53 protein-coding genes, 7 tRNA genes and 1 pseudogene (1 of these 61 running past the window's edge) are annotated in these 55,899 nt (G+C 71.8%); 40 read left to right on the top strand and 21 right to left on the bottom strand.

The genetic code is table 11. The features are described 5' to 3' along the window. From cobT to OG332_RS08970, 3 genes are all read left to right on the top strand, one after another. On the top strand, positions 1-69 hold the 3' end of the coding sequence (gene cobT, locus OG332_RS08980; protein WP_327412949.1) for a nicotinate-nucleotide--dimethylbenzimidazole phosphoribosyltransferase. Its footprint begins 3,090 nt before the window's first position; the window shows 69 of its 3,159 coding nt (coding positions 3,091-3,159); the start codon falls outside the window, past its left edge; it ends in the stop codon at positions 67-69. 326 nt (positions 70-395) lie between these two features. Next, entirely contained in the window at positions 396-1,613 is a 1,218-nt protein-coding gene (gene cobA / locus OG332_RS08975) for a uroporphyrinogen-III C-methyltransferase (protein ID WP_327412948.1), read from the top strand. Positions 1,614-1,655: 42 nt separating this feature from the next. Next, positions 1,656-2,465: a TrmH family RNA methyltransferase gene (locus OG332_RS08970; protein WP_319730158.1), complete on the top strand. Its 810-nt coding sequence runs from the start codon at positions 1,656-1,658 to the stop codon at positions 2,463-2,465. A gap of 58 nt (positions 2,466-2,523) precedes the next feature. Here the strand turns inward: OG332_RS08970 and OG332_RS08965 are convergent, their stop codons facing one another. Beyond that, a complete protein-coding gene (locus tag OG332_RS08965) occupies positions 2,524-3,702 on the bottom strand; it encodes a serine/threonine-protein kinase (RefSeq protein ID WP_327412947.1) in 1,179 nt (392 codons plus the stop codon). A gap of 551 nt (positions 3,703-4,253) precedes the next feature. On the opposite strand from OG332_RS08965, the gene OG332_RS08960 reads away from it, so the two are divergent. Continuing rightward, positions 4,254-4,439 (top strand): hypothetical protein, encoded by a 186-nt coding sequence (locus OG332_RS08960; RefSeq protein WP_327412946.1) that lies wholly within the window; start codon positions 4,254-4,256, stop codon positions 4,437-4,439. Positions 4,440-4,651: 212 nt separating this feature from the next. Here the strand turns inward: OG332_RS08960 and OG332_RS08955 are convergent. The 5 genes from OG332_RS08955 to OG332_RS08935 form a co-directional block, all read right to left on the bottom strand. Next, a tRNA-Val gene (locus OG332_RS08955) sits at positions 4,652-4,723 on the bottom strand. 52 nt (positions 4,724-4,775) lie between these two features. Then, positions 4,776-4,847: transfer RNA gene (locus tag OG332_RS08950), tRNA-Val, on the bottom strand. 19 nt (positions 4,848-4,866) lie between these two features. Beyond that, a tRNA-Val gene (locus OG332_RS08945) sits at positions 4,867-4,938 on the bottom strand. Between the two features lies 1 nt (position 4,939). Then, positions 4,940-5,013, bottom strand: a tRNA-Cys gene (locus OG332_RS08940). 39 nt (positions 5,014-5,052) lie between these two features. Further along, positions 5,053-5,125 (bottom strand) — tRNA-Gly (locus OG332_RS08935). Positions 5,126-5,305: 180 nt separating this feature from the next. Here OG332_RS08935 and OG332_RS08930 point away from each other — a divergent pair. From OG332_RS08930 to OG332_RS08920, 3 genes are read left to right on the top strand one after another with little or no spacing between them, the layout of a single operon-like run. Continuing rightward, the gene (locus OG332_RS08930) at positions 5,306-6,388 is read left to right on the top strand and encodes a chorismate-binding protein (protein ID WP_327412945.1); all 1,083 of its coding nucleotides are present in this window, start codon (positions 5,306-5,308) and stop codon (positions 6,386-6,388) included. Continuing rightward, complete coding sequence (locus OG332_RS08925; RefSeq protein ID WP_327412944.1) at positions 6,385-7,206, top strand: aminotransferase class IV; 822 nt, start codon at positions 6,385-6,387, stop codon at positions 7,204-7,206. The genes OG332_RS08930 and OG332_RS08925 overlap by 4 nt, the downstream gene beginning before the upstream one ends. Before the next feature lie 43 nt (positions 7,207-7,249). Then, complete coding sequence (locus OG332_RS08920) at positions 7,250-8,092, top strand: GNAT family N-acetyltransferase (RefSeq protein ID WP_327412943.1); 843 nt, start codon at positions 7,250-7,252, stop codon at positions 8,090-8,092. 4 nt (positions 8,093-8,096) lie between these two features. On the opposite strand, the gene OG332_RS08915 is transcribed toward OG332_RS08920, so the two are convergent. Beyond that, complete coding sequence (locus OG332_RS08915; protein WP_327412942.1) at positions 8,097-8,591, bottom strand: DsbA family protein; 495 nt, start codon at positions 8,589-8,591, stop codon at positions 8,097-8,099. 176 nt (positions 8,592-8,767) lie between these two features. Here OG332_RS08915 and OG332_RS08910 point away from each other — a divergent pair, with 176 nt between their 5' ends. Then, positions 8,768-9,226: a hypothetical protein gene (locus OG332_RS08910; protein ID WP_327412941.1), complete on the top strand. Its 459-nt coding sequence runs from the start codon at positions 8,768-8,770 to the stop codon at positions 9,224-9,226. Positions 9,227-9,358: 132 nt separating this feature from the next. After that, on the top strand, positions 9,359-9,532 hold the full coding sequence (locus OG332_RS08905; RefSeq protein ID WP_327412940.1) for a hypothetical protein: 174 nt from the start codon (positions 9,359-9,361) through the stop codon (positions 9,530-9,532). Here OG332_RS08905 and OG332_RS08900 read toward each other — a convergent pair. Together OG332_RS08900 and OG332_RS08895 are read right to left on the bottom strand one after the other, a co-directional pair. Further along, complete coding sequence (locus OG332_RS08900) at positions 9,473-10,093, bottom strand: CGNR zinc finger domain-containing protein (RefSeq protein ID WP_327412939.1); 621 nt, start codon at positions 10,091-10,093, stop codon at positions 9,473-9,475. The genes OG332_RS08905 and OG332_RS08900 overlap by 60 nt on opposite strands. Before the next feature lie 197 nt (positions 10,094-10,290). After that, positions 10,291-10,704, bottom strand: coding sequence for an SsgA family sporulation/cell division regulator (locus OG332_RS08895; protein WP_327412938.1), 414 nt, complete (start codon positions 10,702-10,704; stop codon positions 10,291-10,293). A 177-nt stretch (positions 10,705-10,881) separates the two neighbouring features. Here OG332_RS08895 and OG332_RS08890 point away from each other — a divergent pair, with 177 nt between their 5' ends. Together OG332_RS08890 and OG332_RS08885 are read left to right on the top strand one after the other, a co-directional pair. Continuing rightward, positions 10,882-11,391, top strand: coding sequence for a TIGR02611 family protein (locus OG332_RS08890; protein WP_327412937.1), 510 nt, complete (start codon positions 10,882-10,884; stop codon positions 11,389-11,391). A 46-nt stretch (positions 11,392-11,437) separates the two neighbouring features. After that, a tRNA-Val gene (locus OG332_RS08885) sits at positions 11,438-11,509 on the top strand. 47 nt (positions 11,510-11,556) lie between these two features. Here OG332_RS08885 and OG332_RS08880 read toward each other — a convergent pair. Then, entirely contained in the window at positions 11,557-11,694 is a 138-nt protein-coding gene (locus tag OG332_RS08880) for an SCO7613 C-terminal domain-containing membrane protein (protein ID WP_327412936.1), read from the bottom strand. A gap of 243 nt (positions 11,695-11,937) precedes the next feature. Between OG332_RS08880 and OG332_RS08875 the strand changes: the two genes are divergently transcribed. Beyond that, complete coding sequence (locus OG332_RS08875; RefSeq protein WP_327419148.1) at positions 11,938-13,131, top strand: IS30 family transposase; 1,194 nt, start codon at positions 11,938-11,940, stop codon at positions 13,129-13,131. Positions 13,132-13,166: 35 nt separating this feature from the next. On the opposite strand, the pseudogene OG332_RS47820 reads toward OG332_RS08875, so the two are convergent. Further along, a pseudogene (locus OG332_RS47820) lies at positions 13,167-15,377 on the bottom strand (SCO7613 C-terminal domain-containing membrane protein); the annotation flags it as partial. Positions 15,378-15,505: 128 nt separating this feature from the next. Between OG332_RS47820 and OG332_RS08870 the strand changes: the two are divergent. Beyond that, positions 15,506-15,577 (top strand) — tRNA-Val (locus OG332_RS08870). Between the two features lie 61 nt (positions 15,578-15,638). Here the strand turns inward: OG332_RS08870 and OG332_RS08865 are convergent. Further along, the gene (locus tag OG332_RS08865; protein ID WP_327412935.1) at positions 15,639-16,364 is read right to left on the bottom strand and encodes a 3'-5' exonuclease; all 726 of its coding nucleotides are present in this window, start codon (positions 16,362-16,364) and stop codon (positions 15,639-15,641) included. 207 nt (positions 16,365-16,571) lie between these two features. Between OG332_RS08865 and OG332_RS08860 the strand changes: the two genes are divergently transcribed. Beyond that, on the top strand, positions 16,572-17,174 hold the full coding sequence (locus OG332_RS08860; RefSeq protein ID WP_327412934.1) for a DUF4365 domain-containing protein: 603 nt from the start codon (positions 16,572-16,574) through the stop codon (positions 17,172-17,174). After that, complete coding sequence (locus OG332_RS08855; RefSeq protein ID WP_327412933.1) at positions 17,174-18,415, top strand: hypothetical protein; 1,242 nt, start codon at positions 17,174-17,176, stop codon at positions 18,413-18,415. Before OG332_RS08860 ends, OG332_RS08855 begins: the two co-directional genes overlap by 1 nt. 42 nt (positions 18,416-18,457) lie before the next feature. On the opposite strand, the gene OG332_RS08850 is transcribed toward OG332_RS08855, so the two are convergent. Beyond that, positions 18,458-18,967, bottom strand: a complete 510-nt coding sequence (locus OG332_RS08850) for a GNAT family N-acetyltransferase (protein WP_327412932.1) — start codon at positions 18,965-18,967, stop codon at positions 18,458-18,460. Between the two features lie 297 nt (positions 18,968-19,264). Here OG332_RS08850 and thrS point away from each other — a divergent pair, with 297 nt between their 5' ends. Together thrS and OG332_RS08840 are read left to right on the top strand one after the other, a co-directional pair. Further along, positions 19,265-21,241, top strand: a complete 1,977-nt coding sequence (gene thrS / locus OG332_RS08845) for a threonine--tRNA ligase (protein WP_327412931.1) — start codon at positions 19,265-19,267, stop codon at positions 21,239-21,241. Between the two features lie 96 nt (positions 21,242-21,337). After that, positions 21,338-21,898 carry an HIT family protein gene (locus OG332_RS08840; RefSeq protein WP_327412930.1) on the top strand — a complete coding sequence of 187 codons (561 nt, stop codon included), beginning with the start codon at positions 21,338-21,340 and terminating at the stop codon, positions 21,896-21,898. Here OG332_RS08840 and OG332_RS08835 read toward each other — a convergent pair whose 3' ends face one another. From OG332_RS08835 to OG332_RS08825, 3 genes are all read right to left on the bottom strand, one after another. Then, complete coding sequence (locus tag OG332_RS08835) at positions 21,899-22,312, bottom strand: J-domain-containing protein (protein ID WP_327412929.1); 414 nt, start codon at positions 22,310-22,312, stop codon at positions 21,899-21,901. It abuts the gene before it with no gap. Between the two features lie 56 nt (positions 22,313-22,368). Next, the gene (locus tag OG332_RS08830) at positions 22,369-24,036 is read right to left on the bottom strand and encodes a hypothetical protein (RefSeq protein WP_327412928.1); all 1,668 of its coding nucleotides are present in this window, start codon (positions 24,034-24,036) and stop codon (positions 22,369-22,371) included. A gap of 142 nt (positions 24,037-24,178) precedes the next feature. Then, the gene (locus OG332_RS08825; RefSeq protein ID WP_327412927.1) at positions 24,179-26,374 is read right to left on the bottom strand and encodes an elongation factor G-like protein EF-G2; all 2,196 of its coding nucleotides are present in this window, start codon (positions 26,372-26,374) and stop codon (positions 24,179-24,181) included. A gap of 296 nt (positions 26,375-26,670) precedes the next feature. On the opposite strand from OG332_RS08825, the gene pgsA reads away from it, so the two are divergent. From pgsA to OG332_RS08810, 3 genes are read left to right on the top strand one after another with little or no spacing between them, the layout of a single operon-like run. Next, the gene (gene pgsA / locus OG332_RS08820) at positions 26,671-27,330 is read left to right on the top strand and encodes a phosphatidylinositol phosphate synthase (protein ID WP_327412926.1); all 660 of its coding nucleotides are present in this window, start codon (positions 26,671-26,673) and stop codon (positions 27,328-27,330) included. Continuing rightward, a complete protein-coding gene (locus OG332_RS08815; RefSeq protein ID WP_327412925.1) occupies positions 27,330-28,232 on the top strand; it encodes a phosphatidylinositol mannoside acyltransferase in 903 nt (300 codons plus the stop codon). Before pgsA ends, OG332_RS08815 begins: the two co-directional genes overlap by 1 nt. Next, complete coding sequence (locus tag OG332_RS08810) at positions 28,232-29,404, top strand: glycosyltransferase family 4 protein (RefSeq protein ID WP_327412924.1); 1,173 nt, start codon at positions 28,232-28,234, stop codon at positions 29,402-29,404. The genes OG332_RS08815 and OG332_RS08810 overlap by 1 nt, the downstream gene beginning before the upstream one ends. 26 nt (positions 29,405-29,430) lie before the next feature. Here the strand turns inward: OG332_RS08810 and OG332_RS08805 are convergent, their stop codons facing one another. Continuing rightward, positions 29,431-30,024, bottom strand: a complete 594-nt coding sequence (locus OG332_RS08805) for a hypothetical protein (protein ID WP_327412923.1) — start codon at positions 30,022-30,024, stop codon at positions 29,431-29,433. 101 nt (positions 30,025-30,125) lie between these two features. Between OG332_RS08805 and OG332_RS08800 the strand changes: the two genes are divergently transcribed. The 4 genes from OG332_RS08800 to OG332_RS08785 all read left to right on the top strand — a co-directional run bounded on the left by OG332_RS08800 (position 30,126) and on the right by OG332_RS08785 (position 33,125). After that, complete coding sequence (locus OG332_RS08800) at positions 30,126-30,668, top strand: hypothetical protein (protein ID WP_327412922.1); 543 nt, start codon at positions 30,126-30,128, stop codon at positions 30,666-30,668. A 128-nt stretch (positions 30,669-30,796) separates the two neighbouring features. Continuing rightward, positions 30,797-31,714, top strand: coding sequence for a pyridoxal 5'-phosphate synthase lyase subunit PdxS (gene pdxS, locus OG332_RS08795; protein WP_030706266.1), 918 nt, complete (start codon positions 30,797-30,799; stop codon positions 31,712-31,714). Between the two features lie 7 nt (positions 31,715-31,721). Next, positions 31,722-32,315 carry a pyridoxal 5'-phosphate synthase glutaminase subunit PdxT gene (gene pdxT, locus OG332_RS08790; protein ID WP_327412921.1) on the top strand — a complete coding sequence of 198 codons (594 nt, stop codon included), beginning with the start codon at positions 31,722-31,724 and terminating at the stop codon, positions 32,313-32,315. Positions 32,316-32,372: 57 nt separating this feature from the next. After that, on the top strand, positions 32,373-33,125 hold the full coding sequence (locus OG332_RS08785) for a YebC/PmpR family DNA-binding transcriptional regulator (RefSeq protein ID WP_008740481.1): 753 nt from the start codon (positions 32,373-32,375) through the stop codon (positions 33,123-33,125). 147 nt (positions 33,126-33,272) lie between these two features. On the opposite strand, the gene OG332_RS08780 is transcribed toward OG332_RS08785, so the two are convergent. Continuing rightward, positions 33,273-34,634 carry an IS110 family transposase gene (locus OG332_RS08780; RefSeq protein WP_327411792.1) on the bottom strand — a complete coding sequence of 454 codons (1,362 nt, stop codon included), beginning with the start codon at positions 34,632-34,634 and terminating at the stop codon, positions 33,273-33,275. A gap of 429 nt (positions 34,635-35,063) precedes the next feature. On the opposite strand from OG332_RS08780, the gene ruvC reads away from it, so the two are divergent. The 11 genes from ruvC (at position 35,064) to OG332_RS08725 (ending at position 47,280) form a co-directional block, all read left to right on the top strand. Further along, a complete protein-coding gene (ruvC, locus tag OG332_RS08775) occupies positions 35,064-35,600 on the top strand; it encodes a crossover junction endodeoxyribonuclease RuvC (RefSeq protein ID WP_327412920.1) in 537 nt (178 codons plus the stop codon). After that, positions 35,597-36,229 (top strand): Holliday junction branch migration protein RuvA, encoded by a 633-nt coding sequence (gene ruvA / locus OG332_RS08770; RefSeq protein ID WP_327412919.1) that lies wholly within the window; start codon positions 35,597-35,599, stop codon positions 36,227-36,229. Before ruvC ends, ruvA begins: the two co-directional genes overlap by 4 nt. A gap of 115 nt (positions 36,230-36,344) precedes the next feature. Then, the gene (gene ruvB / locus OG332_RS08765; RefSeq protein WP_327412918.1) at positions 36,345-37,418 is read left to right on the top strand and encodes a Holliday junction branch migration DNA helicase RuvB; all 1,074 of its coding nucleotides are present in this window, start codon (positions 36,345-36,347) and stop codon (positions 37,416-37,418) included. Positions 37,419-37,584: 166 nt separating this feature from the next. Then, entirely contained in the window at positions 37,585-38,061 is a 477-nt protein-coding gene (gene yajC / locus OG332_RS08760) for a preprotein translocase subunit YajC (RefSeq protein ID WP_327412917.1), read from the top strand. A gap of 153 nt (positions 38,062-38,214) precedes the next feature. Continuing rightward, on the top strand, positions 38,215-40,008 hold the full coding sequence (gene secD / locus OG332_RS08755; RefSeq protein WP_327412916.1) for a protein translocase subunit SecD: 1,794 nt from the start codon (positions 38,215-38,217) through the stop codon (positions 40,006-40,008). Positions 40,009-40,011: 3 nt separating this feature from the next. Next, complete coding sequence (secF, locus tag OG332_RS08750; protein ID WP_327412915.1) at positions 40,012-41,067, top strand: protein translocase subunit SecF; 1,056 nt, start codon at positions 40,012-40,014, stop codon at positions 41,065-41,067. Further along, positions 41,064-41,618, top strand: coding sequence for an adenine phosphoribosyltransferase (locus OG332_RS08745; RefSeq protein ID WP_327412914.1), 555 nt, complete (start codon positions 41,064-41,066; stop codon positions 41,616-41,618). Before secF ends, OG332_RS08745 begins: the two co-directional genes overlap by 4 nt. A gap of 258 nt (positions 41,619-41,876) precedes the next feature. Further along, positions 41,877-44,300, top strand: coding sequence for a RelA/SpoT family protein (locus tag OG332_RS08740; RefSeq protein ID WP_327412913.1), 2,424 nt, complete (start codon positions 41,877-41,879; stop codon positions 44,298-44,300). A gap of 68 nt (positions 44,301-44,368) precedes the next feature. Next, complete coding sequence (locus OG332_RS08735; protein WP_327412912.1) at positions 44,369-45,739, top strand: serine/threonine-protein kinase; 1,371 nt, start codon at positions 44,369-44,371, stop codon at positions 45,737-45,739. Positions 45,740-45,752: 13 nt separating this feature from the next. Next, on the top strand, positions 45,753-46,154 hold the full coding sequence (locus OG332_RS08730; RefSeq protein ID WP_327412911.1) for an effector-associated constant component EACC1: 402 nt from the start codon (positions 45,753-45,755) through the stop codon (positions 46,152-46,154). Beyond that, positions 46,138-47,280, top strand: a complete 1,143-nt coding sequence (locus OG332_RS08725) for a caspase family protein (protein WP_327412910.1) — start codon at positions 46,138-46,140, stop codon at positions 47,278-47,280. The genes OG332_RS08730 and OG332_RS08725 overlap by 17 nt, the downstream gene beginning before the upstream one ends. Positions 47,281-47,345: 65 nt before the next feature. Here the strand turns inward: OG332_RS08725 and OG332_RS08720 are convergent, their stop codons facing one another. Then, on the bottom strand, positions 47,346-48,575 hold the full coding sequence (locus tag OG332_RS08720; RefSeq protein WP_327412909.1) for a DUF349 domain-containing protein: 1,230 nt from the start codon (positions 48,573-48,575) through the stop codon (positions 47,346-47,348). Between the two features lie 190 nt (positions 48,576-48,765). Further along, positions 48,766-49,557 carry a peptidylprolyl isomerase gene (locus OG332_RS08715; RefSeq protein ID WP_327412908.1) on the bottom strand — a complete coding sequence of 264 codons (792 nt, stop codon included), beginning with the start codon at positions 49,555-49,557 and terminating at the stop codon, positions 48,766-48,768. A 153-nt stretch (positions 49,558-49,710) separates the two neighbouring features. Here OG332_RS08715 and OG332_RS08710 point away from each other — a divergent pair, with 153 nt between their 5' ends. The 4 genes from OG332_RS08710 (at position 49,711) to OG332_RS08695 (ending at position 53,862) form a co-directional block, all read left to right on the top strand. Further along, positions 49,711-50,433 (top strand): MBL fold metallo-hydrolase, encoded by a 723-nt coding sequence (locus OG332_RS08710; protein ID WP_327412907.1) that lies wholly within the window; start codon positions 49,711-49,713, stop codon positions 50,431-50,433. A 10-nt stretch (positions 50,434-50,443) separates the two neighbouring features. Then, positions 50,444-51,697, top strand: coding sequence for a histidine--tRNA ligase (hisS, locus tag OG332_RS08705; RefSeq protein ID WP_327412906.1), 1,254 nt, complete (start codon positions 50,444-50,446; stop codon positions 51,695-51,697). A gap of 119 nt (positions 51,698-51,816) precedes the next feature. Continuing rightward, positions 51,817-52,431 (top strand): vitamin K epoxide reductase family protein, encoded by a 615-nt coding sequence (locus OG332_RS08700; protein ID WP_327412905.1) that lies wholly within the window; start codon positions 51,817-51,819, stop codon positions 52,429-52,431. A gap of 60 nt (positions 52,432-52,491) precedes the next feature. Next, positions 52,492-53,862: a replication-associated recombination protein A gene (locus OG332_RS08695; RefSeq protein WP_327412904.1), complete on the top strand. Its 1,371-nt coding sequence runs from the start codon at positions 52,492-52,494 to the stop codon at positions 53,860-53,862. Positions 53,863-54,088: 226 nt separating this feature from the next. Here the strand turns inward: OG332_RS08695 and OG332_RS08690 are convergent, their stop codons facing one another. After that, entirely contained in the window at positions 54,089-54,766 is a 678-nt protein-coding gene (locus OG332_RS08690; protein ID WP_327412903.1) for a DUF2470 domain-containing protein, read from the bottom strand. Positions 54,767-55,052: 286 nt separating this feature from the next. On the opposite strand from OG332_RS08690, the gene rpsD reads away from it, so the two are divergent. Then, positions 55,053-55,664 carry a 30S ribosomal protein S4 gene (gene rpsD / locus OG332_RS08685; RefSeq protein ID WP_008740451.1) on the top strand — a complete coding sequence of 204 codons (612 nt, stop codon included), beginning with the start codon at positions 55,053-55,055 and terminating at the stop codon, positions 55,662-55,664. The last annotated feature ends 235 nt before the right edge of the window (positions 55,665-55,899 follow it).

Below are 55,899 nucleotides of genomic sequence, written 5' to 3'. Positions count from 1 at the left end.
GTCCAGAGCGCGGCCCGCGCGATGCACGAGGTGGCCACCTTCGACTCGGCGGGCGTCACGGAAAAGTAGCCCCGGGCCGGGGGGTCCCCCCAGACGCCGTCCGGGGGGACCCCCACGCCTCAATCGCCGGCGGGCCGGGGAATCCAGCCGTTCTCGGCAGGCGGCCCCAGCCCGCTCCAGCCTCGCCGGCGTTTGAGGCGCGGGGTCTGGGGCGGAGCCCCAGGAGCCCCGCGCAGCGGGCCCGGCCCGCCCCGCGCCACCGCCGGGCCGTATCGTGGACCCGCACAGGAAAGCCGCACGTCAGCACCGCGCCACACGACACCGCACACGCACCCCGCCGCTCCAAAGCCGCAGCGGCAAGACAGAGCGACCGCCGCATCAGGAGCCGCACCGCCATGGCCGAACACCCCGCGTACCCCGTCGGTCTCCGACTCGCCGGCCGCCGCGTCGTCGTCATCGGCGGCGGCCAGGTCGCCCAGCGCCGCCTCCCCGCGCTCATCGCGTCCGGCGCCGACGTCCTGCTCGTCTCGCCCTCCGCCACCCCCTCCGTGGACGCCATGGCCGAGACCGGCGAGATCCGCTGGGAGCGCCGCCGCTACGAGGACGGCGACCTGGCCGGTGCCTGGTACGCCCTCATCGCCACCCGGGACCGCGAGGCCAACGACCGTGCCTCCGCCGAGGCCGAGCGCGAGCGGGTCTGGTGCGTCCGGGCCGACGACGCCGAGGCCGCCACCGCCTGGACCCCGGCCACCGGCCGCGTGGAGGGCGTGACCGTCGCCGTGCTGAGCGGCAACGACCCGCGCCGTTCCGCCGCCGTCCGGGACGCGGTCGTCGAGGGGCTGCGCGACGGCACCCTCACGGCCGCCCGCACCCGCACCCCCGGCGTCTCCCTCGTCGGCGGCGGGCCCGGCGACCCGGACCTCATCACCGTGCGCGGCCGCCGCCTCCTCGCCGAGGCCGACGTCGTCATCGCCGACCGCCTCGGCCCCCGTGACCTGCTCGACGAGCTTCCGCCGCACGTCGAGGTCATCGACGCCGCGAAGATCCCGTACGGCCGTTTCATGGCCCAGGAGGCCATCAACAACGCGCTGATCGAGCACGCCAAGGCCGGCAAGGCCGTGGTGCGGCTCAAGGGCGGGGACCCGTACGTCTTCGGCCGCGGCATGGAGGAGCTCCAGGCGCTCGCGGAGGCGGGGATCCCGTGCACCGTCGTGCCCGGCATCTCCAGCTCCATCTCGGTGCCCGGCGCCGTCGGCATCCCGGTCACCCACCGCGGTGTGGCCCACGAGTTCACCGTGGTCAGCGGGCACGTCGGGCCCGACGACGCGCGCTCCCTCGTGGACTGGGCCGCCCTCGCCAAGCTCACCGGCACCCTGGTGATCCTGATGGGCGTCGACAAGATCGGTCTGATCGCCGAGGCGCTCGTACGGCACGGGCGCGCGGCCGACACCCCGGTCGCGGTCGTCCAGGAGGGCACCACCGCCACCCAGCGCCGGGTGGACGCCACCCTCGCCACGGTCGGCGAGCGGGTCCGGGCCGAGGAGGTCCGCCCGCCGGCCGTCATCGTCATCGGCGAGGTCGTCCGCGTCAACGCCCCCAGCACCAGCGCCTGACAGGCCGTTGGCACCGCACCCAGGACAAGGCAGTATCACCCTGTGGCTGATCTCATCACCGTCGAGGACCCCGACGACCCGCGCCTGCGCGACTACACGGGCCTGACCGACGTCGAACTGCGGCGCCGGCGCGAGCCCGCCGAAGGCCTCTTCATCGCCGAGGGCGAGAAGGTCATCAGACGCGCGAAGGACGCCGGGTACGAGATGCGCTCGATGCTGCTCTCCGCCAAGTGGGTCGACGTCATGCGCGACGTCATCGACGAACTCCCGGCCCCGGTCTACGCCGTCAGCCCCGAGCTCGCCGAACGCGTCACCGGCTACCACGTGCACCGCGGCGCCCTCGCCTCCATGCAGCGCAAGCCGCTGCCCACGGCCGAGGAACTCCTCGCCACGACCCGCCGCGTGGTCGTCATGGAAGCGGTCAACGACCACACCAACATCGGGGCCATCTTCCGCAGCGCCGCCGCCCTCGGCATGGACGCGGTGCTGCTGTCGCCCGACTGTGCGGACCCGCTCTACCGCCGCTCGGTCAAGGTCTCGATGGGCGCGGTGTTCTCCGTCCCCTACGCCCGCCTGGAGGCCTGGCCCAAGAGCCTGGACTCGGTGCGGGAGGCGGGCTTCAAACTGCTCGCCCTCACCCCGCACGAGAAGGCCTCGCCGATCGACGTGGCCGCCCCGCAGTCCCTGGAGCGGGTCGCGCTGATGCTCGGCGCCGAGGGGGACGGCCTGTCCACGCCGGCGTTGGTCGCCGCCGACGAGTGGGTAAGGATCCCGATGGCGCACGGCGTGGATTCGCTGAACGTGGGCGCGGCGGCCGCCGTCGCGTTCTACGCGGTGGCCCAGGGCCGCTAGACCGTCTCCTGCGATCCCGCCCGGGCACGCGGGTCCGGCGGGATCCGCAAGACGCGCCCTAGAGCTTCTGTGCCGCGGCGATGCCCAGCGCCACGATCAGGGTCACCAGGACGAACACGATCAGCCGCTGCCGCATCAGCCGCGGGTCCGGCCGTGAGGGGCGCCGTCCGGTCCCCGTCGTCCTGGGCGCCGGGCGGCCGCCCGTACGGCCGGCGGTCGGCCGGGAGGACGGACCGCCGGGGTTGCGCGGATTGCGGGAGGACGAGGGCCGCGAGTGCGGCCCGCCCGGGGCCTGGGGCGTGGTGGAGCCGCCCGTACGACGCTCCGTGCGCTGCTCCGCGTAGTCCTCGGGGAGCCGTCCCGTCGGCCGCTCGGTGCGGGCCCGCTGCGCCGGCGGGCGGGACTCCGAGAGTCCCTGCGCCTCGCGGGCCGCGATCTCCTTGAGCCGCATCGACAGCTGGAGCGTGCTGGGCCGCTCCTCGGGATCCTTGGCCAGGCAGGCCCGTACGAGCGGTGCCAGCGCGTCCGGGACCCCCTGCAGGTGCGGCTCCTCGTGCACCACGCGGTAGAGCATGACCTCGGAACTGCCGTGCCCGAAGGGCGAGTCGGCGGTCGCCGCGTAGGCGAGGGTGGCGCCGAGGGCGAAGACGTCCGTGGCGGGGGTGACGGCCGCGCCGCGCACCTGCTCGGGCGCGAGGAAGCCGGGGGAGCCGACGGCCGTACCCACGTGGGTGAGCGTGCTGGCCCCGGTGGCCCAGGCGATCCCGAAGTCGATGATCCGCGGGCCCTTGGGGGAGAGCAGGATGTTCGAGGGCTTGAGGTCCCGGTGGACGACCCCCGCCTCGTGTACGGCGACCAGGCCCTCGGAGAGCGCGGCGCCGACGGCGGCGATCTGCGCGGCCGTCAGGGGGCCCTCCTCGGCCACCTTGTCGTGCAGTGAGGGTCCGGGCACGTACTGGGTGGCGAACCACGGCTGCTCGGCCTCCAGGTCCGCCGCCACCAGCCGTGCGGTGCATCCGCCCCGGATCCGCCGGGCGGCGGACACCTCGCGCGCGAACCGCGAGCGGAACTCCTGGTCCTCGGCCAGGTCCGGCCGGATGACCTTGAGCGCGACGCGCTGCCCGCGCCGGTCCGATCCCAGGTAGACCACGCCCATGCCGCCGGCGCCGAGCCGCCGGTGCAGTCTGAACGAGCCGACGACACGCGGGTCCTCGCGCCGGAGCCGCATCATCGCCATGTCCACCCCGCTGACCGGTCGTCCTGTTGACCTGCCACAGCTTACGGACCATCCGGCATGCGTGCTCAGAGGCCGCGCCCTCGCCGTGGGATTCGATTGTCAGTGCGACACAGCACACTTGAGGGAGCCTCAGGGATTCCGGACGGCAGCGCGAGGCGAATGCTCCACACGCCCAAGCGGCCTTCGGCGTAAGGGGATTGAGGCCTCGGAGCGGGTCCGGGACCTCCCCGGTGCACGCGTACGCCGCCCACGCGCGAGTGGATCTTGCCGAGGGGCGGCGGGCGGACACGCATCAACAGGGAGTGACGCAAGTGAGAGAAGTCACTACCCTCCGGTCATCCCCTCCGGGAAGACCCCGATACCGGGGGAGCGGCCTCCACCCAGGGGAGTACGCGGAGGAGGCCCCGTCATCCTCCTGGAGGCCCGGCAATGGGTACGAAGGCATGAGGCCAGGGGCCGTCCGCCCGCCTAGTGTTGAAGACAAGCGGCGGGTGGCGCACTCGTCCCCCGAGGTCACAAGCCCGCCGCTGCCAAACGACAGGGAGAGGGCCATGGCGGACATCGCGCGGCAGGGACGCAAGGCATTCGCGTTCAACGGCCACGAGTCCGGCACCCGCCACCCACTGGTGGCCGCGGCCATGGTGCTCCCCCTGGCCGCCCTGCTGCTCTTCCTCTTCGGAGGCTTCGACCAGCTGGTGGCACAGGCGTCGTCCGTGGGTCTGATGCCGGGGCGCTGAGCGGCGCCCCGGGCCCGGGAGAGCGGTCCGGGCCGGGACATCGGCTGTCGAACCCCGTGGGGACGGGGGAGCGACGGACGGACGGCAGGTGAAGGGTGCTGCCCGTACGACTGGGGAGTCGGACGGGCAGCACCCTTTTTCATGCCCGCGCGGGAACGTGAAGGGGGAACGCGAAAGCCCCGGCCGAAGAGACGGCCGGGGCTTTCGTTCGGTGCGCGATACTGGGATTGAACCAGTGACCTCTTCCGTGTCAGGGAAGCGCTCTCCCGCTGAGCTAATCGCGCGGGAACCACGGCTCGGAAGCCGCAGGTCAGGCAAGTGATGCCAGGTGCTGCGTGCGCGATACTGGGATTGAACCAGTGACCTCTTCCGTGTCAGGGAAGCGCTCTCCCGCTGAGCTAATCGCGCGGGGATCCTTGCGGATCAGTGGACGATACTGGGATTGAACCAGTGACCTCTTCCGTGTCAGGGAAGCGCTCTCCCGCTGAGCTAATCGTCCTTGGAGGTGGAGACGGGATTTGAACCCGTGTAGACGGCTTTGCAGGCCGTTGCCTCGCCTCTCGGCCACTCCACCATGGAGCTGCAGGGGTTCTCGGGAAGATCCCCCACTTCGAGCGGACGACGAGACTCGAACTCGCGACATCCACCTTGGCAAGGTGGTGCTCTACCAACTGAGCTACGTCCGCAGGTCACCGTGCTCACTCCGGGGTTTTCCCCCTTCGCTCCCTGGCGACGAGTTGAACTCTAGCGGATTCCCGGGCCAGCTCAAAAACGCGTTTCCGCAGCGTGCTGCCACCCGATCACCACAGGTCACCTCTTCGTCACCCCACCGGCGCCGCGTCGTCACCGGTCATAGACTCGCAGCCGTGCACGACCTGCCCCCCATGGCCCGCTTCGGCGGCCTCCTCGCGACCGACCTCCGGGACGTCACCAGTGATCCCGCCGCCCTCGACTCCACCGGCTTCTGGGCGGTGGCCGCCGACTTCGAAGGGCGGCTGGTCTGCGCGCGCTTCGGTGACGTGCGCCCCGACCCGGTGCCCGCGCCGGTCCCCGGCGCCTGGCGCGGGCCGGACGCCGACCAGTGGACCTCCTCGCTCGACCGGGCCGCGTACGTCGCCGGCGTGCGCCGCATCCGTGAGCACATCGCCGCAGGCGAGGTCTACCAGGCCAATCTCTGCCGGGTGATGTCCGCGCCGCTGCCGCACCCGGACCGCGCCGACGTCGACGCGCTCACGGCGCTCCTCGCCCGCGGCAACCCCGCACCCTATGCAGGAACGATTCGGCTGGCCGCCCGCGGCGTGGAGATCGCCACCGCCTCCCCGGAGCTCTTCCTGCGCCGGACCGGCCGCCACATCGAGTCCGGCCCCATCAAGGGCACCGGCCGCACCGTCGCCGACCTGCTCCCCAAGGACCACGCCGAGAACGTGATGATCGTGGACCTCGTACGCAACGACCTCGGCCGGGTCTGCGCGACGGGCTCCGTCACCGTGCCCGAACTGTGCGCCGTCGAGGAGCACCCGGGCCTGGTCCACCTCGTCTCCACCGTCAGCGGCGAGCTGGCCGACGGCGCCGGCTGGCCCGAGCTGCTCGCCGCCACCTTCCCGCCCGGCTCCGTCACCGGTGCCCCCAAGTCCTCCGCCCTGCGGATCATCGAGGCGCTGGAGACCGCCCCGCGCGGTCCCTACTGCGGAGGCATCGGCTGGGTCGACGCCGACCGGGGCACCGCCGAGCTCGCCGTCGGCATCCGAACCTTCTGGATCGACCGCGAGACCCCGGGCGGCCCCAGCCTGCTCTTCGGCACCGGCGCCGGCATCACCTGGGGCTCGGACCCCGACCGCGAGTGGGCGGAGACCGAGCTGAAGGCCGCCCGCCTGCTGCGGGTGGCGTCGGGCCTCGAAACCACCGGTGGCCAGGGCAGCAACGGGACGATCGGAAGGACCGCACCATGAAGATCTGGCTCGACGGAGTGCTGAAGGACGTCGGCAGCGCGCACGTGTCCGTCCTCGACCACGGGCTGACCGTGGGAGACGGCGTCTTCGAGACGCTGAAGGCGGAGCGCGGCCGGGCCTTCGCGCTCACCCGCCACCTGGAGCGGCTGACCCGCTCCGCCCGGGGACTCGGCCTGCCCGACCCCGACCTCGACGAGGTGCGCCGGGCCTGCTCCGCCGTACTGGAGGCCAACCCGATGGAGCACGGGAGGCTGCGCGTCACCTACACCGGCGGAGTCGCCCCGCTCGGCTCCGACCGCGGGGACGCCGGCACCACCCTGATCGCCGCCGTCGCGCCGAACGTCCGCCACGCGGACACCACCGCCGTCGTCACCGTCCCCTGGGTGCGAAACGAGCGCTCCGCCGTCGCCGGCCTGAAGACCACCTCGTACGCCGAGAACGTGGTCGCGCTCGCCGCCGCGCACCGGGCCGGGGCCTCCGAGGCGCTCCTCGCCAACACCGTCGGCCGGCTCTGCGAGGGCACCGGCTCCAACGTCTTCGTCGTCCTCGACGGGGAACTGCACACCCCGCCACTGAGCTCCGGCTGCCTGGCGGGCATCACCCGGGCCCTCATCGTCGACTGGGCCGGCGCCAAGGAGACCGACCTGCCCTTCGAGGAGCTGGAGCGCGCCGAGGAGGTCTTCGTGACCTCCTCCCTGCGCGACGCCCAGGCGGTCGTCCGGATCGACGACCGCGAGCTGGGCACGGGCCCCGGGCCCGTCACGGCCGAGGTGATGCGGATCTTCGAGGTGAAGGCCGCTTCGGACATCGATCCGTGAACCCTGGTGACGCGGGGCCGCCGGGCAGGTAGAACTCGAAGTGATGACCACCACCCTGCGGCCCGCACAGCCGCTCCAGCAGAACAGTGACGGAACCCGCTCGCGGACCTACGAGGTGCGGGTCAACAGCCGGCACGTCGGCGCCCTCGAACTGGCCACCCGGTCCGCCGCAGAGCCCCGGATCGGTGTGATCCGCGACCTGTGGATCGACGAACAGGACCGCCGGCGCGGGCGCGGCACGGTCGCCGCGCTCGCCGCCGAGGAGGTGCTGCGCTCCTGGCGCTGCACCGGCGTCGCCGTGTCGGTGCCCGCCGGCGCCGGGCCGGCGCTGCGGATGGCCACGGCCCTCGGCTACCGGGAGACCGGCCGGGTCATGGTCAAGGAGCTGCCGGCCGAACCGCCCGCGCTCCCGGCGGGCAGCACGGGCCGCCCCATGACCCAGGCCGAGTTCGAGGCCTGGCTGGAGGTGGCGACCGTGGAGTACGCCCCCCGCCTCGTCGCCCCGGGCATGACCGCGGAGCAGGGCGTGGCCGCGTCCCGCGCCGAGCACGCCCGGATGCTGCCGGCCGGGCGGGAGACCCCCGGCACGGCCTTCCACGTGGTGGAGAGCCCGCAGGGCGCGATCCTGGGCAGCGTGTGGGTGGGGGAGCGCGAACTGCCCGGCCTCGGCTCCGTCCCGTACGTGTACGACGTCCGGGTCGAGCCCGGACACCGCGGCCAGGGGCACGGCCGGACCCTCATGCTGCTGGCCGAACACAGCGCACTGGCCGCCGGCGCCCGCCGCCTGGGGCTGTACGTGGTCGAGGGCAACACCCCGGCCCGGCGGCTCTACGAGTCGCTCGGGTACCGGGACACCACGGTGAACGCCGTCAAGGAACTGATCTAGGACCTCAGGCGCCGAGCAGGCGGTCGGCGATCTCCTCGATGCGGGCGCGCAGGCCGTCCTGGCTCTTGCCGCCGTCGAGGCGCTCGCCGTCGATCACGTACGTCGGGGTGCCGGTCACGCCGATCGCCTTGCCCTCGGCCTGGTCCGCGTCGACGATCAGGATGTGCCGCCCGTCGATCAGGGCGGTGTCGAACTCCTCGACGTCCAGACCCAGTTCGCGCGCCACGTCCAGCAGCACCGGCTCGCCGCGCTCGGCCAGCTCGGCGGTGCGCGCCAGGACGGCCTCCGCGTAGGGCCAGCCCTGCCCCTGCTCGGCGGCCTCCTCGGCGGCCTGCGCCGCGGCGAAGGAGTGCTTGTGCTTCTCCAGGGGGAAGTGGCGCAGCCGGATGTCCAGCCGGTCGCCGTAGCGGGCCCGCAGGGCGCGCACGTCGTCCAGGGCGCGGTGGCAGTCCGGGCACTGGAGCTCGCACCAGACGTCGAGGATCACGGAATCGGTCATACGGACAGTCTCCCAGCCCCCGCCGGGCCCACCGACCGGGACCCAGGGAGGAGGCGCGACCCGGAGATGTCCCGGAGATCCGTCCGGGGGCGGCTGCGGGCCTGGCCCCCGCGGCGACGGGCGGTGCAGGATGGATAGGGACAGATCGCCTTGCCGCCGACAGCCCGGAGGACCGCATGCTTGCCGAGACCATTTGCTCTGCGGTGTCCGCGGCGGGCCTGGGCATCGCCGCGCTGACCGCCTACCGCAAGCGCTTCCTGGCCGCCGCGCGGATCACCGCGTACGCGCTGGTGCCCATCGGCCTCGTCCTGACCGGTGTCGTGGAGTGGGTGTCCGGGATGGTCTTCAACCCGTCCGTCTGGGCCGGCTTCGGGCTGCTGGCGCTGGCCTGGCTGCTCCTCTTCACCACCCGGGCGATCGAGCGCCGCCGCCTCGGCGCGTCCGGGGAGCCCGCGAAGAAGAAGGTCAAGGGGAGCCGGGCCCCGGAGGCCGTGGCCCCGGCCGCCTCCGCGCCGTCCCTCGGCGCCGCCGGAGCCGGTGCGCAGCGCGAGCCCGCGCCGAGCCGCAAGCCGGCCGCCGCCCCCGCCGACGACTTCTCCGACATCGAGGCCATCCTCAAGAAGCACGGCATCTGACTCCGGGGCTTCCGGAGGGCACCCCTGGAACGGGTCGCAGGGCGCCCCGTACACGAGATCGGGCGAACTGCCGCGCGGTTGTTGGCGTGTTGAGGCGCGGACGGCCGTCCACTGCGTCATCATCGCCCCGACATGCTCGAGACATCGCAGAGTGAGCCCTCGGTGCCCGTGCCGGTACCCGCCCCCGTCGTGGAGGAGCCGCGAGGCTGCCTCTTCGCGCTCTCCCAGCCGCCCCTGATGATCTTCCTAGCGGTGATCGGCATCCTGCTGCTGCTCGCCGCCGTGCACGACCTCTTCATGCTCTGACAGCCCCGCGTCGGCCTCCTTGCGCCGGGCCCGGTACGCCGCCACGTGCAGCCGGTTCCCGCAGGTCCGGCTGTCGCAGTAGCGCCGGGAGCGGTTGCGGGACAGGTCCACGAAGGCGCGCCGGCAGTCCGGTGCCTCGCAGCGGCGCAGCCGCTCCTGTTCGCCGGAGACCACGATGAAGGCCAGGGCCATGCCGCCGTCGGCCGCCAGGTGGTCGCCCACCGACGCGCCCGGCGCGAAGTAGTGGACGTGCCAGTCGTAGCCGTCGTGGTCGGTCAGCTGCGGGGTGGTGCCCGCGGTGGCCACGAGCTCGTTGATCAGCGCGGCCGCCGCACGCGGGTTCGGTGCTCCGAAGACCTGGGCGAATTTGCCGCGCACGGTCCGGACGCCGGCCAGGTCGCGGGCGCCGAGCTCGCCGACGTCACTGATCGCGTACTCCTGGACGAAGCCGCGCAGCGAGCCGACGTCCGAGAGTCCGTCGGGCTGGTCCGCCTCGGCCACGGTGTTCACCAGCGCGACGACGACGTCGAGCGCGCGACGGGTGTCGTGGGGGATCTGCACGGGGTCTCCCTAGGGGCCGGGCCTGCGGCGACGGGAGGCGCCGCCGCTGCCGCCCGACTCTAGCGGGTACCCCGACGCACACCGGCGCCGTTCTCGCGGGTGGATTCCGCGGGAACAGCGCCGGCACTGCCGTATGTGGTTGTCCGACCCGCACCGTCGCCCCGAGTCGGACGGTGTCGAGCGGCTGTAGGCCTGGCTCAGCTTTCGGCCAGGATGTGGGAGAGCTCCTTGTCGAGGTCGAAGTGCCGGTGCTCGGTCCCGGGTGGAACCGCGGCGTCCGTCCGCTTGAGGAACGACTCGAGTGCTCGGGCGGGTGCTTCGAGCAGCGCTTCTCCCTCCGGTGAGCTCAGGGCGATGCAGGCGACGCCCTGACCGTGGCTGCGGGACGGCCAGACGCGGACGTCGCCGGTACCGGTGGGCCGGTGGAGACCCTCCGCGAGGAGGTCGCGGGCGAATACCCATTCGACCGTCTCCTCGGCGCCGGTGTGGAAGGTGGCGTGCACGGCGTAGGGGTCGGCCGTGTCATACCGCAGGCCCGCGGGAACAGGCAGTGAGGACTCGCTCGACACAACGAGGCGCAGGTGCAGCTCGCAGCTGACCGTGGTGTTCATAAGCGCCAGGGCCTTTCGCTCAGTGTGCGCTCGGGGATTCGCACGTCGGCGAAATCGACATGCCACCTACGGTGCCGTTGTAAACCCCTCTGACCGTTTTGCGGACCTCTGGGTCCCTCGGACGGCGGATCCAAACGGTCATTCACGTGTGCTTCCGGCTCCGGTAGATTCGACCCCATGAATACGGGGAGTGACCGCGGAACGAACGAGTCCGCCGCCGACGAATCCGCCGTGCGCGCCACGGGAGCCGCCGAGGGCACGGGAGCCGCCGAGGGTGCGGAAGCCGCCGAGGGTGCGGAAGCCGCGGCCGAGGCGCCGCACGTGTCGAAGGCGCCCGCCTTCATCAAGGCCAGCAAGGGCCTGCACCTCAGCTGGCAGGTCGGCGTCTTCGTCGTCGGCCTCGCCGTGATCGCCGCCGGTGTGGCCATGCTCATCCTGCCCGGCCCCGGCTGGGTCGCGATCTTCGCGGGCCTGGCGATCTGGGCGACCGAGTTCGCCTGGGCCCACCTCGTGCTGCGCTGGACCAAGCGCAAGGTCACCGAAGCGGCGCAGAAGGCGCTCGACCCGAAGGTCCGCCGCCGCAACATCATCCTGACCAGCGTGGGCCTCGTCATCGCGGGCGTGCTGATCGGCTTCTACCTGTGGAAGTACGGGCTCGTCCTGCCCTGGAACCTCAAGGACCAGTGATGGTCATGGAGCACCGCTGACATGCGGTAATGTTTGCGGTGCGTCCGGGCGATTAGCTCAGTGGGAGAGCACTTCGTTCACACCGAAGGGGTCACTGGTTCGAACCCAGTATCGCCCACCCGGACCAGAGGCCCGGAGACTTTCACAGTCTCCGGGCCTCTGGCGTTACCGCAGCCGTCCGATCGCGTCCCGCAGCCGACGGGCGTCGCGCAGCCGCTTCTCGTACGTCGCCCCCACCGCCAGCAGCAGCAGGCCCGCCAGGGCCGGCGGCACCCAGCGCGGCAGCGCCCCCGCGACCTGCACGGCGGGTTCTAATGATCCACGCAACACCCTGGAGTTCAGGGAGTTGCGGGGATCGTGGATTTCGAGGTGCTGAAGGCGAGGTTCTTCGAGGCGCTGGACAGGGAGAACGGCAGCATCACTGCTGCGGCTCGTGCAGTCGGAGTGAACCGCAACACGGCGTTCGGGTGGGCACGCCGGGCCGGAGTCCGTGGTCGCGGCAAGCCTCGCAGGCCCGGCCACCCCGGTCGGGCGGAGTACGAGCGGCTGCGTGCTGCGGGAGTCCGGCGCCGTGATGCCGCCGCGCAGGCCGGCGTCCATGAGCGCACCGCTGAGGACTGGGACCGCGGTATCCGGCAGATCGGCCACTCGCGCCTGCATCCTGACGGGCGCCGCATCGACTACAAGACCGGTGTGACCACCATCGCCGCCACCTCTTCAAGGTCGTCCCTCGCAACGGTCGAGGCCGAACTGCACCCCAGGTTTCTCACGGTGACCGAGCGAGAGCTGATCGCTGATCTGCACCGTGAAGGCCGGTCGCTGCGCGCGATCGGACGGGCACTGGGCCGACCGGCGTCCACGATCAAGCGCGAGATCGACGCCCGGTCGGTCGATGGCGTCTACCGGCCGCACCGGGCCCAGCGGGCATGGGCGAGGAGCCGGTCGCGCCCCAAGGACTCCAAGCTCGCCCAGGACAGCCCGCTCCGCCGGTTCGTCGCGGAAAAGCTGCAGGAACAGTGGTCACCCGAGCAGATCTGCCACGCTCTGGTCATCGAGTTCCCCGACGACGAGAGCATGCGCGTGAGCCCGGAAACGATCTACCAGGCGGTCTACGTCCAGGCCCGTGGCGGACTGCGCCGCGAAGTCGCGGCCGCGCTGCGCACCGGGCGCACTCGCCGCAAGCCGCACCGCAGCCCGGACCAGCGCACGCGCCGGTTCGTCGACGAGATGGTGATGATCTCCGAGCGTCCTGCCGAGGTCGAGGACCGGGCAGTGCCCGGTCACTGGGAGGGCGATCTGATCGTCGGCCCCCGCAGCGAGAGCGCGATCGTCACCCTGGTCGAGCGCTCCACCCGCTACGTCATGCTGGGGCATCTGCCCGGCGGGCATACGGCCGAGGAGGTCCGCGACGTGCTGGTGCCCTTGATCCAGACCCTGCCCGGGCACCTGCGCGGCTCGCTGACCTGGGACCAGGGCTGCGAGATGGCCGCGCACAAGCAGTTCACCGTGGCCACAGGCGTGCCGGTCTACTTCTGCGACCCGCACTCACCCTGGCAGCGCGGATCGAACGAGAACACCAACGGCCTGCTACGGCAGTACTTCCCCAAGAGCACCGACCTGTCCGTGCACAGCCCCGAAGACCTCGAACACGTCGCCCAGCAACTCAACGGCCGGCCCCGCAAAACGCTCGGCTGGAAAACCCCAGCCGAGCGCCTGCGTGATCTACTGACGAGCACGTAGACCGTCAGGTGTTGCGAGGACCCCAAGAATCCGCCCACCACGTACGGGGCCAGCTCGTGCACCGCCACCACCGCCAGCACCGCGCCGCCCAGCAGCAGCGGGGCCTGCAGCCGGCGCTGGGCGCCGATCAGGGTCAGGGCCAGCGCGGCCAGCCCCAGCAGCAGCGGGCGCACCCAGTTCCGGTCGTCCAGGGCCACCAGCAGGCTCGGCAGCAGCGTCGCCGCCAGCCCCGGGCCGTACGCCGTCCAGGACGAGGCCTGCGGGTCCTTGCGGCGCCGCAGGAAGCCCACCACGAGGGCCGCCGCCGTCACCGGCAGCGTGTAGGCCTCCGGCGTCGTGACCCCGGCGTCGGCCAGCCGCACCCAGGTGGCCGCCGCGAACAGCGCCCCCGCCGCCCAGCCCACCGCGCGCCGCTCCGGGCGCACCGCGGCGCCCGCACAGACCACCCCGGCCAGCGCCAGGACCAGCGCCAGCGTCCCGGCCCGCCCGGCCGACAGGGCCACCGCAAGGGCACCGGCCACGGCCGCCGCGATCTCCACGGGCACCCGCACGCCGCCCAGCCGCGGCCCGGCAGCCGCCGCCAGCGCCGGGACCGCGAGCACCGGCAGCGCCCACCAGACCACCGCCAGGTCCGTCACCGCGGCCGCCGCCACCAGCACCGCCGTGGCGTATCCGACGGCGCACACCGCCGCCGCGGCGCGGACCCGGCGCGGAGCGGGCCCGTACGCCGCCCCCGCCGCGCAGGCCGTGCCCAGCAGCCCCCACACCGCGAAGGTGGCCACGCGGCCGTCCAGCGCGCCCACGGACACGTTCGCGGCGCCGGCCAGCGCGCACACGGCCGCCGCGATCCCGGCGCCCCGCGCGGGGGAGCGCAGGGCGAACGCCCCGGCCGCGCCCGTGACCGCCAGCTGGGCGGCGAACACCGCCGCCGCCGGGAACCCGAGCAGCACCGGAGCCGTGAACAGCCCCGCCCAGGCCAGGACCACCGCCACCACCCCGGGCTCCGGCCGCGCCAGCACCCGGGACAGCCACCAGGCCGCCCCCGCCGCCGTCAGCAGGATCACCACACCCGCCGCACCCGGCGCGTACGGAGCCGGGGCCGGAGTGGTCACCGCCCACACCTCCTCCAGCACCCGCAGCCGGGCCAGCAGCGTCGGAACCACCGCGGCACCGGCCGACAGAGCCACCAGGGCGGTCACCGCCACCCCCGCCCGCACCAGGCCCCGCCGTACCGCCGCCGGGAGCGCGCAGACGCGTACCGCCGCCAGCAGCGGCAGCGCCACCAGCAGGTGTGCCAGTGCCACCCACGCGCCGTCCCGGACCGAATCCGTCAGGGCCGGCCGGGCCAGCCCGCCCAGCGCCACCACCGCCGCCAGACCGGCCGCCAGCGCGGCGCCCCAGGCGCGCGGCTCCCGCCAGGCCGCCGCCGTGCCCAGGGCCGCGCCCGCCAGCAGCAGCGCCGCCGGAGCCAGCGCCTGCGCCACCGAGCCCGCCGACCACGACTCGGCCACCCCGATCAGCAGCGCCGCCGCCGCGAGCACGGCCGCCGGGGCCGCCGCCGCCCGCGCCCGCAGGGCGAGCGCCGCGTCCAGCACCGCCGTCGCCAGCAGCGCCCAGCCGAGCTCCAGCGGGCCCGCCTGCGCGGCCAGCGCCGCCAGCGGCAGCGGGAACTGCGCCGCCAGCACCGCCGCCGGCAGCGGGAGCCGCAGCTTACGCAGGGCCGAGCCGTACCCGGCCCACACCGCCGCCAGCACCGCGGCCGCACCCGCCGCGTACCCGGTGCCGTCGGCGTCCGGCATGCCGACCGCGTACAGCGCGTACGCGTCCAGCACCGTCAGCAGCAGCCCCACCGCGGCGACCGACTCCGCCGTCGACCGCAGCCCCCGGCGCAGCAGCGGCACGGGCGCGGCCAGCGCCGCCGCCGTCACCGCGGCCAGTACCGCCGAGCGCCCGGCGATCCCCATGGACCCCCAGCTGACCAGCGTGAACGCCAGCGCGGCCACGGCCAGCAGGACGGCGCCCAGGGTGAGCAGCACGTTCTGCGCGCTCGGGGCCGAGGTCTCCTTCGGCGGCCCGGCGGGCACGGCGGCTCCCCAGCTGGCGGGGGCGGTGGCGGGTCCGGGCTGCTGGAGGATGCGCAGCAGCCAGTCCCGGCGGGTCAGCAAGTGGAGCCGCCGGGCATCGAGTTGCACCAGCTCACGGTCGATGAGCGCCAGCTCTTCGGCCGGCGGCAGAGGGGTGTTCATACCGGGAGTGTGGCGCCGGTCACGCCGTCAGGACATGGGCGGACGTACTCAGATCCGCTCTGAGTACGCAACGGGAGGCAAGCGGTTTGAACCAGCCCCGGGGCTTCTGTATTGTTCGGTGCGTTCCCGGGCGATTAGCTCAGCGGGAGAGCACTTCGTTCACACCGAAGGGGTCACTGGTTCGATCCCAGTATCGCCCACCGGGACAGGCCGGTCCGTCGCAAGACGGACCGGCCTTCCGCATGTACGGGGCCGTGCGCCCTAGGCCGCCGTCGACAGGTCCGGCCGCAGCGGCCAGTGCGGATCCACCGGCTCCGGCGTCCCCTGCCGCGCGAACCACGCCTGCAGGCCCCGCGCCTGCGCCGCGTGCCAGACCGCCTGCAGCGTGTGCAGCTCCGCCGGCGACAGCCGCTCCAGCCGGGCCGCGAACCGGCGCCCCACCGCCCGTACGAGCTCCAGCGAGGCCATCGCGTCCGCCGCCGCGTCGTGCGCGCCCTCCAGCTCGATCCCGTAGTGCGCACACAGGTCCGTCAGCGTCCGCCGCCCCTTGCGGTACCGGTCCAGGTGCTTGTCCAGCACCCGCGGATCCAGCACCGTCAGCGGCCGGTTGTCCAGGTAGCGGGCCAGCGACGAGGCCCGGTGCCGGCGCAACTCCCGGTCCAGCAGCGTCAGATCGAACGGCGCGTTCATCACCACCACCGGCCGGCCGGCCACCTGCTGCTCCCCGAGCGCACGGGCTATCTCCTCCACCACGGGCGCCGGCCAGCGCCCGTGACGCTGCAGGTGCTCGTCAGTCAGCCCGTGCACTTCCGTCGCCCCCGGGGGCACCGGAACGCCGGGATTGACCAGCCAGCGCGTGGTGCGGACCCGGCCTCCCGCACACTCCTGCACGATGAGCGCGGCGGACACGATCCGGTCCTGCTCGACGTCCACCCCGGTGGTCTCCGTGTCGAATGCGGCCAGCGGGCCCTCGTACCAGCGTGTCATGGCGAACTCCTCGTCCCCGGTCGGCAGATGGGGCGCACCTGGATCACGCCACCTTCGCCCGCATCGGTGATACCCGGGCTGTTTGCCCCGTACGCCGTTTGCGGGGACCCGGGTGCGGAGACAACATCCATGGGGGGCCGTACACATGACCGGTCGTCACCCCACCCACCACCGACGGCAGAGCCCGGAAGGCATGGGGAGCCGGCCATGGCGCTCGCGCAGCCCGAACCGGGCGGGGTGCTGGCGGGGCAGATCGATCCGCGGACCGGAACACCGGACGACGCGCGGACCGGACCGCTGCGCGGCACACTCGCCACCACCGCCTGTATGGAAACCCTTCAGGTGGGATACCTGCACGCCGTCGCCGCCGCGGCCGGCTGCTCGCTCTCCCAGCCCTTTCCGGACAACGGCATCGACTGGCACGTCAGCCACGGCGCCCCCGAGCACGTCGTCGACGACGAGGTCACCATCAAGGTGCAGTTGAAGGCGACCTACCAGATACCGCCCCGGCCGGCCGGGCCCACCTTCGCCTTCACCCTCGACAACGAGCACTTGGTGAAACTGGCCCGCACCCCGGTCGCCGTGCACAAGATCCTCGTCGTGATGATCGTCCCGCGGGAGCGCGACCAGTGGCTCGCCGCCGGGCACGACCGCCTAGACCTGCGGCACTGCTGCTACTGGACCAATCTCGCCGGACACCCGGTGACCGGCCGCCGCCGGACCACCGTACGAATCCCGACCACGCGGATCTTCGACGACCGGGCGCTGTGCGAGATCATGACCCGGGTCGGGTCGGGAGGGACACCCTGATGCACTGGCACTCGCCGAACCTGGAGCCGCTGCCGTCCCCGGACTACGGCGGATTCACGGACTCCGCGCAGCCCGCCGCCCCCGATCCCGCGCAGGTCGATCCGGCCGTGCTCGGCGCGCTGCTGCACCGCCACGGCTGGCTGCGCCGGGGCGGGGCCGCCGGCCGGTACGGGCGCTGGACCCCGCCCGCCACGCACTCGACGGCCCGCGCCGCCACCAGCGTGCTCGTCCCCGAGAGCCGCACCTTCCCCGACTGCGCCGACCTGCTCGAAGAGGCCATCACCGCCCTCTCGCGCAGCGGCCTGCCCTCCGCGCGGGAGGTGCTCTACGGGCTGAGCGTGCCCAGCGACGAGATCCACTGGGACCGGGAGATCCCGCAAGGGGCGTACGGGCTCCAGGGCGAGGCCGCGTGGACGGTGCAGGAACAGCTGCGCTCGGCCGCCCGGCAGCTCCTCCTCGCCGGGGCCCTGGCCGAACGGGCCCGTGCCGGGTACTACGGGGCCCGGCACCGGGCCAAGGCCGAACGGGCCCTGGACGGGGTTCTGGTGGGCCCGCACCCGGGCGGCCGGCACCTGACCGCGTACGTACCGGTGGACGGCGGCCGGGGCATCGTGGCCCGGCTCCACCACGCCCTGCACGCGGCCCGCGAAGCCGTGGACTACCAGCGGGCCACCGGCGGCATGGAGGCCTTCGACGCCGCGGTGCGGGCCGGGGTCAGCCGGGAGCTCGCCGAGGCACTGATCGCGCTGGTCCGGGGCTCGGAGGGGGCCCGGATCGCGCTCGCCTGGGCGCCGGCGGCGGGGGTTCCGGCGGGCTGCGCGGCCCGGCCCGAGCCGGTGGAGTTCTCGCCGGGCGACCTGCCGGTGCTGCGGGAGGCGGCGGCGCGGTACACCCGGGACGAACCGGCCGTCCAGGTCCGCATCGCGGGGGCGGTGGTCCGGATGCGGCGCTCGGCCCCGGGGGGCGGGGGCACGGTCCGGCTGCGGGTCCTCGCCGGGGCGGAGGTCCCGTACATACGCGTCGCGCTGGACGAGGAGGCGTACCGGGTGGCGGGGCACGCGCACCTGGTGGGCCTGCCGATCCGCGTCGGCGGGCGGTTGCAGCGGCGGGGCGGCTTCCGTCGCCTGACGGATGCGACGGACGTGACGCCGGTGCCGTTGGACGAGGTCGAGCGGGACCGGCTGATGAAGTCGCTGGACGACGCGTTCGATCCGGCGGATGTGCTCGCGGCGGATGAGTAGGGCGCGGCGCCGCTGCCGGGGCTCCGCCCCGGACCGCGCGCCTCAAACGCCGGCGGGGCCGGATTCGTGCGGCGGGGAGGGTCGGGTGGTGGCGAGGCTGAACGAGGCCATGATCAGGTCCGGGGCCGGGGAGAAGTCGGGGCCGCGGGTGAAGCCCAGGCGTGCGTAGAGGGAGACCGCGGGGGTGTTGGCGGCGCCCGTGGTGACCGTCACGGGGCGGCCGGGGAAGAGGTCGGTCAGGGCGTGGCGGAGCAGCAGGGAGGCGATGCCCCGGCGGAACCAGGCCGGGGCCACGCAGAGACGGTCGATGGAGATGCCGCCGTCGGCGTCCTCCCAGGCGAGGAAGCCGGCGAGCTCCCCGGCGTCCGAGACGGCGCCGACCCAGTCCAATTCCTGCGCGCGCATCTGCGCGAGGCTCTCGCTCAGCGCCGGGATGCCGTCGAAGCCGATCAGCTCCGCCTCCACCGCGTACGCCGCCCGTCCGATCCGGTGCGTGGCCCTCGCGGTGGCGTCGTCGGTCAGGTCCAGCGGGCGTATCTGCGGGCTCGGCATACGAGCCAGGCTACCGACTACCAGCCTCGCCGGCGTTTGAGGCGTGGGGTCCCCCGGACGGAGTCCGGGGGAGGGGCTGGGGCGGAGCCCCGGCAGCGGCGCCGCACCCTCGGCACCGGGGCGGGGCTTCGGGTGGGGCAGGGGGCAGGGGGCAGGGGGCAGGGGGCCGTGACCGCGGGCTCGGGAGACGTGTCCGGCGGGACCGCCGAGTAACCGTTTAGCGGCGCAGCCACTCCGCTCGGTACGATTCAGGCGCGCAGTGTTCGCTCGCGCACCCCCAGAGTTCAGGAGAGACCGGTGTCAGACGTCCGTGTGATCATCCAACGCGATTCCGAGCGGGACGAGCGCGTGGTGGCCACGGGCACTACGGCGGCGGAGCTCTTCGCCGGCGAGCGCACCATCGTCGCCGCGCGTGTCGCAGGCGAGCTCAGGGACCTCGCGTGCGAGGTGAAGGACGGCGAGACCGTCGAGCCGGTGGAGATCTCCTCCGAGGACGGCCTCAACATCCTGCGCCACTCGACCGCGCACGTCATGGCGCAGGCCGTGCAGGAGCTCTTCCCCGAGGCCAAGCTGGGCATCGGCCCGCCGGTCCAGAACGGCTTCTACTACGACTTCGACGTGGCCCGGCCCTTCACCCCGGAGGACCTGAAGGCCGTCGAGAAGAAGATGCAGGAGATCCAGAAGCGCGGCCAGCGCTTCTCCCGCCGCGTCGTCACCGACGAGGCGGCCCGCGAGGAGCTCGCCGGCGAGCCGTACAAGCTGGAGCTCATCGGCATCAAGGGTTCCGCGTCCACCGACGACGGCGCGAACGTCGAGGTGGGCGGCGGCGAGCTGACCATCTATGACAATCTGGACGCGAAGACCGGCGAGCTGTGCTGGAAGGACCTCTGCCGAGGCCCCCACCTGCCCACCACCCGCAACATCCCGGCCTTCAAGCTCATGCGCAACGCCGCCGCCTACTGGCGCGGCAGCGAGAAGAACCCGATGCTCCAGCGCATCTACGGCACCGCGTGGCCGTCGAAGGAGGAGCTGAAGGCCCACCTCGACTTCCTCGCCGAGGCCGAGAAGCGCGACCACCGCAAGCTCGGCAACGAGCTGGACCTCTTCTCCATCCCGGACGAGATCGGCTCCGGCCTCGCCGTCTTCCACCCGCGCGGCGGCATCATCCGCCGGACCATGGAGGACTACTCGCGCCGCCGGCACGAGGAGGAGGGCTACGAGTTCGTCTACTCCCCGCACGCCACCAAGGGCGCGCTCTTCGAGAAGAGCGGTCACCTGGACTGGTACGCGGAGGGCATGTACCCCCCCATGCAGCTCGACGGTGGTACCGACTACTACCTCAAGCCCATGAACTGCCCGATGCACAACCTGATCTTCGACGCGCGCGGCCGCTCCTACCGCGAACTGCCGCTGCGCCTGTTCGAGTTCGGCACCGTGTACCGGTACGAGAAGTCGGGCGTCGTGCACGGCCTGACCCGCGCCCGGGGCTTCACCCAGGACGACGCGCACATCTACTGCACCCGTGAGCAGATGGCGGAGGAGCTCGACCGCACCCTCACCTTCGTGCTGAACCTGCTCCGCGACTACGGTCTGACCGACTTCTACCTGGAGCTGTCCACCAAGGACCCGGAGAAGTTCGTCGGCTCGGACGAGGTCTGGGAGGAGGCGACCGCCGTCCTCCAGCAGGTCGCCGAGAAGCAGGGCCTGCCCCTCACCCCCGACCCGGGCGGCGCGGCCTTCTACGGCCCGAAGATCTCCGTGCAGGCGCGCGACGCCATCGGCCGTACCTGGCAGATGTCGACCGTGCAGCTGGACTTCAACCTGCCGGAGCGCTTCAACCTGGAGTACACCGCCCCGGACGGCTCCCGCCAGCGCCCGGTCATGATCCACCGCGCGCTGTTCGGCTCGATCGAGCGGTTCTTCGCCGTGCTGCTGGAGCACTACGCGGGCGCCATGCCGCCGTGGCTGGCCCCGGTCCAGGCCGTCGGCATCCCGATCGGCGACGGGCACGTCGAGTACCTGCAGGAGTTCGCCGCGGCGGCGAAGAAGCAGGGTCTGCGGGTCGAGGTGGACGCCTCCTCCGACCGCATGCAGAAGAAGATCCGCAACCACCAGAAGCTCAAGGTCCCCTTCATGATCATCGTCGGTGACGAGGACATGGCGGCGGGCACGGTCTCCTTCCGCTACCGCGACGGTTCGCAGGAGAACGGCATCGCCAAGGACGAGGCGCTGGCCAAGCTGGCCAAGGTCGTCGCGGACCGCGTCCAGGTCTGATCCGCACCCGCGGCATCCGTACCCGCGCAGCACCGAGGAAGGCCCCCGGAGTGATCATTTTCCGGGGGCCTTCCTCGTACGCGAGGCCGAGGTCATATGCTTGCCGCCATGACGATTGAGCCGGAGCAGCAGATCGGTGTGGGCACGCAGGACGCGTTCCAGCGTCTGTGGACGCCCCACCGGATGGCCTACATCCAGGGGGAGAACAAGCCGACCGGTCCGGAGGCCGGCGACGGCTGTCCCTTCTGCGGGATTCCGGAGATGTCCGACCAGGACGGCCTGGTCGTGGGCCGCGGCAAGCACGTCTACGCGGTGCTGAACCTCTACCCGTACAACGGCGGCCACCTGATGGTCGTCCCGTACCGGCACGTCGCCGACTACACCGAGCTCGACGCCCTCGAGACGGCCGAGCTCGCGGACCTCACCAAGCGGGCGATGGTCGCGCTGCGCAAGGCCTCGGGTGCGCACGGTTTCAACATCGGCATGAACCAGGGCGTCGCGGCCGGAGCCGGCATCGCCGCGCACCTGCACCAGCACATCGTGCCCCGCTGGGGCGGGGACACGAACTTCATGCCGGTCGTCGGCCACACCAAGGTGCTGCCGCAACTGCTCGCGGACACCCGTCAGATGCTCGCGGACGCCTGGCCGGTCGGCTGATCAGTCGGCCGATCGGCCCGCACGGCTCTCGCGCCACGTCTCCAGCACGGCCTCGACGTCGAATTCGGTCAGGCCCAGGGGCGGTCCCGGCGGGGGCCTGAGCAGGGCGGCGCGGATCTTCTCGTTGACCGCCGCGAGGACGTCCCGCACCTGGCGCTCGGAGCGGGCCGCGAGCGCGGCCTCCCGGGCGTCCTCCGCCTCCTTGCGCAGCGCGAGCGCCGGAGGCAGGACGGCGAACCCCTCGCGGTGCAACTTGCCCTTGATCCACCACAGCTCGTCGTACGGCGCGTCGAGGGAGGCCAGCGGCTTGCCGTAGCCGGGCAGGTTCTCGAAGTCGCCCCGCTCGGCGGCCTGTCGGATCTGCCGGTCCACGAAGGACTCGAAGCTGACGCCAGGCGGTTTGCGCTCCGTCACGGCCGCTCCTCCGGATCATAGGGATGCCCCTGCCCCTGCCCGCGCCTCCAGCCTACCTACGCGTCGTAGACGTCGGCCTTGCGCGGCGACGGCTCCTGGATGAGCCCGCTCATGATCGAGGAGCGGTTGGTGAAGCGGTCGGTGTCGACGCCGTTCTCCTCCAGCACCTTGAACGTCGCGGCGTGGATCGAGCGCAGGACCGGAGCCACCGTGCGCAGCGCGTCGTCCGCCATGAACCGGTGGCGCCACATCGAGCTCGCCCAGACGTGGCGCAGGCCGAACGGCTCGGGCAGGACCAGCTTGCCGCCGAAGAAGTCGAGGATCGGCGGGTACCAGGTCAGCGGGGCCCGCACGGCCAGGCGTACCACCTCCTGGGCGTTCACCAGCGGCAGCGGGCGCTCCACGGTCTCCCAGAAGCGGATGCTCTTGGGGACCTCCACCACCGGGGCCGCGGACTTCGTCGTGAACAGGCCGTGCACGGGGCCCAGGGCGTGGGCGGTGACGTCCACGCGCAGGGTCTTGTAGAGCACGGTGACCGTGACCAGCATGTTGATGACGAGCTGGCCGTCCCAGAGCGGGTACTGGATGCCCAGGTAGTGCCGGTTCCCGGCGCTGAACTGCTGCTCGTTGCAGATCCGGGTGATCTCGTGCGGCTTGATGAGGAAGGCGTCGACGTTCTCACCGGTGGGGCGGGCCACTTCGCCGGCGCCCTCGCCGATCGGGGTGACGATCCAGTGCTGGATCGCGGCGGGCGGGAACCCGCCGGTGTGCAGGGGGCCCCGCTCCAGCTTGCGGAGGTGGGCGTCGATCGCGCGTATGACGTCCCAGCTGCGGAAGGGGTGGATCTCCATCCCCTCGTTCTTGGGGGCGAGCTCCTCGGCCATCTGCCAGCTGCCCCAGCGGGTGCCCATGCCGAGGATGCCCTTGGGCCCCGCGTAGAAGACCTGGTTGCTGCGGTCCTCCGCGGTGAGCTTGGCGAGCTGGTGGCGCAGGTCCTCGCGCGCCTTCTCGTCGGGGTTGCCGGGCACGGCCTCCGGGATCTTGGCGCCGACCCCGCCGCCGGACAGCAGCCCGTCCCAGCGGGCGCGCAGGTCCTTGGCGGTGGCCTCGCAGGTCCGGCGGGCCAGCAGCCAGCCCAGGGCCGGGGCGATGATCAAGCCGCGCACGTAGAGGCCGAGGAAGCCGGTGAGCGGCAGCCGGAACATCAGGACGGCCACCACGAGCGCGACGCCGACCAGGACCGCGGTGCTGATCCAGGAGCCGCGCTTGCCCTCCTTGGAGGCCAGGCTCTTGCGGAGCTGGAACAGGCCCAGCCACAGCAGCAGACCGGGCAGGAACAGCACGCCGCAGACCAGCATGATCAGCCGGAGCCTGCGGTCGCGTTCCTTGCGGATGTGGGAGGCGGCCAGGCAGTGCTCCACCACGGTCTGCGGATCGGCGCCGAAGGACTGGATCAGCGGCTTGCGGCCCGGGCCCAGGGTGCGGGCCTCGACGGCGCGGCAGAAGGCCTCGCCGAGGCTGGGCTCGAAGAGGGAGAGCTTCGGGGGCTTGACCGTCGCGGGGTGGTTCTCGCTGTTGGCGGTGAGTATCTTCTCCAGTCTGCTGTCCTGGCCGCCGTCGCGGTACGCGGCCGAGGCGAGGGCGTTGGTCGCCGCCGTCTGCCCACCGCCACCCAGGAGAGGAATCTGCGCTCCGGGCCTGAAGTCGAATCCGTCGTCCGCCACCGCTGCCCCCATCGCTGTGCGTTCGTGCTCTTTTGGTGCGCCGATGAGCCTATCGGCGGATCTCGCCCCATGGTCATGGGACAGGGAAATGCCGCCCACCGCAAGCTGGTTGGGTGGGCGGCCTTCCCCGACGCTATGTCAACTAGCTTCCCTTCTCAGGCTGTTCGCGGACCTTTTCCGCGATCTGAGGTGGCATGGGCTCGTGGCGGGCATAGGCCCGGGCGAAGCGTCCCGTGCCGTGCGAGACGGAGCGCAGCTCCACGGCGTAGCGGCCGATCTCGATCTCGGGGATCTCGGCGCGGACCCGGGTGCGCCCGGGGCCGGCCTGGTCGGTGCCGACGACGCGGCCGCGGCGGCCCGCGAGATCGCTCATGACCGGGCCCACGTACTCGTCGGGGACGAGGACGGCGAGCTCGGCGACCGGTTCGAGGAGGTCGATGCGGGCCTCGGCGGCGGCCTCGCGCAGTGCGAGGGCGCCGGCCGTCTGGAAGGCGGCGTCGGAGGAGTCCACCGAGTGGGCCTTGCCGTCGAGGAGGGTGATGCGCACGTCGACCAGCGGGTAGCCGGCCGCGACCCCGCGGGCGGCCTGGCCGCGTACGCCCTTCTCCACGGACGGGATGAACTGGCGGGGCACGGCGCCGCCGACGACCTTGTCGACGAACTCGATGCCGCTGCCCGGCGGGAGCGGCTCCACCTCGATCTCGCAGATGGCGAACTGGCCGTGGCCGCCGGACTGCTTGACGTGCCGGCCGCGGCCGGCGGCCTTGGCGGCGAAGGTCTCGCGCAGGCTCACCTTGTGCGGGACGGGGTCGACCTGGACGCCGTAGCGGGTGCGCAGCCGTTCCAGGGCGACGTCCTGGTGGGCCTCGCCCAGGCACCACAGGACGACCTGGTGGGTGTGCGGGTTCTGCTCCAGCCGCATGGTCGGGTCCTCGGCGACGAGCCGGGCCAGGCCCTGGGAGAGCTTGTCCTCGTCGGCCTTGCTGTGGGCCTCGATGGCGAGGGGGAGCAGCGGGTCGGGCATGGTCCAGGGCTCCATGAGGAGCGGGTCGTCCTTGGCGGAGAGGGTGTCGCCGGTCTCCGCGCGGGTGAGTTTGGCCACGCAGGCCAGGTCGCCGGCGATGCACTGGGTCAGGGCGCGCTGATGTTTGCCGAAGGGGCCGGTGAGGGTGCCGATCCGCTCGTCGACGTCGTGGTCCTCGTGGCCCCGGTCGGCGAGCCCGTGCCCGCTGACGTGGACGGTCTCCTCGGCCTTCAGGGTGCCGGAGAAGACGCGGACGAGGGAGACGCGGCCGACGTAGGGGTCGGAGGAGGTCTTGACGACCTCGGCGACCAGGGGGCCGGCGGGATCGCAGGTGATGTCGGGGCGGGCGGAGCCGTCGGGGCGGGTGACCGTGACGGCGCCGCGTTCCAGGGGGGTGGGGAAGCCGCCGGTGACCAGTTCGAGGAGTTCCACCGTGCCGAGCCCCTGGCGGGCGCCGTCGGTGGCGGGCGCGGCCATCAGGACGGGGTGGAAGGTGCCGCGGGCGACGGCCCGCTCCAGGTCGTCGACGAGTGTCTTGACGTCGATGTCCTCGCCGCCGAGGTAGCGGTCCATGAGGCTCTCGTCCTCGCTCTCGGCGATGATCCCCTCGATGAGGCGGGAGCGGGCGTCGGCGATGAGCGCGAGCTCGGCGGGGTCCGGGTCGCGCTCCACGCGCTCGCCGGAGGAGTACTCGTAGACGCGCTGGGAGAGCAGGCCGAGCAGACCGGCGACGGGGGCGTGGCCGTCGGGTCCGGCCGGGCCGTGCAGGGGGAGGTAGAGGGGGATGACCGCGTCGGGGTCCTCGGCGCCGAAGATCTCGCCGCAGACGGTGGTCATCTGCGCGTAGTCGGAGCGGGCGGCCTCCAGGTGGGTCACGACGATGGCGCGGGGCATCCCGACGGCCTCGCACTCGTCCCAGACCATGCGGGTGGCCCCGTCGACGCCGTCCGAGGCCGAGACGACGAAAAGGGCCGCGTCCGCGGCACGCAGACCGGCCCTGAGTTCCCCGACGAAGTCGGCGTATCCCGGGGTGTCCAGGATATTGATCTTGATCCCGCCCCATTCGACGGGGACGAGGGACAGCTGGACGGAGCGCTGCCGACGGTGCTCGATCTCGTCGTAGTCGGAGACGGTGGCGCCGTCCTCGACGCGGCCGGCCCGGTTGACCGCTCCGGCGGTCAGGGCGAGGGCTTCGACGAGCGTGGTCTTGCCGGATCCGCTGTGGCCGACCAGCACGACGTTCCGGATGGAGGAAGGGCGGTCGGCCGTCAGTGCCCTGCCGGCGGCTCCGGCTTGGTGTGATGTGGCTCCCATGGTGCTCGTGCCTCCCGGTGGTGACGGTGAGGAGGGTGGGTTCCATGATCGATTCCTTGCGCGGCTCCTCGGATGAGGAACACGGGGTTCTTCGAGCTTTGCACTGGTGTCACACCGCGTCCATACGTCGTACCGGGCACGTACCCGGGGCGCACCGGAGGCGGTCCGTGACGTGAAGTACGTCTTACGCGGCACGAACCGGTGGGTGCGCGGCGTTCGGGCGGCGGCGTGCTGGCTACGATGGGCCAGCCGGTGGCCGTGGTGGCCGTGCGGCCCAGCGACCCTCCGGGAAGGCCATGCTGAACAAGTACGCGCGTGCATTCTTCACGCGTGTTCTCACGCCATTCGCCGCTTTTCTGCTCCGGCGGGGGGTGAGCCCGGACGCGGTCACCCTGATCGGCACGGCCGGAGTGGTGGCGGGAGCGCTGTTCTTCTTCCCCCGGGGCGAGTTCTTCTGGGGCACGATCACCATCACCCTCTTCGTCTTCTCCGACCTGGTGGACGGGAACATGGCCCGCCAGGCCGGCATCTCCAGCCGCTGGGGAGCCTTCCTCGACTCCACCCTCGACCGGGTGGCGGACGCGGCGATCTTCGGCGGTCTCGCGCTCTGGTACGCGGGATCCGGGAACGACAACGTCCTCTGCGCGGTGGCGATCTTCTGCCTGGCCAGCGGGCAGGTCGTCTCGTACACGAAGGCGCGCGGCGAGTCGATCGGGCTCCCGGTGGCCGTCAACGGGCTCATCGAGCGGGCCGAGCGCCTGGTGATCTCGCTGGTCGCGGCCGGCCTGTCGGGGCTGCAGACCTTCGGCGTGCCGTCCTGGATCGGGGTGCTGCTGCCGATCGCGCTGTGGATCGTGGCCGTGGGCTCGCTCGTCACGCTGATCCAGCGGGTGGTCACCGTACGCCGCGAGTCGGCCGAGGCCGAGGCTGCCGCTGCCGACGGCGGCGCAGCCTGATGGGCAGCGCACAGGACAAGCTGGTCAGCGGGCTGTACGGGCTCGGCTGGGCCGGGGTCAAGAAGCTGCCCGAGCAGGCCGCGGTGGCCCTGGGCCGGCGGATCGCGGACTTCGCGTGGAAGCGGCGAGGCAAGAGCGTGCTGCGGCTGGAGTCGAATCTGGCCCGCGTGGTGCCCGACGCCGGTCCGGAGCGGCTGCGCGAGCTGTCCAAGGCGGGCATGCGCTCGTACATGCGGTACTGGATGGAGTCCTTCCGGCTGCCGACCATGGACCCGGAGCGGTTCAGCACGGACGTCGAGTTCAAGGACGAGCACCTCCTGCGCGACGCCATCGCGTCCGGGCGCGGGGTCGTCGTCGCACTGCCGCACCTCGCCAACTGGGACCTCGCCGGGGCCTGGGCCATCGGCCACATCGGCGTCCCGTTCACCACGGTCGCCGAGCGGCTCAAGCCCGAGACCCTCTACGACCGCTTCGTGGCCTACCGGGAGAGCCTGGGCATGGAGGTCCTGCCGCACAGCGGCGGCGCCGCCTTCGGCACCCTCGCCCGCCGGCTCCGCTCCGGCGGCCTGGTCTGCCTGGTCGCCGACCGGGACCTGTCGGCCTCCGGGGTCGAGGTGGAGTTCTTCGGCTCCACGGCGCGCATGCCGGCCGGGCCGGCGCTGCTGGCCCAGCAGACCGGTGCGGTCCTGCTCCCGGCCACCCTGCACTACGGGGACACGCCGAAGATGTACGGCCGCATCCACCCCGAGGTGGAGGTGCCGAAGAACGGCACGCGGATCGAGAAGACCGCCGTCATGACGCAGGCGGTGGCGGACGCCTTCGCCTGGGGGATCGCCGAGCACCCGGAGGACTGGCACATGCTGCAGCGACTGTGGCTGGACGACCTGGAGGAGCGCGCGTAGTGAAGATCGGCATCGTGTGCCCCTACTCGTGGGACGTGCCGGGTGGCGTCCAGTTCCACATCCGGGATCTGGCCGAGCACCTGATCCGTCTCGGCCACGAGGTGTCGGTCCTGGCCCCGGCGGACGACGAGACCCCACTGCCGCCCTACGTGGTCTCGGCGGGACGGGCGGTGCCGGTGCCCTACAACGGCTCGGTGGCCCGCCTCAACTTCGGGTTCCTCTCCGCCGCGCGCGTACGGCGCTGGCTGCACGACGGCACCTTCGACGTGATCCACATCCACGAGCCGGCGTCGCCCTCGCTGGGGCTGCTGTCCTGCTGGGCCGCGCAGGGCCCGATCGTGGCCACCTTCCACACCTCGAACCCGCGCTCGCGCGCCATGATCGCGGCGTACCCGATCCTCCAGCCGGCGCTGGAGAAGATCAGCGCGCGGATCGCGGTGAGCGAGTACGCGCGGCGCACGCTGGTGGAGCACCTCGGCGGCGACGCGGTCGTCATCCCCAACGGGGTCGACGTGGACTTCTTCGCCAAGGCCGACCCGAACCCCGACTGGTCCGGGCAGACCCTGGGCTTCATCGGCCGCATCGACGAGCCGCGCAAGGGCCTTCCGGTGCTGATGGAGGCCTTCCCGAAGATCGTGGAGGCCTGCCCGGACGTCCGGCTGCTCGTCGCCGGCCGCGGCGACGAGGAGGAGGCGGTGGCCTCGCTGCCCGCGGAACTCCGCCGACGGGTCGAGTTCCTCGGCATGGTCTCGGACGAGGACAAGGCACGGCTGCTGCGCAGCGTGGACGTGTACGTCGCCCCGAACACCGGCGGCGAGAGCTTCGGCATCATCCTGGTCGAGGCCCTGTCGGCGGGCGCCGCGGTCCTGGCATCGGACCTGGACGCCTTCGCGCAGGTCCTGGACCAGGGCGGGGCCGGAGACCTCTTCGCCAACGAGAACGCCGACGCCCTGGCGACGGCGGCGATCACCCTCCTGCGCGATCCGGCCCGCCGGGCCAGGCTCAGCGCCAGCGGCTCGGCGCACGTCCGCCGCTTCGACTGGTCCACGGTCGGAGCGGACATCCTGGCGGTCTACGAGACGGTCACGGACGGCGCGGCGGCGGTGGCCGAGGACGACCGCAGCACCAGCCTGCGCACCCGCCTGGGCTTCTCCCGCGACACCTCGTCCTGACCTCCCGGCCAGGACCCGCCGGGGCGCTACCCGACGGAGACGACCCGGTCGGGCCGGCCGCCGGGGGTGACGGTCACTTCGTGGACCGCGCCCTCCTCCGTGGTCATGCGGATCCGGTCGGGGGAGGTCCACACGGTCTCGCGGAGCGCGTTGGCGTCGGAGTCGCCGTTGAAGGAGCCGACACGCCAGCGGCGTTCCAGGAGTCGGCTCCCCTGCTGGACGTAGACGTGCCAGACGGGGTCGAGGAGGCTGCTGTCCCTCTCGACGACCAACCGGCGGTCGCCGCGTCCGGGAGCCGGCTCGGTCGTCTCCTCCGTGCTCGAGGCGCCGAAGGTCGCGGAGACGAAGCCGGCGAGAAGCATCATCGGGACGCCGACGACGAGCAGGGCGGTGACCAGGGGCAGGCGCAGCGGGGACCTCGCAAGCCCCAGCAGGACCGCCCCCGTGAGCGTGGCCACGGCCAGCCACCCCAGCGGGACGAGGTACTCGTGGAGGTCGGTCAGCAGGACCAGACCGCCCTCTTCGCCCGATTCGATCCCGGCCACGACCGCGGCGGCGCAAGCGATCCCCACGGTCAGCAGCAGGAGGGCCGACGGTCTGCGGTAACGCGTGTGATTCATGATCCCCCGAACGATGTGGATCACGCAGCCTAAGGGAACGGGCCGGGCAGGGGCGAGGCCGATGGGGGTCGGCGCCTCGCGGAGCGGTAGGGTCGCGCAGCGTGATCGAAACCCTTGTCTGGATCGCCCTGGCTCTCGGAGTCGTCGGGGTCTACCTCAGCTGGACCGCCGGCCGGCTCGACCGGCTGCACTCGCGGATGGACGCCGCGCGGGCCGCGCTCGACGCGCAGCTCGTACGGCGGGCCTCGGTGGTGCTGGAGGTGGCCACCTCCGGGGTGCTGGATCCGGCCTCCTCGCTGGTGCTGTACGAGGCCGCGCACGCCGCCCGGCAGGCCGAGGAGGAGCACCGCGAGGTCGCCGAGAGCGAGCTCAGCCAGGCGCTGCGGGCGGTCTTCGTCGACGCCGACCACGTCGAGGTGCTCAAGGCGGCCCCAGGCGGGGTGCAGGCCACGGAGGAGCTGGCGGCGGCGGTCCGCCGGGTGCCCATGGCCCGCCGGTTCCACAACGACGCCGTACGGGCCGCCCGCGCGCTGCGTCGCCATCGCAAGGTCCGCTGGTTCAGACTGGCCGGGCACGCGCCGTTCCCGCTGGCCTTCGAAATGGACGATGAGCCACCGGTGGATCTTGCCGATCGGCCCACCTAGGGCCGTGAGGGACAAATGAAGGAGCCACAGGCTCCACATTGGCCCTTGTAGTGGACTGACCCCGTGGGGTTTCCTCGGGCAGGTAGTACCCGTCTTCCTTTCGAGTTCCCTTCGAGTGAGGTCAATCCGTGAGCACGCTTCCCACCTCCCCCCAGTCCGCCGAGTCGGCGATCGGCACCTCGCGCGTCAAGCGCGGCATGGCCGAGCAGCTCAAGGGCGGCGTGATCATGGACGTGGTCAACGCCGAGCAGGCGAAGATCGCCGAGGACGCGGGCGCCGTCGCCGTCATGGCCCTGGAGCGGGTCCCGGCCGACATCCGCAAGGACGGCGGGGTCGCCCGCATGTCCGACCCCAACATGATCGAAGAGATCATCGAGGCCGTCTCCATCCCGGTCATGGCCAAGTCCCGCATCGGCCACTTCGTCGAGGCCCAGGTCCTGCAGTCCCTCGGCGTCGACTACATCGACGAGTCCGAGGTCCTGACCCCGGCCGACGAGGTCAACCACTCCGACAAGTGGGCGTTCACCACCCCCTTCGTCTGCGGCGCCACCAACCTGGGCGAGGCCCTGCGCCGCATCGCCGAGGGCGCGGCCATGATCCGCTCGAAGGGCGAGGCCGGCACCGGCAACGTCGTCGAGGCCGTCCGCCACCTGCGCCAGATCAAGAACGAGATCGCCCGCCTGCGCGGCTACGACAACAACGAGCTGTTCGCCGCCGCCAAGGAGCTGCGCGCGCCGTACGAGCTCGTCAAGGAGGTCGCCGAGCTCGGCAAGCTCCCGGTCGTGCTGTTCTCGGCCGGTGGCGTCGCCACCCCCGCCGACGCCGCGCTGATGCGCCAGCTCGGTGCCGAGGGCGTCTTCGTCGGCTCCGGCATCTTCAAGTCGGGCGACCCGGCCAAGCGCGCCGCCGCCATCGTGAAGGCCACCACCTTCTACGACGACCCGAAGATCATCGCGGACGCCTCCCGCAACCTGGGCGAGGCCATGGTCGGCATCAACTGCGACACCCTCCCCGAGGCCGAGCGCTACGCCAACCGCGGCTGGTAGTACCGACATGACGAACACCCCCGTCATAGGTGTCCTGGCTCTTCAGGGCGACGTACGGGAGCACCTGATCGCCCTGGCCGCGGCGGACGCCGTGGCCAGGCCGGTCCGGCGTCCCGAGGAGCTCGCCGAGGTCGACGCCCTGGTGATCCCCGGCGGCGAGTCCACGACCATGTCGAAGCTCGCCGTGCTGTTCGGCATGCTGGAGCCGCTGCGCGAGCGCGTGGCCGCCGGCATGCCCGTGTACGGCACCTGCGCCGGCATGATCATGCTGGCCGACAAGCTCCTGGACGGCCGCGAGGACCAGGAGACCCTGGGCGGCATCGACATGATCGTCCGCCGCAACGCCTTCGGCCGCCAGAACGAGTCCTTCGAGGCCAAGATCGACTTCGCGGGCATCGAGAGCGGCCCGGTCGAGGGCGTCTTCATCCGCGCCCCGTGGGTCGAGTCCGTCGGCGCCGCCGCCGAGGTGCTCGCCACGTACGACGGCCACACCGTCGCCGTGCGCCAGGGCAACGTCCTCGCGACCTCGTTCCACCCCGAGCTGACCGGAGACGACCGGGTTCACGCCTACTTCGTCGACATGGTGCGCGCGGGGCTGTAATCAGGTCCCGGTAGGATCGGAGACGAACACTGTTGGTGACGCGAAGGAGACAGGCAGATGTCCGGCCACTCTAAATGGGCTACGACGAAGCACAAGAAGGCCGTGGTTGACGCCAAGCGCGGCAAGCTCTTCGCGAAGCTGATCAAGAACATCGAGGTCGCGGCCCGCATGGGCGGCGCGGACATCGACGGCAACCCGACGCTCTTCGACGCCATCCAGAAGGCCAAGAAGAGCTCGGTCCCGAACAAGAACATCGACTCCGCGGTCAAGCGCGGCGGTGGTCTTGAGGCCGGTGGCGCCGACTACGAGACGATCATGTACGAGGGCTACGGTCCGAACGGTGTCGCGGTGCTCATCGAGTGCCTCACCGACAACCGCAACCGCGCCGCCTCCGACGTCCGCGTCGCCATGACCCGCAACGGCGGCTCGATGGCCGACCCGGGCTCGGTCTCGTACCTGTTCAACCGCAAGGGTGTCGTCCTCCTGCCCAAGGGCGAGCTCTCCGAGGACGACGTCCTGGAGACGGTGCTCGAGGCCGGTGCCGAAGAGGTCAACGACCTCGGCGAGAGCTTCGAGATCATCAGCGAGGCCACCGACATGGTCGCCGTCCGTACCGCTCTCCAGGAGGCGGGCATCGACTACGACTCGGCCGACTCCAACTTCCTTCCGACCATGCAGGTCGAGCTGGACGAAGAGGGCGCGCGCAAGATCTTCAAGCTGATCGACGCGCTGGAGGACAGCGACGACGTGCAGAACGTCTTCGCCAACTTCGACGTCTCGGACGAGGTCATGGAGAAGGTCGACGCCTGACCGGCAGACTGTGCAGCAGCGGGCCGACGGGGACACACCCCCCGTCGGCCCGCTGCTTTGATGCTGAACGGAAAATCGAACCTCAGCCGGGCAGGCGGCAGCGTCCGTTCCGCGGAGCGGGACGGACGTCGGGAACGAGGAGTGCGGTCAGGCCGCAGTAGTGGGGGCGGCGAGGGTGACCTGGTGGCCGAGGGCCTGGAGCTGGCGGACGAGGTCGCGGGTCTTGCGGGCGGGGTTGAGATGTCGCTGGTGCCAGTCGGCGCCGAGTTCCTGGTAGCGGGCGTCGGGGTCGTTGATCAGGTGCCAGGTGATGACGAGTATCGAGCGGGCGACGGCGACGAGGGCTTTGGCGTGGCCGCGGCGTTTGACGATCCTGCGGTAGCGGGCGCCGAGGAAGGTGTCGGTGCGGGCGGCGGCGTTGGCGGCCTCGCCGAGGGCGCCCTTGAGCCAGGGGTTGCCTTTGCCGGCTGGGCCGGTGGTGTTCTTCGCTCCGGACTGGATCGTGCGGGGGCACAGCTTCGCCCAGGAGACCAGGTGCTCGGGGGTGGGGAAGCGGCTCATGTCCAAGCCGATCTCGGCGAGGATGATCTGGGCGGTGGCCGGTCCGATGCCGGGGACCGCGTCCAGACGCTCGGCCAGTTCCCGCGCGGTCACAGCGTCACGGGCTGACGACGTGCTGGTGTCGTCTGTGCGGGGCGGTCCGGTTCCGGTGCCGTCGTGCGGGGCCCTGGTCTGTTCCATGAGGTCGGCGATCAGCCGGTCGAGTTCCCGGACCTGCGCGGTGAGGTGGTCGATGGTGCCCAGCAACACTCCCAGCAGGCGGCCGTGATGTTCTTCGAACTGCCCGGTGAGTGCCTCGGCCAGGGCCGGCTTCTTCTTCACCAGGCTCCCCTTGGCGAGATCCGCCAGAGCTCGGGGGTTGCGTTCACCGGCGGCCAGGGCGTCGAGCATGGCCCGGCCGGAGAGGCCGAAGAGGTCCGAGACAACGTCGGACAGCTTGATCTGCGCGTCCTGCAGGGCCTTGTCCACCCGGTGCTTGTGCCGGGTGCGTTCCTGGATGAAGACCGTGCGGGTGCGGGTGAGGTCCCGTAGCTGCCGGACCGGCTTGGGCGGTACGAACGAAGCGCGGACCATGCCGCGTTCGGCGAGCTTGGCCAGCCAGACCGCGTCCAGCTTGTCGGTCTTCGGCCGGCCCGGGACGTTCTTCACATCGCGGGCGTTGACCAGCCAACATTCCAGGCCACGGGCCTCCAAGAGGTAGAAGAAGGGCCGCCAGTACGAGCCCGTCGCCTCCATCACCACCCGCTGGACACCCTGGCAGACCAGCCGGTCGCCGAGCTCGAGGATCGCGTTCGTGGTGGACGCGACCGTCCAGACCTGCTGGACGCGCCGGCCTTCAATGGTGTCGTGCGGGACGCGCAGACACACCATCCCGGACGCCTTGGCGATGTCGATCGCCGCGACCCGGGCAACACTTCCGTCGTCGTGGTCCTCCCTGGACTCCTCCATCGTCTTCCTCCCCTTGCGCAAGGTGCGGGCGGGGGCTGCCCGGGAAGCCTGAGGGGAGACAGAGAAGCTGAACGGCGTGCTCGAGACGACAGTGTGCGGCCCCTCGGACGGCTCCCTCACCAGACTCCTATGCGGGCTCACAGCCCAAACATCAAGCGGCGTCGGCGGACAGCCCCCGTACCGATTTTCACGCTCGCGAGGCGTCAACCGCAGGTGAACGGCTGACTCCTATGAGGTCATGCTCCGCCCGGCCGGAGCCCTGGGGAACCGGGCCCCGGCGGTCGGACAGATCAAGGCAAGGACAGTCCAGCAGGACGTCAGTCAGTGATTGGGTCACGACCACCGGGGACCCGTGTACCACTATGACTGTCAGTGGTGCCCGATAACCTGCACCGACACGGACGGACGAGTGGACGAGGGGGGGCGAAGGTGCGCGTACTCGGTGTGGACCCGGGGCTGACGCGATGCGGTGTCGGCGTCGTCGAGGGTGTCGCCGGCCGCCCCCTGACCATGCTCGGGGTGGGGGTCGTACGCACCCCCGCGGACGCGGAGTTGGGCCACCGCCTCGTCGCCATCGAGCAGGGGATCGAGGAATGGCTCGATACGCACCAGCCCGAAGTCGTCGCCGTGGAACGGGTGTTCAGCCAGCACAACGTCAGCACCGTGATGGGCACCGCCCAGGCGAGCGCCGTCGCGATGCTGTGCGCCGCCCGCCGCGGGATACCGGTCGCCCTGCACACCCCCAGCGAGGTCAAGGCCGCCGTCACCGGCACCGGCCGCGCCGACAAGGCCCAGGTCGGGGCGATGGTCACCCGGCTCCTGCGGCTGGCCGCACCGCCCAAACCGGCGGACGCCGCCGACGCACTCGCCCTCGCCATCTGCCACATCTGGCGGGCCCCCGCCCAGAACCGCCTCCAGCAGGCGGTCGCCCTGCACGCCTCTGGCTCGAAAGGCCGTACCCGATGATCGCCTTCGTCAGCGGCCCCGTCGCCGCACTCGCCCCCACCCTCGCCGTGATCGAGGTCGGGGGAGTGGGGATGGCCGTGCAGTGCACGCCGAACACCATCGCCGGCCTGCGGACGGGGGAACAGGCCCGGCTGGCCACCTCCCTGGTCGTACGGGAGGACTCGCTCACCCTGTACGGATTCGCCGACGACGACGAACGCCAGGTCTTCGAGCTCCTGCAGACCGCGAGCGGGGTCGGGCCGAGGCTGGCGCAGGCGATGCTCGGCGTGCACAGCCCCGACGCGCTCCGGCTGGCCGTCTCCACGGGGGACGAGAAGGCGCTGACGGCGGTGCCGGGCATCGGCAAGAAGGGCGCGCAGAAGCTGCTGCTGGAGCTCAAGGGCAAGCTGGGCGCACCACTGGGGGCGAGCGGGCTGGTGGGTGCGCAGCGCGCCGTCGCGGCGGGGCCGGCGCCGTGGACGGAGCAGCTGTCCGCCGCGCTGATCGGGCTGGGCTACGCCTCGCGGGACGCGGAGGAGGCCGTCTCGGCGGTGACGCCGCAGGCCGAAGCCGCGATCGCCGCCGGCGGTTCGGCCCCGGTCCCGCAGCTCCTGCGAGCCGCCCTCCAGTCCCTGAACCGCGCCCGCTGACCGCCCGCGCCGCCCGGCTGCCGGGGCTCCGCCCGCGGGGGTTCGGGGGCAGGGCCCCCGCAGCGGCGCCGCACGCGACCGACCACCGTACGAACCGAGAAGGCAGACTGACACCGTGAACTGGGACGACGAGACCAACGCAGACGAGAGTGAGCGACTCGTCGCGGCCTCGGCCGACGGGGAGGACACCGCCGTGGAGGCGGCCCTGCGGCCCAAGGACCTCGGGGAGTTCGTCGGCCAGGAGAAGGTCCGCCAGCAGCTGGACCTGGTCCTGAAGGCGGCCAGGCAGCGCGGAGCCACCGCCGATCACGTCCTGCTCTCCGGCGCGCCCGGCCTCGGCAAGACCACGCTGTCGATGATCATCGCCGCCGAGATGGGCGCGCCCATCCGCATCACCTCCGGCCCGGCCATCCAGCACGCCGGCGACCTCGCCGCCATCCTGTCCTCCCTCCAGGAGGGCGAGGTCCTCTTCCTCGACGAGATCCACCGCATGTCCCGGCCCGCCGAGGAGATGCTCTACATGGCCATGGAGGACTTCCGCGTCGACGTGATCGTCGGCAAGGGGCCGGGGGCCACCGCGATCCCGCTGGAGCTGCCGCCCTTCACCCTGGTCGGCGCCACCACCCGGGCCGGACTGCTGCCCCCTCCGCTGCGGGACCGTTTCGGCTTCACCGGGCACATGGAGTTCTACGCCCCCGAGGAGCTGGAGCGCGTCATCCACCGCTCCGCCCGCCTCCTCGACGTGGAGATCGACACCGACGGCGCCGCCGAGATCGCCGGGCGCTCCCGCGGCACCCCGCGCATCGCCAACCGCCTGCTGCGCCGCGTACGCGACTACGCCCAGGTACGGGCGGACGGCGTGATCAACCGCGAGGTCGCCAGTACCGCCCTCCAGGTCTACGAGGTGGACGCGCGCGGGCTCGACCGGCTGGACCGGGCCGTCCTGGAGGCGCTGCTCAAACTGTTCGGCGGTGGCCCCGTCGGGCTGTCCACCCTCGCCGTGGCGGTCGGCGAGGAGCGGGAGACCGTGGAAGAGGTCGCGGAGCCGTTCCTGGTCCGCGAGGGCCTGCTCGCGCGCACCCCCAGGGGACGGGTGGCGACGCCCGCCGCATGGGCTCACCTGGGGCTTGTGCCGCCGCAGCACGGTGGAAGTGGATCAAGCGGACAACAGGGCTTGTTCGGGGCCTGACGGCGCGGAGGTTCGCCCCCTCAGGAACTGCGGTGCCATGCTGGGCGTTGTTCCATCGGTGCGGACTCGCCTAGACTCCGCCGATGCCGACCCTTCGGGTCGGTATGCCCACCCCCCGTAGAAAAGGCCGCCGTCCGCGTGCGGTCGTGCGAAGGATCTCCGTCCCGTGAATCTCGTGACACTCCTCCCGTTCATCGTGCTCATCGGGGCGATGTTCCTGATGACCCGCTCCGCGAAGAAGAAGCAGCAGGCAGCCGCGCAGATGCGCGACCACATGACGCCCGGCACCGGGGTCCGCACCATCGGCGGCATGTACGCCACGGTGAAGGAGATCGGTGACGACACCGTCACCCTCGAGGTGGCTCCGGGTGTCCACGCGTTCTTCGCGAAGAACGCCATCGGCGCCGTTCTCGAGGACGCGGAGTACAACCGCATCGTCCACGGCATCACCGAAGACGTGACGACCGACACGCCGGTCATCCCGGACGACGCCTCCTCCCTCACCGGGGAGCCGAAGACGGACCTCGCCAAGGACAAGGGCGAGGACGAGGCTCCCAAGCTCGACCTGGGCAAGAAGGACGAGGCCGAGGGCGACGACGAGCCCAAGGACGGCAAGGCCGACGGCGAGGCCGGCGCGAAGTAGCGCGCGGCGGGGGACCGTGGAGGCGCCAGACCGGCGGCCGCCGCGGTCCCCGGCAGTGACACTTCTGCGGGGGGCAGGGGTCCCCACCACACATTTCGTGGCCGTCCGCGCGCTGACCCGGCGCGGGGCGGTTGGACAGGGAGAAACGACAAGGTGGCAGCACCGAAGAAGGGCCGGCGGCCCACGGGGGCTCAGGGGAGGCCGGGGCGCGCCCTGGCGATCATCCTGATCGCGATGGTGGCGCTCACCGCGGGGATGTTCCTCTCGAAGCAGACGACTCCCCGGCTGGGCATCGACCTCGCCGGCGGCACGAGCATCACGCTCAAGGCCAAGAGCGAGCCCGGCAAAGAGAACGCCGTCAACGAGACCAACATGAACACGGCGGTCGGCATCATCGACCGCCGCGTCAACGGTCTCGGCGTGTCCGAGGCGGAGGTCCAGACCCAGGGCCGCGACCACATCATCGTGAACATCCCCAAGGGGACGAACGAGCAGCAGGCGCGCGAGCAGGTCGGCACCACCGCCCAGCTCTACTTCCGCCCGGTCATCGCGTTCGCGGACGGCGCCCCCGCCGCTCCCGAGGGCACCCAGAGCCCGAGCCCGAACCCGTCCGCGAGCGGTTCCGGTGCCCCCAAGGCCGAGGACGGCAAGAAGGCCAGCCCCTCCGCCACCCCGTCGTCCAGCGCCACTTCCCAGGGCCGTGCGCTCAGCGAGGCCCTCAAGGCCCCGACGGCCCCCACTCCCTCGCCCTCGGCGAGCGAGTCGAAGAAGGCAGACGACACCAAGGCTCCGTCGCCGTCCGCGTCCGCTCCCGCGACGGCTGACGAGGCGGCCGCCGCCGACCTGCAGGCCAAGTTCGCCGCGCTCGACTGCACCGACGAGGCGCAGCGCGCCGCCGTCGGCAAGGGCGTCAAGCCCACGGACCCGACGCTCGCCTGCGGCCAGCGCGGCAACGCGTGGGGCAAGTGGGTGCTCGGCCCGGCAGCGGTCGAGGGCAAGGACGTGAAGAGCGCCAAGGGCGTCATCGACCCGCAGACGGGTCAGTGGATCGTCACGATGGACTTCAACGACCGCGGCTCCGACGCCTTCGCCAAGGTCACCGGCGAGCTCGCGGCCAAGCAGATGCCGCAGAACCAGTTCGCGATCGTGCTCGACGGCGCCGTCGTCTCGGACCCGTCGGTCAGCACCGCGATCACGGGCGGCAACGCCCAGATCTCCGGCGGCTTCAACCAGCAGTCCGCGCAGGACCTGGGCAACATGCTCTCGTACGGCGCCCTGCCGCTGTCCTTCCAGGAGGACAGCGTCACCACCGTCACCGCCGCGCTCGGCGGTGAGCAGCTGCGGGCCGGCCTGATCGCCGGAGCCATCGGTCTGCTGCTCGTGGTGATCTACCTGCTGGTGTACTACCGGGGCCTGGCGTTCGTCGCCATCCTCAGCCTCCTGGTCTCCGCGGTCCTGACCTACACGATCATGTCGCTCCTCGGGAAGGGCATCGGCTTCGCGCTGAACCTGCCCGCCGTCTGCGGCGCGATCGTGGCGATCGGCATCACGGCGGACTCGTTCATCGTGTACTTCGAACGCATCCGGGACGAGATCCGCGAGGGCCGCACCCTGCGTCCGGCCGTCGAGCGGGCCTGGCCGCGCGCCCGGCGCACGATCCTGGTCTCCGACTTCGTGTCGTTCCTCGCCGCCGCGGTGCTGTTCATCGTGACCGTCGGCAAGGTGCAGGGCTTCGCCTTCACGCTGGGTCTGACGACCCTGCTCGACGTGGTCGTGGTGTTCCTCTTCACCAAGCCCGTCATGACGCTGCTGGCGCGTACGAAGTTCTTCGCCAGCGGTCACCCGTGGTCCGGGCTGGACCCGAAGCGGCTGGGTGCCAAGCCCCCGCTGCGCCGGTCCCGCCGTACCGGTTCCGCCCCCGCCCCCGTCGAAGCAAAGGAGGCGTGAGAGATGTCGAAGCTGGGAGATCTCGGCGCCAAGCTGTACCGCGGTGAGGTCGGCTACGACTTCGTCGGCAAGCGTTTTCTCTGGTACGGCGTTTCCATCCTGATCACCATCACGGCGATCGTCGCCCTGGCCGTTCAGGGCCTCAACATGGGCATCGAGTTCAAGGGCGGTGCCGTCTTCACCACCCCGAAGACGGCCGTCTCCGTCGCCAAGGCGACGGAGGCCGCGGAGAAGGCCTCGGGCCACGACGCGATCGTCCAGGAGCTCGGCACCGGCGGCCTGCGGATCCAGATCTCCGGTCTGGACACCGACGCGGCGACCGACGTCAAGAAGGTCCTCGCCGCCGACCTCAAGGTCACCGAGGCCGATGTCAACGCCGACCTGGTCGGCCCCAGCTGGGGCGAGCAGATCGCGAACAAGGCGTGGACCGGCCTCGGGGTCTTCATGGTCCTCGTGGTGATCTACCTGGCCATCGCCTTCGAGTGGCGGATGGCGGTCGCCGCACTGATCGCCCTGATCCACGACCTCACCATCACCGTCGGCGTGTACGCGCTCGTCGGCTTCGAGGTCACCCCCGGTACGGTCATCGGTCTGCTGACGATCCTCGGCTACTCCCTCTACGACACCGTCGTCGTCTTCGACGGTCTCAAGGAGGGCTCGAAGGACATCACCAAGCAGACCCGCTGGACGTACAGCGAGGTCGCCAACCGCAGCATCAACGGCACCCTGGTCCGCTCGATCAACACCACGGTCGTGGCGCTCCTCCCGGTCGCCGCGCTGCTCTTCATCGGCGGCGGCTTCCTGGGCGCCGGCATGCTGAACGACATCTCCCTGTCGCTGTTCGTCGGCCTCGCGGCCGGTGCGTACTCCTCGATCTTCATCGCGACCCCGCTGGTCGTGGACCTCAAGGAGCGCGAGCCGGCGATGAAGGCGCTGAAGAAGCGGGTGCTCGCGAGGCGGGCGGCCGCGGCGGCCAAGGGCGAGTCCCCGGACGACGGCTACGCGTCCGAGGACGAGCCGCAGGTCGTGGCGCAGGGCCGGCCGGGGCGGCGACGTTGACCGCGCCGCTGTCCGAGGACGTACGGGCCCTGCTGCTCGGCCGGATCAAGGACGTCCCGGACTACCCGAAGCCGGGCGTGATGTTCAAGGACATCACCCCGCTGCTGGCCGACCCGAAGGCCTTCGCGGCGCTGACGGACGCGCTGGTGGAGCTGGCCGGGCGGTACGGGGCGACGAAGATCGTCGGACTGGAGGCGCGGGGGTTCATCCTGGCGGCTCCGGTGGCCGTGCAGGCCGGGATCGGCTTCGTGCCGGTGCGCAAGGCCGGGAAGCTGCCGGGTGCGACGCTCGCGCAGTCGTACGAGCTGGAGTACGGCACCGCGGAGATCGAGGTCCACGCGGAGGATCTGGCGGCGGGTGACCGGGTCATGGTCATCGACGACGTGCTGGCCACCGGTGGCACCGCCGAAGCCTCGCTCTCGCTGATCCGGCGGGCCGGCGCGGAGGTCGCGGGCGTGGCGGTCCTGATGGAACTGTCGTTCCTGCCGGGGCGGGCCAAGCTGGCCGACGCCCTGGGCGAGGCTCCGCTGGACGCGCTGATCTTGGTCTGACGCCTTCGCTTGCCGAGCGGCGGGTATCCGGGACGTCCCGGGTGCCCGCCGCTTTCGTGTGCGGCGCCGCTGCGGGGCCGGCCCCCGCACCCCCGCGCCGGGGCGGAGCCCCAGGAGCGGACCCGCACCGGAACGGTCGAGGCGCAGGCTCGGGGAACGGGGTGGCGCAACCCTCGCTACGATGGGTTATCCGGACCGGACACGGGCACCGGATCCTCCCCCGGACTCCGTCTGGGGGGACCCCCGTGAGGAGCGCTCTTGCCAGACGAGGTCCAGCCAGTCTCCGCCCCGCAGCCCGACCCGCAGGCCGAGCAGGCCGCGGCGGCCGCCGCCACGCCCCCGCCGGCCCCGCCGGTCAAGCCCGCGCCGGTGAAGTCGGCCGGGTCCTCGAACCGGGTGCGCGCCCGTCTCGCCCGGCTCGGCGTGCAGCGCTCGAACCCGTACAACCCGGTGCTGGAGCCCCTGCTCCGCATAGTCCGCAGCAACGACCCGAAGATCGAGACGTCGACGCTGCGCCAGCTCGAACAGGCCTACCAGGTCGCCGAGCGCTGGCACCGCGGCCAGAAGCGCAAGAGCGGCGACCCGTACATCACCCACCCGCTCGCGGTGACCACCATCCTCGCCGAGCTCGGCATGGACCCGGCCACCCTGATGGCCGGTCTGCTGCACGACACCGTCGAGGACACCGAGTACGGCCTGGAAGACCTGCGCCGCGACTTCGGCGACGCCGTGGCCCTCCTCGTCGACGGCGTCACCAAGCTGGACCGGGTGAAGTTCGGCGAGGCCGCCCAGGCCGAGACGGTCCGCAAGATGGTCGTGGCGATGGCCAAGGACCCGCGCGTCCTCGTCATCAAGCTCGCCGACCGGCTGCACAACATGCGCACCATGCGCTACCTCAAGCGGGAGAAGCAGGAGAAGAAGGCCCGCGAGACGATCGAGATCTACGCCCCGCTGGCGCACCGGCTGGGCATGAACACGATCAAGTGGGAGCTCGAGGACCTCTCCTTCGCGATCCTCTACCCGAAGATGTACGACGAGATCGTCCGCCTGGTCGCCGAGCGGGCGCCCAAGCGCGACGAGTACCTCGCCGTCGTCACCGACGAGGTGATGGTCGACCTCAGAGCCGCCCGGATCAAGGCCACGGTCACGGGCCGCCCCAAGCACTACTACAGCGTCTACCAGAAGATGATCGTCCGCGGCCGCGACTTCGCGGAGATCTACGACCTGGTGGGCATCCGCGTCCTCGTCGACACGGTCCGGGACTGCTACGCGGCCCTCGGCACCGTACACGCGCGCTGGAACCCGGTCCCCGGCCGGTTCAAGGACTACATCGCGATGCCCAAGTTCAACATGTACCAGTCGCTCCACACGACGGTCATCGGGCCCAGCGGCAAGCCCGTCGAGCTGCAGATCCGCACCTTCGACATGCACCGCCGCGCCGAGTACGGCATCGCGGCGCACTGGAAGTACAAGCAGCAGACCGTCGCCGGCACCTCCAAGGTCCGTACCGACGTCCCGCAGGCCGCCAAGGGCAGCGCCGGCCAGGACACCGTCAACGACATGGCCTGGCTGCGCCAGCTGCTGGACTGGCAGAAGGAGACCGAGGACCCGGGCGAGTTCCTCGACTCGCTGCGCTTCGACCTCTCTCGCAACGAGGTCTTCGTCTTCACCCCCAAGGGCGACGTCATCGCGCTGCCCGCCGGTGCCACCCCCGTGGACTTCGCGTACGCCGTCCACACCGAGGTCGGCCACCGGACGATAGGGGCCAGGGTCAACGGCCGCCTGGTGCCGCTGGAGTCCACGCTCGACAACGGCGACCTGGTCGAGGTCTTCACCTCCAAGGCCGAGGGCGCGGGCCCGTCCCGCGACTGGCTGGGCTTCGTCAAGTCCCCGCGGGCCCGCAACAAGATCCGCGGCTGGTTCTCCAAGGAGCGCCGCGACGAGGCCATCGAGCACGGCAAGGACGCCCTCGCGCGGGCCATGCGCAAGCAGAACCTGCCGATCCAGCGCATCCTCACCGGCGACTCGCTCGTCACCCTCGCGCACGAGATGCGCTACCCCGACATCTCCTCCCTGTACGCGGCGATCGGCGAGGGCCACGTGGCCGCGCAGGGCGTCGTACAGAAGCTGGTGGCGGCCCTCGGCGGCGAGGAAGCGGCCAACGAGGACATCGAGGAGTCCATCCCGCCCGCGCGCGCCCGCAGCAAGCGGCGCAGCAACGCCGACCCGGGTGTCGTGGTCAAGGGCGTCGACGACGTGTGGGTCAAGCTGGCCCGCTGCTGCACCCCGGTGCCGGGCGACCCGATCATCGGGTTCGTCACCCGCGGCAGTGGCGTATCGGTTCACCGCGCGGACTGCGTCAACGTCGACTCGCTCTCCCAGCAGCCCGAGCGGATGCTGGAGGTCGAGTGGGCGCCCACCCAGTCCTCGGTCTTCCTCGTCGCCATCCAGGTCGAGGCGCTGGACCGGTCCCGGCTGCTGTCGGACGTCACCCGGGTCCTCTCGGACCAGCACGTCAACATCCTCTCGGCGGCCGTCCAGACCTCCCGCGACCGGGTGGCCACGTCCCGGTTCACCTTCGAGATGGGCGACCCCAAGCACCTGGGCCACGTCCTGAAGGCCGTTCGGGGTGTGGAGGGCGTCTACGACGTCTACCGTGTTACCTCTGCAAGGAGGCCCTGACCCAGGGCTTGTCTCAAGGCCCCTGACAAGGGCTGACCGCCGCTCCGATGCCACCCCGGGGGGACCACGTGGCCGGCAACGACGTCTTCCCCGCGGGGCTCGCCCGCCGCTACCGTCCGATCGACGTGCTCGGACGGGGCGGCATGGGCGTGGTGTTCGAGGCGGAGGACACCCGGCTGCGGCGCCGGGTGGCGGTGAAGGTGCTGTCGGCCGTCGGCGCGAGCCTTCCGCACGAGATGCAGCGGAGGTTCGTGGCCGAAGCCATCGCGCTGGCCCGGATCCGCCACCGGGGTGTGGTGGGCATCCACGACTCCGGGTTCGACACCCTCAGCGGCACGCCGTACCTGGTGATGGAGATGCTCGACGGGGCCGATCTCTCGCTCCTCGGCGCCACCGGCGCGCTGTCCGTCCCCGCTGCCTGCTGGATCGCCGCCGAGACCCTCGACGCGCTGGACTCCGCCCACAAGAGCGGGGTGCTGCACCGCGACGTGAAGCCGGGCAACATCCGGGTGAGCCGGACGGGCCACGTGATCCTCTACGACTTCGGGCTCGCCGTGGTGACCGAGCAGCCGCGCAGCACCAGAGGCGACGACCGGCTGATCGGCACTCCGCAGTACATGGCGCCGGAACGGATCGAAGGACTGACTCCCGTGGAGGCCACCGACCTCTACGGGGTCGGTGCCTGCATGCACTTCATGCTCACCGGCCGGCCCCCGTTCGAGAGCGATCCCGAGGAGTTCGGTGACCTCGTCCTGCGGGCCGCCAAGGGAATTCCCTCGCTGCGCAGCCGGGGAGTGGCCGGGCTGCCGGACGGCCTGATCGAGGCCGTGGACGCACTGTGCGCGAGGGACTTCCGCGACCGGCCGACGGACGCGGGCACGGCCGCGGCACTGTTGCGGCGCTGGGCGGACGGCGGGAAGGAACACGTCGAACAGCTCATCACCCGGCACCTGCTGCAGGGGGCACCCGAACCCGCGCACCCGGCGGGGGCACCCGAGTACGACTGGTCCGAGGTCGACGTCACGGACGTCCCCGTGCGCCGGCTGCTGCCGGACGTACTCCACCGGGAGAGCGCTCCCCCGGCGCCGGACGAGGAGCTCTGGGAGCGGCCTCCGGGGCGCCGTCCGGGCCCGATCACGCTGAGCGAGGTCACCCGCAAGCTGGTGCACAGCCGGATGACCGCGAGCACCGCCCTGTCCCGCCAGCGCGAGGCGGTCGGCCTGGTACTGCGGGGCGAGCTCCAGGAGGCCGCCCAACTCCTCTCCGGCGTCACCCCCTTCTGCGAGGAGACGCTGGGCCCGGCCCATCCGACCACGCTCGCCTGCCAGTACTGGCAGGCTGTGTGCCTGGCCCGGATGGGGAAGGCGAAGAAGGCGCTGGAACTGTTCGCGTGGGTCAGCGCACACCACGGACAGGGGAGGGACACGACGGATGCGTGAGTACGACTTACGGGTGGATCCGTACAGACCGGGGCTGGGACCGGAGACCGAACTGCGGTCGCTGCTGCTCTGGCTGCGCGAGGACGAGACGGTGCGCCGCGAGGCGCGCGGGCGGATCCGGAGCAGCGCGGCGATCACCGCGCCCGGCGGCACGCCCATGGGGTCCCCCGGCTTCGACCTCCTCCAACTGGCCGTCGGATCCAGCCTGTCCACCGGATCGCTGGTGTTCTCCGTGCTCCAGTGGCAGGCGTCGCGCCGCCGTCCTCCCGCCCTCACCGTGCGCCGCGGCCCGTACGAGATCACGCTCACCGGGGACGAGGCCGGCGACCCCGAGGCCCTGCACCGCATCGTCGCGGCGCTGGAGAACCGGAGCGGGGACGCCGACCCGGACGGGGCCGATGACGGGACTGCCTGACCCCGCGGCCTCCCGGGCGGTCGTCATCGGCAGCGCCGCGTACCGGCACCTCGCGGCGCTCCCGGCCGTCGAGGCCAATGTGAAGGACCTGGCCGCCGAGCTGTGCGACGCGACCGTCTGGGGGCTGCCCGAGCAGCACTGCACGCTCGTGCTCGACCCGCAGCACCCCGCCGAACTCCTCGACCCCGTCAACCGGGCGGGGGAGGAGGCCACCGACACGCTGCTGGTCTACTACGCCGGGCACGGCATGCGGGACGCGGCGACCGCCGACCTCTACCTCGCCCTCCAGGGCTCGCGCGAGCACGTCGGCTACACCGCCGTCGCCTACCAGCACCTGCGCTCCGCCCTGCGCGACTCCGGGGCCCGGCGCAAGGTGGTCGTCCTCGACTGCTGCTTCAGCGGCCGGGCCGCCTCCACCCTCGCGGGGGAGCAGGACGGGCTCGCCGCGCAGGCCGCCGTGGAGGGCGCGTACGTCCTCACCGCATCCCCGCGCGACAGGGTCGCACTGGCCCCCGACGGCGAACGGCACACCGCCTTCACCGGCGAACTGCTGACCATCCTGCGCGACGGGATCCCCGACGGACCCGAACTGATCGACCTGGAAACCCTGTGCCGCACCATGGAGGGCCGGCTGCGCGCCAAGAACCGTCCGCTGCCCCAGCACGCCCAGGAGATGGGCATGGGCCGACTGCGGCTGGTACGCAACCGGGCGCGCGCCGTGCGCGGCACCCCGGCCGGCCCGGTCCTCGCAGCCGACGTCCGCTCCGCCATGGTCGTGGCCGGACTGGGGCTCGCCCGTACGCTGCGCGCCGCAGGCCGCACCCGCGACGCGCTGCCCGTGCTGCGCCTCGCCCTGCAGGAACGGGCGCCGGACGGGGAGAGCGACCTCCTCGCCGTCCAGCTCGAACTCTCCGACATGCTGGAGGAGACCGGACAGACCCGCGAGGCCATCGAGGTACTGGAGCAGGCCTTCCAGCAGGTGCACCGGTTCTACGGGCCCGAGGCCGTCCAGGTGTGCAGGCGGCTGGCCGCGCTGCTCCAGGAGTCCGGCAACCACATCCAGGCCTGCGCGGTCCTGGAACACGCGCTGGACCTGCTCCAGGACGGCAGCCGGGTCCGCCCGTGACACGAAGGCGGGCGGGCACCACCGCTGTCGCGGTGGTGCCCGCCCGCCCCGGTCCTTCGGCGGCGTCAGCCCCCGAACTCCTCCAGGCCCTTCAGCGCCTGGTCCAGGAGGGCCTGGCGCCCCTCCAGCTCCCGGGCCAGCTTGTCGGCCTTCGCGTTGTTGCCGGCGGCGCGCGCCGCGTCGATCTGCTCACGCAGCTTGTCGACCGCCGCCTGGAGCTGACCCGTCAGACCGGCCGCACGCGCCCGCGCCTCCGGGTTCGTACGACGCCACTCGCCCTCCTCGGCCTCCTGGATCGCCCGCTCCACCGTGTGCATCCGGCCCTCGACCTTCGGCCGGGCGTCCCGCGGCACGTGGCCGATGGCCTCCCAGCGCTCGTTGAGGGAACGGAACGAGGCACGGGCCGCCTTCAGGTCCGTGATCGGGACGAGCTTCTCGGCCTCGTCGGCCAGCTCCTCCTTCAGCTTCAGGTTCTCGGTCTGCTCGGCGTCGCGCTCCGCGAACACCTCGCTGCGGGCCGCGAAGAACACGTCCTGCGCACCGCGGAAACGGTTCCACAGGTCGTCCTCGGACTCGCGCTGCGCCCGGCCCGCCGCCTTCCAGTCCGCCATCAGCTCGCGGTAGCGGGCGGCCGTCGGACCCCAGTCGGTCGACTTCGACAGCGACTCGGCCTCCGCGACCAGCCTCTCCTTGACCTTCCGGGCATCCTCGCGCTGCGCGTCCAGCGAGGCGAAGTGCGCCTTGCGGCGCTTGGAGAAGGCGGACCGGGCGTGCGAGAACCGGTGCCACAGCTCGTCGTCCGACTTGCGGTCCAGGCGCGGCAGCCCCTTCCAGATGTCCACGAGGGCGCGCAGCCGCTCGCCGGCACTGCGCCACTGGTCGCTCTGCGCGAGCTGCTCGGCCTCGACGACCAGCGCGTCCTTGGCCGCACGGGCCTCGTCCGTCTGCTTCGCCTTCTGGGCCTTGCGCTCCTCGCGCCGCGACTCCACGGTCTCGACCAGCTTGTCCAGCCGCACGCGCAGGGCGCCGAGGTCGCCCACGGCGTGGTGCTCGTCGACCTGAGTGCGCAGGTGGTCGATGGCCGTCTGCGCGTCCTTGGCGGACAGATCAGTGGTCCGCACCCGCTTTTCGAGGAGGCCGATCTCGACCACCAGGCCCTCGTACTTGCGCTCGAAATAGGCCAGGGCCTCCTCAGGGGTGCCCGCCTGCCACGAACCGACGACCTGCTCGCCCTCGGAAGTACGCACGTACACGGTGCCCGTCTCGTCGACTCGGCCCCACGGGTCGCTGCTCACAGCGCCTCCTCCACCTGATGCCTGCGAGGGGTTCACCCCCTGGGCATCGTCCACAGTTTCCTGGGGCGGGCAGCGCCCGCCCTGCACAACGCCAACATAGGCGACCGCCGGGCCGGCTGTCCGCATCCCGCACGACGGAATATCGACGTACGGGCGGCGGGCCGGCAGGGCCCGGGGCTGCCGCATCCCGTCAGTTCTGGGTCACGGTGCCCTTCTCGATCTTGACCTCGGTCTTCGGCGCGCCGTCCTGGCCGCCGTCGACCGTACCGGCCTTGGCGATCTCCTCCAGGACCTTCAGACCGGCCGCGTCGATCTTGCCGAACGGGGTGTACGACGGCGCCAGCGGGCTGTCCCTGTAGACCAGGAAGAACTGGCTGCCGCCCGAGCCGGGCTGACCCGTGTTGGCCATCGCGACCGTGCCCGCCGGGTAGACGACCTGACCCTGCTCGTTGGCCTTGCCGAGCGAGTCCAGGTTCTCGTCCGGGATGTTGTAGCCCGGGCCGCCGCGGCCGGTGCCCTCGGGGTCGCCGCACTGGAGCACGAAGATCCCGCCGGCCGTCAGCCGGTGGCACTTCGTGTTGTCGAAGTACTTCTTGTCGGCGAGCGACTTGAACGAGTTGACGGTCTGCGGGGTCTTCGCCGCGTCCATCGTGAAGTTGATGTCGCCCGCGCTCGTCTTCAGGGCGAAGGTGTACTTCGCCTTCTGGTCGATCGCCATCTCCGGCGAGGGGGACTGCTTGGGCTCGGGCTCCGACGGCGAGGCCGACGGGTTCGCCGACGGGTCCGCGGCCTGGTCCTTCTTGTCCTTGTCGAAGACGCCGCCCACGATCAGGCCGACCAGCGTCGCGACCACCACGGCCACCGCCGCGCCGATCACCGCCGCACGCTGGCGCGCCTTCTTGCGGGCCTCGGCCCGGCGCGCCTGCTGGCGCTCGTACTTCTCCCTGGCGAGCTGTCGCCGCCGCTGATCGCTCGTGACCACGGGGTCGTCTCCTTGTACGTGTCTGGTACTGCTGTCCGGGCTGGGATAGGCCGTACCGTATATGGGTTCGCTGTGTAATGAGCGGCGCCGGTAGGCTCTGAGCAGCAGGATTCCGACCTGCAGCCTCCCGCCGGACGACGATTGAGGACGAACGTGCTGATTGCCGGGTTCCCCGCAGGGGCCTGGGGGACCAACTGTTACGTGGTCGCCCCCGCCGCCGGTGAGGAGTGCGTCATCATCGACCCGGGCCACCAGGCCACCCAGGGTGTCGAGGAGACGCTGAAGAAGCATCGGCTCAAGCCCGTCGCGGTCGTGCTGACCCATGGCCACATCGATCATGTGGCCTCGGTGGTCCCGGTGTGCGGAGCACACGACGTACCGGCCTGGATCCACCCCGAGGACCGCTACATGATGAGCGACCCGGAGAAGGCCCTCGGCCGCTCCATCGGGATGCCGCTCATGGGCGAGCTGACCGTGGGGGAGCCGGACGACGTCCGCGAACTGGCCGACGGCGCCGCGCTGAAATTGGCCGGAATGGACTTCTCCGTGGCGCACGCGCCGGGGCATACCAAGGGGTCGGTGACCTTCCGGATGCCCGAGCTGGCCGACATCCCGCCGGTCTTCTTCTCGGGCGACCTGCTCTTCGCCGGCTCCATCGGACGCACCGACCTGCCCGGCGGCTCCCACGCCGAGATCCTCGAATCGCTGGGCCGCGTGTGCCTGCCGCTCGACGACTCGACCGTGGTGCTGTCCGGCCACGGTCCCCAGACCACCATCGGCCGCGAGCGCGCGACCAACCCGTACTTGCGGGAAGTGGCCGCAGGCCGCCATGGGCACGCAGCGGACCCGACAGCCGCTCCACGACGAGGAATGTGACGAGAGTTTCGTGGCTACTTTTCAGGCCCCCAAGGGCACGTACGACCTGATCCCGCCGGTCTCCGTGAAGTACCTGGCGGTACGCGAGGCCATCGCGGCCCCGCTCCGCAACTCCGGCTACGGCTACATCGAGACCCCCGGCTTCGAGGACGTGGGCCTCTTCGCCCGCGGCGTCGGCGAGTCCACCGACATCGTCTCCAAGGAGATGTACGCCTTCGAGACCAAGGGTGGCGACCAGCTCGCCCTGCGTCCCGAGGGCACCGCCTCCGTGCTGCGCGCCGCCCTGGAGGCGAGCCTGCACAAGAAGGGCAACCTGCCGGTCAAGCTGTGGTACTCCGGCTCCTACTACCGCTATGAGAAGCCGCAGGCGGGCCGCTACCGCCACTTCTCGCAGGTCGGCGCCGAGGCGATCGGCGCCGAGGACCCGGCGCTGGACGCCGAACTGATCATCCTGGCCGACCAGGCGTACCGCTCGCTCGGCCTGAGCAACTTCCGGATCCTGCTGAACTCGCTGGGCGACAAGGAGTGCCGCCCGGTGTACCGGGAGGCGCTGCAGGGCTTCCTGCGCGGCCTGGACCTGGACGAGGAGACCGTCCGCCGGGTCGAGATCAACCCGCTGCGCGTCCTCGACGACAAGCGGTCCGACGTCCAGAAGCAGCTGGGCGGCGCTCCGTTGCTGCGCGACTACCTGTGCGACGCGTGCAAGGCGTACCACGAGGACGTGCGGGCGCTGGTGACGGCGGCCGGCGTCGCCTTCGAGGACGACGACAAGCTGGTCCGCGGGCTGGACTACTACACCCGCACCACCTTCGAGTTCGTCCACGACGGTCTGGGCATCGCGGTCGGCGGCGGCGGCCGCTACGACGGCCTGTCCGAGATGATCGGCGGACCGGCACTGCCGTCGGTGGGCTGGGCGCTCGGCGTGGACCGCACGGTCCTCGCACTCGAGAAGGAGGGCGTCGAGCTCGACATCCCGGCGTCGACGTCGGTGTTCGCCGTGGCGCTGGGCGAGGCCAAGGCGACTGTGTTCGGCCTCGTGACGCAGCTGCGCAAGGCGGGCGTGGCGGCGGACATGTCGTACGGCGGCAAGGGCCTCAAGGGCGCCATGAAGGACGCGAACCGCAGCGGTGCGCGCTTCGCCATCGTCGCGGGCGACCGGGACCTGGCGGAAGGCGTGGTCCAGCTCAAGGACATGGAGTCCGGCGAGCAGGGTCCGGTGGCCCTGGCCGAGCTGATCGACACGGTCAAGGCCCGCCTCGCCTGACGGCTGCGGCAGGAACGCCTCAGGACGGGGCCGGGATCTTTCCCCGGCCCCGTCCGTTCACAGGCTCGTACGGCACAATGGCCCGTGCTTGATCACCTTGCAGATGTGGAGCGGGCGGTATGACGACACGAAGCACGGACGCGGACACCGCCCGGGGGACCGTCGGCGGCAGCCGGGCGCTGGCCCTGCTGCTGGTGATCACGGGGGCCGCAGGCCTGCTGGCCGCCTGGGTGATCACGATCGACAAGTTCAAGCTGCTGGAGGACCCGAACTTCACGCCGGGCTGCAGCCTGAACCCGGTCGTCTCCTGCGGCAACATCATGAAGAGCGAGCAGGCCGCCGTCTTCGGCTTCCCGAACCCCATGCTCGGACTGGTCGCCTACGGCATCGTGATCTGCGTCGGCATGAGCATGCTGGCCGGGGCCCGGTTCCGCCCCTGGTACTGGCTGACGCTGAACGCGGGCACCCTCTTCGGCGTCGTCTTCTGCGCCTGGCTCACCTACCAGTCGCTCTACAACATCAACTCGCTGTGCCTGTGGTGCTGCCTGGCCTGGGTCGCCACGATCTTCATGTTCTGGTACGTCACCTCGCACAACGTCCGCGAGGGCCTGCTGCCGGCTCCGGGCTGGCTGAAGGGCTTCCTCGACGAGTTCACCTGGGTGCTGCCGGTGCTGCACGTCGGGATCATCGGAATGCTGATCCTGACCCGCTGGTGGGACTTCTGGACCTCCTGACCTCCTGACCTCGTCCGGACGGCGGGCGGGCCTGTCGGTGGGCTCGCATAGGCTTCCCGTGTGGAACCAGACCTGTTCACCGCCGCTGCCGAAGAACGCCAGGAGAAGGACCCCGCGAGCTCCCCGCTCGCCGTCCGGATGCGCCCGCGCACCCTGGACGAGGTCGTCGGCCAGCAGCACCTGCTGAAGCCCGGGTCGCCGCTGCGGCGGCTGGTCGGGGAGGGGGCCGGCGGCCCCGCCGGTGCCTCGTCGGTGATCCTGTGGGGCCCGCCCGGCATCGGGAAGACCACGCTCGCGTACGTGGTCAGCCAGGCCACGCAGAAGCGTTTCGTGGAACTCTCCGCCATCACCGCGGGCGTCAAGGAGGTACGGGCGGTCATCGAGGGCGCCCGGCGCGCGGCCGGCGGCTACGGCAAGGAGACCGTCCTCTTCCTCGACGAGATCCACCGCTTCAGCAAGGCCCAGCAGGACTCGCTGCTCCCGGCCGTCGAGAACCGCTGGGTGACGCTGATCGCGGCGACCACGGAGAACCCGTACTTCTCGATCATCTCCCCGCTGCTGTCGCGTTCGCTGCTGCTGACGCTGGAACCGCTGACGGACGAGGACCTGAGCGCGCTGATGCGGCGCGCGCTCGCCGAGGAGCGGGGCCTGGGCGGGGCGGTGACCCTGCCGGCGGACGCCGAGGCCCACCTGCTGCGGATCGCCGGCGGCGATGCCCGGCGGGCCCTGACGGCGCTGGAGGCCGGGGCCGGATCGGCCATCGCCAAGGGCGAGGCGGAGATCACCCTGGAGACGGTCGAGGAGGCGGTCGACCGCGCCGCCGTCCGCTACGACCGCGACGGCGACCAGCACTACGACGTGGCGAGCGCGCTGATCAAATCGATCCGGGGCTCGGACGTGGACGCGGCACTGCACTACCTCGCCCGGATGATCGATGCGGGGGAGGACCCCCGGTTCATCGCGCGCCGCCTGATGATCTCGGCGAGCGAGGACATCGGCCTCGCGGATCCGACGGCCCTGCCGCTCGCGGTGGCCGCGGCCCAGGCGGTGGCGATGATCGGCTTCCCGGAGGCCGCGCTGACCCTCTCGCACGCGACGATCGCGCTGGCGCTGGCCCCGAAGTCGAACACCGCCACGACCGCGATCGGCGCGGCGCTGGCCGACGTACGGGCCGGACTGGCGGGGACGGTCCCGGCGCACCTGCGGGACGGGCACTACAAGGGCGCGGCGAAGCTGGGGCACGCGCAGGGGTACGTGTACCCGCACGACGTCCCGGGCGCGATCGCGGCGCAGCAGTACGCACCGGACGAGCTGCACGGGAAGCGGTACTACGAGCCGACGCGGTACGGAGCCGAAGCCCGCTACGCGGACGTGGTGGAAAAGGTCCGCGAGCGGCTGCGCGGCGCAGACCGCGGCCAGGGCGGCGTCTAGCCTGCCTGGGTGACCACGCACCTCCCCACCTCTACTCCCACTGCCGCGCCTCGCAGATCCAGACGGACCACGTCGTCGCGCTCGGCGCGGCCTGGCGGGCGGGCGCGTACGCCTGGACCGCGCAGCGCAGGCTGGAGTACGCCAACGACCTCGACGTGCTGCTTCGCCGTGGACAAGCACCCCGCCCGAGAAAGCTCGCGCTCCAGCGGATGCCGGCCGCCTGCCCTCAGTGAGAGGCCGCGGAGAAGAGCGTGTGCATCGCCCGCCGCAGGCCGCAGATGTCCGTCACCGGTTCCGGGAAGTCGAAGCGGGCGTCGAAGGAGCCGGCTGCGCCGCCGGTGAAGCGGACGCGCAGGCCCAGGCGGTCCAGGGAGAGGGGGACGGCGCTCATGCCCCGGGCCCCGCGGGGGCCGAGCAGGCCGCACAGCTCGCCGATCCGGTCTCCGTGGGCCGCGTGCAGGTGCTGCAGCAGCTCCGTCTCGTGGGCGGCCATCGGGTCGGGCTCCGCCGCGGCCAGGTCCTCCGGGTCCACGTGCTCGGCGCCCCACAGGTCGTCCACCGAGACCTCGCCGACCTCCAGCCGCAGCATCATCCACGCCGGGCGGGCCGAGTAGGGGAGGTCCGAAGCCTCCGACAGGCCCAGCAGCCCGCCCACCGGGTGGCGCTCCGCGAGCAGCGCCGCGCAGGCCGCGCGGTCGTCTCCGCGCACCGGCGTCAGCCACCCGGCCAGCCAGGCGCGACCTCGGATACGATGTGGGACGGACACCGGCGCCACATCCGTGATCTCGATCACGGCGGTGAGGTCGTCGTCCTGGGCGTGAGCGGCTGCTCTGGCAGCCGTGGATTCCCCGGAAACAAGGAGAATCACGTCCCCGTCCGGGGTGACGGTCCGTGCGGCCGGCATCCCTGTCCCGAACTCCTCGTGCTCGTGACTGTCACGAGCACCGATGAGCGTGAGGGATACTGAGGCGTTGGACTCTACGAGGGTTCGTACGCGTTCGGCTCCGGTGAGCTGCCGAACGCCTTCCCTGGGACGCGGCTGACCTTGCCTATCGTCGTCGAAAGCAGATTCTGTTTCGTTGGAATCTGAACTTCGATGCGCACTGGGCAGGGGGATCCCATGTGGTTGAGACATTACGTCCTCCTCGCTAAGGTAAGCCTCACCTAACTTACATGGAGGTAGGTTCCACGTGAACCAGAAGCGACCCAAGGTCAAGAAGTCGCGTGCCCTCGGCATTGCGCTGACCCCGAAGGCCGTCAAGTACTTCGAGGCCCGCCCCTACCCGCCGGGCGAGCACGGCCGTGGCCGCAAGCAGAACTCGGACTACAAGGTTCGTCTGCTGGAGAAGCAGCGTCTGCGCGCTCAGTACGACATCTCTGAGCGTCAGATGGCCCGCGCGTACGACCGCGCCAAGAAGGCCGAAGGCAAGACGGGCGAGGCGCTTGTCGTCGAGCTCGAGCGTCGTCTCGACGCCCTGGTTCTGCGTTCGGGCATCGCCCGCACCATCTACCAGGCCCGCCAGATGGTCGTTCACGGCCACATCGAGGTCAACGGTGACAAGGTCGACAAGCCGTCGTTCCGTGTCCGCCCGGACGACGTCATCACCGTGCGCGAGCGCAGCCGCGAGAAGGTTCCGTTCCAGGTTGCCCGTGAGGGTGGCTACGCAGGCGAGGGCGAGACCCCGCGCTACCTGCAGGTCAACCTGAAGGCCCTGGCCTTCCGCCTGGACCGCGACCCGAACCGCAAGGAAATCCCGGTCATCTGCGACGAGCAGCTCGTCGTCGAGTACTACGCCCGCTGATGCAGGCCTAGTCTCACTGGCTGGTCAGCCCGCCGTCCCCTCCGGGGGGCGGCGGGTTTTCCCGTTCCCGGGCCCGCCCGGCCCGCGGACCGCGGCTGGACGCGGACTGCGGCTGGTCCGCCGCCGCCGCCGCGCGGCGCGGCACCCGCGGGCCGCCGCCCGCCCCGCCCCGTCCCGCCTGCCGGGACACCCGGGCCGCGCCCCCGCGCTCACCGGGCCCCGCCGCGCCCGCCCG

Source organism: Streptomyces sp. NBC_01233, from assembly GCF_035989305.1.
Lineage (GTDB): Bacteria > Actinomycetota > Actinomycetes > Streptomycetales > Streptomycetaceae > Streptomyces.
This window is presented reverse-complemented; position numbering and strand designations above follow the sequence as displayed.

Excerpts from the sequence above, each read along its gene's own strand:
- cobA (WP_327412948.1), top strand. The coding sequence starts at position 396 with ATGGCCGAACACCCCGCGTACCCCGTCGGTCTCCGACTCGCCGGCCGC.
- OG332_RS08965 (WP_327412947.1), bottom strand. The coding sequence starts at position 3,702 with ATGGCGATGATGCGGCTCCGGCGCGAGGACCCGCGTGTCGTCGGCTCG.
- OG332_RS08960 (WP_327412946.1), top strand. The coding sequence starts at position 4,254 with ATGGCGGACATCGCGCGGCAGGGACGCAAGGCATTCGCGTTCAACGGC.
- OG332_RS08925 (WP_327412944.1), top strand. The coding sequence starts at position 6,385 with ATGAAGATCTGGCTCGACGGAGTGCTGAAGGACGTCGGCAGCGCGCAC.
- OG332_RS08920 (WP_327412943.1), top strand. The coding sequence starts at position 7,250 with ATGACCACCACCCTGCGGCCCGCACAGCCGCTCCAGCAGAACAGTGAC.
- OG332_RS08915 (WP_327412942.1), bottom strand. The coding sequence starts at position 8,591 with ATGACCGATTCCGTGATCCTCGACGTCTGGTGCGAGCTCCAGTGCCCG.
- OG332_RS08910 (WP_327412941.1), top strand. The coding sequence starts at position 8,768 with ATGCTTGCCGAGACCATTTGCTCTGCGGTGTCCGCGGCGGGCCTGGGC.
- OG332_RS08905 (WP_327412940.1), top strand. The coding sequence starts at position 9,359 with ATGCTCGAGACATCGCAGAGTGAGCCCTCGGTGCCCGTGCCGGTACCC.
- OG332_RS08895 (WP_327412938.1), bottom strand. The coding sequence starts at position 10,704 with ATGAACACCACGGTCAGCTGCGAGCTGCACCTGCGCCTCGTTGTGTCG.
- OG332_RS08890 (WP_327412937.1), top strand. The coding sequence starts at position 10,882 with ATGAATACGGGGAGTGACCGCGGAACGAACGAGTCCGCCGCCGACGAA.
- OG332_RS08865 (WP_327412935.1), bottom strand. The coding sequence starts at position 16,364 with ATGACACGCTGGTACGAGGGCCCGCTGGCCGCATTCGACACGGAGACC.
- OG332_RS08860 (WP_327412934.1), top strand. The coding sequence starts at position 16,572 with ATGGCGCTCGCGCAGCCCGAACCGGGCGGGGTGCTGGCGGGGCAGATC.
- OG332_RS08855 (WP_327412933.1), top strand. The coding sequence starts at position 17,174 with ATGCACTGGCACTCGCCGAACCTGGAGCCGCTGCCGTCCCCGGACTAC.
- OG332_RS08850 (WP_327412932.1), bottom strand. The coding sequence starts at position 18,967 with ATGCCGAGCCCGCAGATACGCCCGCTGGACCTGACCGACGACGCCACC.
- OG332_RS08840 (WP_327412930.1), top strand. The coding sequence starts at position 21,338 with ATGCTTGCCGCCATGACGATTGAGCCGGAGCAGCAGATCGGTGTGGGC.
- OG332_RS08825 (WP_327412927.1), bottom strand. The coding sequence starts at position 26,374 with ATGGGAGCCACATCACACCAAGCCGGAGCCGCCGGCAGGGCACTGACG.
- pgsA (WP_327412926.1), top strand. The coding sequence starts at position 26,671 with ATGCTGAACAAGTACGCGCGTGCATTCTTCACGCGTGTTCTCACGCCA.
- OG332_RS08815 (WP_327412925.1), top strand. The coding sequence starts at position 27,330 with ATGGGCAGCGCACAGGACAAGCTGGTCAGCGGGCTGTACGGGCTCGGC.
- OG332_RS08805 (WP_327412923.1), bottom strand. The coding sequence starts at position 30,024 with ATGAATCACACGCGTTACCGCAGACCGTCGGCCCTCCTGCTGCTGACC.
- pdxT (WP_327412921.1), top strand. The coding sequence starts at position 31,722 with ATGACGAACACCCCCGTCATAGGTGTCCTGGCTCTTCAGGGCGACGTA.
- OG332_RS08785 (WP_008740481.1), top strand. The coding sequence starts at position 32,373 with ATGTCCGGCCACTCTAAATGGGCTACGACGAAGCACAAGAAGGCCGTG.
- OG332_RS08780 (WP_327411792.1), bottom strand. The coding sequence starts at position 34,634 with ATGGAGGAGTCCAGGGAGGACCACGACGACGGAAGTGTTGCCCGGGTC.
- ruvA (WP_327412919.1), top strand. The coding sequence starts at position 35,597 with ATGATCGCCTTCGTCAGCGGCCCCGTCGCCGCACTCGCCCCCACCCTC.
- secF (WP_327412915.1), top strand. The coding sequence starts at position 40,012 with ATGTCGAAGCTGGGAGATCTCGGCGCCAAGCTGTACCGCGGTGAGGTC.
- OG332_RS08725 (WP_327412910.1), top strand. The coding sequence starts at position 46,138 with ATGACGGGACTGCCTGACCCCGCGGCCTCCCGGGCGGTCGTCATCGGC.
- OG332_RS08700 (WP_327412905.1), top strand. The coding sequence starts at position 51,817 with ATGACGACACGAAGCACGGACGCGGACACCGCCCGGGGGACCGTCGGC.
- OG332_RS08690 (WP_327412903.1), bottom strand. The coding sequence starts at position 54,766 with ATGCCGGCCGCACGGACCGTCACCCCGGACGGGGACGTGATTCTCCTT.